General features: G+C 65.0%; 55 protein-coding genes (2 of these 55 running past the window's edge). 21 read left to right on the top strand and 34 right to left on the bottom strand.

Translation table 11 applies throughout. From position 1 onward, the window contains the following. The 10 genes from WIMU1_RS00850 to glf form a co-directional block, all read right to left on the bottom strand. Positions 1-521, bottom strand: partial view of an LLM class F420-dependent oxidoreductase gene (locus WIMU1_RS00850; protein WP_023954845.1) — the 5' portion only. 475 nt of this gene lie to the left of the window's left edge; the window shows 521 of its 996 coding nt (coding positions 1-521); its start codon is at positions 519-521; the stop codon falls past the left edge of the window. Between the two features lie 125 nt (positions 522-646). Further along, positions 647-1,624: a cutinase family protein gene (locus WIMU1_RS00845; protein WP_062794748.1), complete on the bottom strand. Its 978-nt coding sequence runs from the start codon at positions 1,622-1,624 to the stop codon at positions 647-649. A gap of 34 nt (positions 1,625-1,658) precedes the next feature. Then, entirely contained in the window at positions 1,659-2,183 is a 525-nt protein-coding gene (locus tag WIMU1_RS00840; RefSeq protein ID WP_062794747.1) for a DUF732 domain-containing protein, read from the bottom strand. 163 nt (positions 2,184-2,346) lie between these two features. Further along, a complete protein-coding gene (locus WIMU1_RS00835; protein ID WP_084247922.1) occupies positions 2,347-4,221 on the bottom strand; it encodes an alpha/beta hydrolase-fold protein in 1,875 nt (624 codons plus the stop codon). Positions 4,222-4,420: 199 nt separating this feature from the next. Next, positions 4,421-5,365: an alpha/beta hydrolase gene (locus WIMU1_RS00830; protein WP_243404694.1), complete on the bottom strand. Its 945-nt coding sequence runs from the start codon at positions 5,363-5,365 to the stop codon at positions 4,421-4,423. A 424-nt stretch (positions 5,366-5,789) separates the two neighbouring features. Beyond that, entirely contained in the window at positions 5,790-7,802 is a 2,013-nt protein-coding gene (locus WIMU1_RS00825; RefSeq protein WP_062794745.1) for an arabinofuranosyltransferase AftB family protein, read from the bottom strand. Continuing rightward, positions 7,789-8,715 carry a decaprenyl-phosphate phosphoribosyltransferase gene (locus tag WIMU1_RS00820; protein WP_023954856.1) on the bottom strand — a complete coding sequence of 309 codons (927 nt, stop codon included), beginning with the start codon at positions 8,713-8,715 and terminating at the stop codon, positions 7,789-7,791. Before WIMU1_RS00820 ends, WIMU1_RS00825 begins: the two co-directional genes overlap by 14 nt. After that, positions 8,712-9,305 (bottom strand): phosphatase PAP2 family protein, encoded by a 594-nt coding sequence (locus WIMU1_RS00815; protein WP_062794744.1) that lies wholly within the window; start codon positions 9,303-9,305, stop codon positions 8,712-8,714. Before WIMU1_RS00815 ends, WIMU1_RS00820 begins: the two co-directional genes overlap by 4 nt. Beyond that, a complete protein-coding gene (locus WIMU1_RS00810) occupies positions 9,286-11,220 on the bottom strand; it encodes a glycosyltransferase (protein ID WP_062794743.1) in 1,935 nt (644 codons plus the stop codon). Before WIMU1_RS00810 ends, WIMU1_RS00815 begins: the two co-directional genes overlap by 20 nt. Further along, entirely contained in the window at positions 11,217-12,491 is a 1,275-nt protein-coding gene (gene glf / locus WIMU1_RS00805; RefSeq protein ID WP_062794742.1) for a UDP-galactopyranose mutase, read from the bottom strand. The genes WIMU1_RS00810 and glf overlap by 4 nt, the downstream gene beginning before the upstream one ends. 169 nt (positions 12,492-12,660) lie before the next feature. Here glf and WIMU1_RS00800 point away from each other — a divergent pair, with 169 nt between their 5' ends. Further along, positions 12,661-12,978 carry a hypothetical protein gene (locus WIMU1_RS00800; protein ID WP_062794741.1) on the top strand — a complete coding sequence of 106 codons (318 nt, stop codon included), beginning with the start codon at positions 12,661-12,663 and terminating at the stop codon, positions 12,976-12,978. A 78-nt stretch (positions 12,979-13,056) separates the two neighbouring features. Here WIMU1_RS00800 and WIMU1_RS00795 read toward each other — a convergent pair whose 3' ends face one another. Together WIMU1_RS00795 and WIMU1_RS00790 are read right to left on the bottom strand one after the other, a co-directional pair. Next, positions 13,057-13,548: a nuclear transport factor 2 family protein gene (locus WIMU1_RS00795; RefSeq protein WP_062794740.1), complete on the bottom strand. Its 492-nt coding sequence runs from the start codon at positions 13,546-13,548 to the stop codon at positions 13,057-13,059. After that, positions 13,541-14,056: an RNA polymerase sigma factor gene (locus WIMU1_RS00790; protein WP_062794739.1), complete on the bottom strand. Its 516-nt coding sequence runs from the start codon at positions 14,054-14,056 to the stop codon at positions 13,541-13,543. The genes WIMU1_RS00795 and WIMU1_RS00790 overlap by 8 nt, the downstream gene beginning before the upstream one ends. A 107-nt stretch (positions 14,057-14,163) precedes the next feature. On the opposite strand from WIMU1_RS00790, the gene WIMU1_RS00785 reads away from it, so the two are divergent. Together WIMU1_RS00785 and WIMU1_RS00780 are read left to right on the top strand one after the other, a co-directional pair. Next, positions 14,164-16,080: a dynamin family protein gene (locus WIMU1_RS00785; RefSeq protein ID WP_158599297.1), complete on the top strand. Its 1,917-nt coding sequence runs from the start codon at positions 14,164-14,166 to the stop codon at positions 16,078-16,080. Continuing rightward, complete coding sequence (locus WIMU1_RS00780) at positions 16,077-17,513, top strand: dynamin family protein (RefSeq protein ID WP_062794737.1); 1,437 nt, start codon at positions 16,077-16,079, stop codon at positions 17,511-17,513. The genes WIMU1_RS00785 and WIMU1_RS00780 overlap by 4 nt, the downstream gene beginning before the upstream one ends. A 15-nt stretch (positions 17,514-17,528) precedes the next feature. Here WIMU1_RS00780 and WIMU1_RS00775 read toward each other — a convergent pair whose 3' ends face one another. Continuing rightward, entirely contained in the window at positions 17,529-18,188 is a 660-nt protein-coding gene (locus WIMU1_RS00775) for a TetR/AcrR family transcriptional regulator (RefSeq protein WP_062794736.1), read from the bottom strand. A gap of 148 nt (positions 18,189-18,336) precedes the next feature. Next, positions 18,337-19,440: a glycosyltransferase gene (locus WIMU1_RS00770; RefSeq protein ID WP_062795642.1), complete on the bottom strand. Its 1,104-nt coding sequence runs from the start codon at positions 19,438-19,440 to the stop codon at positions 18,337-18,339. Between the two features lie 308 nt (positions 19,441-19,748). Between WIMU1_RS00770 and WIMU1_RS00765 the strand changes: the two genes are divergently transcribed. The 4 genes from WIMU1_RS00765 (at position 19,749) to WIMU1_RS00750 (ending at position 23,784) form a co-directional block, all read left to right on the top strand. Next, positions 19,749-20,486 (top strand): MBL fold metallo-hydrolase, encoded by a 738-nt coding sequence (locus WIMU1_RS00765; protein ID WP_062794735.1) that lies wholly within the window; start codon positions 19,749-19,751, stop codon positions 20,484-20,486. A 146-nt stretch (positions 20,487-20,632) separates the two neighbouring features. Then, positions 20,633-21,037, top strand: coding sequence for a hypothetical protein (locus WIMU1_RS00760; protein WP_023954876.1), 405 nt, complete (start codon positions 20,633-20,635; stop codon positions 21,035-21,037). A 30-nt stretch (positions 21,038-21,067) separates the two neighbouring features. Further along, positions 21,068-21,466: a hypothetical protein gene (locus WIMU1_RS00755; RefSeq protein WP_062794734.1), complete on the top strand. Its 399-nt coding sequence runs from the start codon at positions 21,068-21,070 to the stop codon at positions 21,464-21,466. 167 nt (positions 21,467-21,633) lie between these two features. Beyond that, positions 21,634-23,784, top strand: a complete 2,151-nt coding sequence (locus WIMU1_RS00750; protein ID WP_062794733.1) for an Hsp70 family protein — start codon at positions 21,634-21,636, stop codon at positions 23,782-23,784. A 109-nt stretch (positions 23,785-23,893) separates the two neighbouring features. On the opposite strand, the gene WIMU1_RS00745 is transcribed toward WIMU1_RS00750, so the two are convergent. Together WIMU1_RS00745 and WIMU1_RS00740 are read right to left on the bottom strand one after the other, a co-directional pair. After that, the gene (locus tag WIMU1_RS00745; RefSeq protein ID WP_023954882.1) at positions 23,894-24,331 is read right to left on the bottom strand and encodes a hypothetical protein; all 438 of its coding nucleotides are present in this window, start codon (positions 24,329-24,331) and stop codon (positions 23,894-23,896) included. Positions 24,332-24,388: 57 nt separating this feature from the next. Then, positions 24,389-26,083 (bottom strand): SpoIID/LytB domain-containing protein, encoded by a 1,695-nt coding sequence (locus WIMU1_RS00740; RefSeq protein ID WP_062794732.1) that lies wholly within the window; start codon positions 26,081-26,083, stop codon positions 24,389-24,391. A gap of 311 nt (positions 26,084-26,394) precedes the next feature. Here WIMU1_RS00740 and WIMU1_RS00735 point away from each other — a divergent pair, with 311 nt between their 5' ends. Beyond that, positions 26,395-28,566: an N-acetylmuramoyl-L-alanine amidase gene (locus tag WIMU1_RS00735; protein ID WP_062794731.1), complete on the top strand. Its 2,172-nt coding sequence runs from the start codon at positions 26,395-26,397 to the stop codon at positions 28,564-28,566. An 81-nt stretch (positions 28,567-28,647) separates the two neighbouring features. Here the strand turns inward: WIMU1_RS00735 and WIMU1_RS00730 are convergent, their stop codons facing one another. Next, complete coding sequence (locus tag WIMU1_RS00730) at positions 28,648-29,493, bottom strand: Cof-type HAD-IIB family hydrolase (protein ID WP_062794730.1); 846 nt, start codon at positions 29,491-29,493, stop codon at positions 28,648-28,650. Position 29,494: 1 nt separating this feature from the next. Beyond that, the gene (locus WIMU1_RS00725) at positions 29,495-30,253 is read right to left on the bottom strand and encodes a lysophospholipid acyltransferase family protein (RefSeq protein ID WP_062794729.1); all 759 of its coding nucleotides are present in this window, start codon (positions 30,251-30,253) and stop codon (positions 29,495-29,497) included. Between the two features lie 113 nt (positions 30,254-30,366). Between WIMU1_RS00725 and WIMU1_RS00720 the strand changes: the two genes are divergently transcribed. Then, entirely contained in the window at positions 30,367-32,157 is a 1,791-nt protein-coding gene (locus WIMU1_RS00720; RefSeq protein ID WP_062794728.1) for a thiamine pyrophosphate-requiring protein, read from the top strand. Between the two features lie 33 nt (positions 32,158-32,190). Here WIMU1_RS00720 and WIMU1_RS00715 read toward each other — a convergent pair whose 3' ends face one another. The 3 genes from WIMU1_RS00715 to WIMU1_RS00705 are packed head-to-tail and all read right to left on the bottom strand — an operon-like array spanning position 32,191 to position 35,074. Further along, positions 32,191-33,015, bottom strand: coding sequence for a glycosyltransferase family 2 protein (locus tag WIMU1_RS00715; protein WP_062795641.1), 825 nt, complete (start codon positions 33,013-33,015; stop codon positions 32,191-32,193). Beyond that, a complete protein-coding gene (locus tag WIMU1_RS00710; RefSeq protein ID WP_062794727.1) occupies positions 33,012-33,995 on the bottom strand; it encodes a glycosyltransferase family protein in 984 nt (327 codons plus the stop codon). The genes WIMU1_RS00715 and WIMU1_RS00710 overlap by 4 nt, the downstream gene beginning before the upstream one ends. Further along, positions 33,992-35,074, bottom strand: a complete 1,083-nt coding sequence (locus WIMU1_RS00705) for a glycosyltransferase family 4 protein (RefSeq protein WP_062795640.1) — start codon at positions 35,072-35,074, stop codon at positions 33,992-33,994. Before WIMU1_RS00705 ends, WIMU1_RS00710 begins: the two co-directional genes overlap by 4 nt. A gap of 365 nt (positions 35,075-35,439) precedes the next feature. Between WIMU1_RS00705 and WIMU1_RS00700 the strand changes: the two genes are divergently transcribed. Further along, the gene (locus WIMU1_RS00700) at positions 35,440-35,862 is read left to right on the top strand and encodes an STAS domain-containing protein (RefSeq protein WP_084247919.1); all 423 of its coding nucleotides are present in this window, start codon (positions 35,440-35,442) and stop codon (positions 35,860-35,862) included. 47 nt (positions 35,863-35,909) lie between these two features. After that, positions 35,910-36,341: an ATP-binding protein gene (locus WIMU1_RS00695; RefSeq protein WP_023954929.1), complete on the top strand. Its 432-nt coding sequence runs from the start codon at positions 35,910-35,912 to the stop codon at positions 36,339-36,341. Position 36,342: 1 nt separating this feature from the next. Here WIMU1_RS00695 and WIMU1_RS00690 read toward each other — a convergent pair whose 3' ends face one another. Next, positions 36,343-37,095 (bottom strand): lysophospholipid acyltransferase family protein, encoded by a 753-nt coding sequence (locus WIMU1_RS00690; protein WP_023954931.1) that lies wholly within the window; start codon positions 37,093-37,095, stop codon positions 36,343-36,345. Between the two features lie 112 nt (positions 37,096-37,207). On the opposite strand from WIMU1_RS00690, the gene WIMU1_RS00685 reads away from it, so the two are divergent. Both WIMU1_RS00685 and WIMU1_RS00680 read left to right on the top strand, forming a co-directional pair. After that, positions 37,208-38,773 (top strand): MBL fold metallo-hydrolase, encoded by a 1,566-nt coding sequence (locus WIMU1_RS00685; protein WP_062794726.1) that lies wholly within the window; start codon positions 37,208-37,210, stop codon positions 38,771-38,773. Between the two features lie 227 nt (positions 38,774-39,000). After that, positions 39,001-40,527 (top strand): FAD-dependent oxidoreductase, encoded by a 1,527-nt coding sequence (locus tag WIMU1_RS00680; protein ID WP_062794725.1) that lies wholly within the window; start codon positions 39,001-39,003, stop codon positions 40,525-40,527. Between the two features lie 45 nt (positions 40,528-40,572). Here the strand turns inward: WIMU1_RS00680 and WIMU1_RS00675 are convergent, their stop codons facing one another. The 3 genes from WIMU1_RS00675 to WIMU1_RS00665 form a co-directional block, all read right to left on the bottom strand. Then, positions 40,573-40,962, bottom strand: coding sequence for an ATP-binding protein (locus WIMU1_RS00675; protein WP_062795638.1), 390 nt, complete (start codon positions 40,960-40,962; stop codon positions 40,573-40,575). 268 nt (positions 40,963-41,230) lie between these two features. After that, positions 41,231-41,641 (bottom strand): STAS domain-containing protein, encoded by a 411-nt coding sequence (locus tag WIMU1_RS00670; protein ID WP_062794724.1) that lies wholly within the window; start codon positions 41,639-41,641, stop codon positions 41,231-41,233. 115 nt (positions 41,642-41,756) lie between these two features. Further along, on the bottom strand, positions 41,757-42,584 hold the full coding sequence (locus tag WIMU1_RS00665; RefSeq protein ID WP_023954937.1) for a SigB/SigF/SigG family RNA polymerase sigma factor: 828 nt from the start codon (positions 42,582-42,584) through the stop codon (positions 41,757-41,759). A gap of 175 nt (positions 42,585-42,759) precedes the next feature. Here WIMU1_RS00665 and WIMU1_RS00660 point away from each other — a divergent pair, with 175 nt between their 5' ends. Next, positions 42,760-43,938 (top strand): zinc-dependent alcohol dehydrogenase, encoded by a 1,179-nt coding sequence (locus WIMU1_RS00660; RefSeq protein ID WP_062794723.1) that lies wholly within the window; start codon positions 42,760-42,762, stop codon positions 43,936-43,938. A 47-nt stretch (positions 43,939-43,985) separates the two neighbouring features. Here WIMU1_RS00660 and WIMU1_RS00655 read toward each other — a convergent pair whose 3' ends face one another. Further along, positions 43,986-44,405, bottom strand: coding sequence for a ChaB family protein (locus tag WIMU1_RS00655; RefSeq protein WP_023954941.1), 420 nt, complete (start codon positions 44,403-44,405; stop codon positions 43,986-43,988). 122 nt (positions 44,406-44,527) lie between these two features. Between WIMU1_RS00655 and WIMU1_RS00650 the strand changes: the two genes are divergently transcribed. Continuing rightward, positions 44,528-45,376: an SDR family oxidoreductase gene (locus tag WIMU1_RS00650; protein ID WP_062795637.1), complete on the top strand. Its 849-nt coding sequence runs from the start codon at positions 44,528-44,530 to the stop codon at positions 45,374-45,376. 60 nt (positions 45,377-45,436) lie between these two features. Here the strand turns inward: WIMU1_RS00650 and WIMU1_RS00645 are convergent, their stop codons facing one another. The 3 genes from WIMU1_RS00645 to WIMU1_RS26045 form a co-directional block, all read right to left on the bottom strand. Continuing rightward, positions 45,437-45,943, bottom strand: a complete 507-nt coding sequence (locus WIMU1_RS00645) for a hypothetical protein (RefSeq protein WP_245969185.1) — start codon at positions 45,941-45,943, stop codon at positions 45,437-45,439. Then, positions 45,940-46,851, bottom strand: a complete 912-nt coding sequence (locus tag WIMU1_RS00640) for a DMT family protein (protein ID WP_062794722.1) — start codon at positions 46,849-46,851, stop codon at positions 45,940-45,942. Before WIMU1_RS00640 ends, WIMU1_RS00645 begins: the two co-directional genes overlap by 4 nt. Before the next feature lie 102 nt (positions 46,852-46,953). Continuing rightward, positions 46,954-47,115 (bottom strand): hypothetical protein, encoded by a 162-nt coding sequence (locus tag WIMU1_RS26045; protein ID WP_157366778.1) that lies wholly within the window; start codon positions 47,113-47,115, stop codon positions 46,954-46,956. Positions 47,116-47,347: 232 nt separating this feature from the next. Here WIMU1_RS26045 and phoU point away from each other — a divergent pair, with 232 nt between their 5' ends. Then, positions 47,348-48,001 (top strand): phosphate signaling complex protein PhoU, encoded by a 654-nt coding sequence (gene phoU, locus WIMU1_RS00635; protein ID WP_062794721.1) that lies wholly within the window; start codon positions 47,348-47,350, stop codon positions 47,999-48,001. On the opposite strand, the gene WIMU1_RS00630 is transcribed toward phoU, so the two are convergent. The 3 genes from WIMU1_RS00630 to WIMU1_RS00620 are packed head-to-tail and all read right to left on the bottom strand — an operon-like array spanning position 47,986 to position 50,381. Continuing rightward, on the bottom strand, positions 47,986-48,681 hold the full coding sequence (locus tag WIMU1_RS00630; protein WP_062794720.1) for an ANTAR domain-containing protein: 696 nt from the start codon (positions 48,679-48,681) through the stop codon (positions 47,986-47,988). The genes phoU and WIMU1_RS00630 overlap by 16 nt on opposite strands. 13 nt (positions 48,682-48,694) lie before the next feature. After that, positions 48,695-49,954 (bottom strand): serine--tRNA ligase, encoded by a 1,260-nt coding sequence (gene serS, locus WIMU1_RS00625; RefSeq protein WP_062794719.1) that lies wholly within the window; start codon positions 49,952-49,954, stop codon positions 48,695-48,697. 10 nt (positions 49,955-49,964) lie between these two features. After that, positions 49,965-50,381, bottom strand: coding sequence for an ankyrin repeat domain-containing protein (locus WIMU1_RS00620; protein WP_062794718.1), 417 nt, complete (start codon positions 50,379-50,381; stop codon positions 49,965-49,967). Positions 50,382-50,511: 130 nt separating this feature from the next. Between WIMU1_RS00620 and WIMU1_RS00615 the strand changes: the two genes are divergently transcribed. Next, positions 50,512-51,615 carry a septum formation family protein gene (locus WIMU1_RS00615; RefSeq protein ID WP_062794717.1) on the top strand — a complete coding sequence of 368 codons (1,104 nt, stop codon included), beginning with the start codon at positions 50,512-50,514 and terminating at the stop codon, positions 51,613-51,615. Between the two features lie 3 nt (positions 51,616-51,618). Further along, on the top strand, positions 51,619-51,969 hold the full coding sequence (locus tag WIMU1_RS00610) for a metallopeptidase family protein (RefSeq protein ID WP_023954955.1): 351 nt from the start codon (positions 51,619-51,621) through the stop codon (positions 51,967-51,969). A gap of 11 nt (positions 51,970-51,980) precedes the next feature. Here WIMU1_RS00610 and WIMU1_RS00605 read toward each other — a convergent pair whose 3' ends face one another. Together WIMU1_RS00605 and pheA are read right to left on the bottom strand one after the other, a co-directional pair. Next, the gene (locus tag WIMU1_RS00605) at positions 51,981-52,646 is read right to left on the bottom strand and encodes a histidine phosphatase family protein (RefSeq protein ID WP_062794716.1); all 666 of its coding nucleotides are present in this window, start codon (positions 52,644-52,646) and stop codon (positions 51,981-51,983) included. Further along, positions 52,643-53,563: a prephenate dehydratase gene (gene pheA, locus WIMU1_RS00600; RefSeq protein ID WP_174548688.1), complete on the bottom strand. Its 921-nt coding sequence runs from the start codon at positions 53,561-53,563 to the stop codon at positions 52,643-52,645. The genes WIMU1_RS00605 and pheA overlap by 4 nt, the downstream gene beginning before the upstream one ends. Before the next feature lie 131 nt (positions 53,564-53,694). Between pheA and WIMU1_RS00595 the strand changes: the two genes are divergently transcribed. The 3 genes from WIMU1_RS00595 to WIMU1_RS00585 all read left to right on the top strand — a co-directional run. After that, complete coding sequence (locus WIMU1_RS00595) at positions 53,695-54,459, top strand: DUF2470 domain-containing protein (RefSeq protein ID WP_062794715.1); 765 nt, start codon at positions 53,695-53,697, stop codon at positions 54,457-54,459. A gap of 36 nt (positions 54,460-54,495) precedes the next feature. Then, positions 54,496-55,308: a CPBP family intramembrane glutamic endopeptidase gene (locus WIMU1_RS00590; RefSeq protein WP_062794714.1), complete on the top strand. Its 813-nt coding sequence runs from the start codon at positions 54,496-54,498 to the stop codon at positions 55,306-55,308. A 396-nt stretch (positions 55,309-55,704) separates the two neighbouring features. Beyond that, positions 55,705-56,705, top strand: partial view of an LCP family protein gene (locus WIMU1_RS00585; RefSeq protein ID WP_307713933.1) — the 5' portion only. It continues 31 nt past the right edge of the window; 1,001 of the gene's 1,032 nt are visible here — the first part of the coding sequence; it begins with the start codon at positions 55,705-55,707; the stop codon falls past the right edge of the window.

Here is a 56,705-nt window from a genome sequence, read left to right as displayed (position 1 = left end):
GGCCGGGGACCCTGCCGCGGACGGGGACTGCCGACCAGACCCTTGATGTTGTAGAACTCGCCGGAGAAGTTGACCTCCTCGCCGCGCAGGAGTCCGTCGAGGATGGTCAGCGACTCATCGAGCCTGCGGATCCGGACGCCGGGCGACTCGAACTCGATGCCGGCCTTGTCGAACTCCTCTTTCATCCATCCCGCGCCGATCCCCAGCTCCAGGCGGCCCTTGGACAGCACGTCGATGGTGGTGGCCTCTTTGGCCAGCAGGGCCGGATGCCGGTAACCGTTGGCCAGCACCGACGTGGCAAGCCGGATCCGGTCGGTGGCCTGGCTGAGTGCACCGAGGGCCGCGAGCGGCCCCACCTGATTGCCCAGATGGTCGGGCACGGCGAACGTGTCGAACCCGTACTCCTCGGCGGTCTGCGCGAGTTTGACGAACTTACGCGCCCCACCCTCGTCACGGTTGCCCTCGCCACCCGCTCCGAACCGGAACTTACGGGGGCCCGGTGCGGCCTCGGCTGAAGTCATCGCAAGTCTCCTGGTTGTCGAACATGCCCGGTGGTCGTCGCCCATGCCTTACGGGCCCGGCTCGGCAGTAGACGATACTTCCGCACCTGATCAGCGCAAAATGCGCTCGATCCGGTCCGTCGGGCTCATTCGTGCTTGGGGAAAGGCGCCTTGTCGATCACGTCACGTGCCCAGCCCGTCATCCACTCCGTGGCCGGCTCACCGTCGTCGTTCCAGTACCGAGTGGTGTTGTACATCGCGTGTACCGGGTTGTTGACGGCACCCATCAACTTGCTGATGCCCTCGATCGGGTTGGCGATGGTGGGTGCATCACAGATCAGATCGCCTGGCGCACAGAGGGAGTACGTGCGGTCGGTGAGCTCGCCGAACCCGCCGGGGCGTGGCCCGGTCAGGTCGATCCCGGGAATCGGGAGGATGTCGAGAGCGATTTCCGCACCGACGCCGGCAGGGTTGGGACCCACCGTCTCCACCTGATTCGGCTGACGGCGACCGTCGGCGATCAGTCCGACGCCCACCACGAGATCGGCAGCAACCGGCCCCCGACCGTTACCGATCTCACCCGCGATGTCACCTGCGATGACCGCTCCCTGCGAGAAGCCCATCAGGACGAAGCTCGTGAGCGGACACTTCTGGTTGACCTCGGTGATCTTGGCGCGGGCCTTGCTGGTGCCCTCGGCCCGTGAAGTGTTGTAGTCGATCTGTCGGTCGGTCAGCACGGTCGGATTCCGGAACTGGGCCACATACGGCACCGTGTAGACGTCGGCCCGCGAGCTGTCGAACTCCTCTGCGAGCGGCCCGGACACCTTGAGCATCAACGAGTTCGGGTTCGCAGTCGGATTGTAGGGGTCGTCGTTCGATGCCGACTCCCACGTACCTGGCACCACGACCACCTGGACGTCCGGGCAATCGGCGGGCTGCGCGGTGGGTCGAGGCGCAGCCGACGACGGCGGCGACGATGAAGGTCCACCCGGTTGCCCCGGGTCGGGCTGAAGCAGGTTGATGATCAGGATGATCACCAGGATCACCGCGATGACGCTGAGGATCCCCAGGCCGAGGACCACGAACAGCAACGTGCGTCCGCGACTTCGCTTCTTACGTGTCATGTCGGCCGCTTTGTGGTTGTCATGTCGGCGACCGTCAGCAGTACTTGGCTTCGGCGGCCTTGATCACCTTGTCGGCGTTGGCCTGTGCCTTGGCCTCGTCGGTGGTGCCCGAGCCCACGAGAGGTACCACGATCACCTTGATGTCGGCCGGGCTGGCGCCCTGCTCCTTGCCCTGACAAACCGCCGAGGCAGCACTGAGTGCGATGGCGTTGTCGGGGTCGTTGGGGAACTCGACGCCCTGCTTCTTCAGTTCCGCGAGGTAGTCCTCGGTCTTGTCGTTCTCGTCGACGCCTTCGGGCACATTCGCCGAGGGCGGACCCGTCTCGGGAAGACCCTGGGTGTCGTCGGGCTGTCCGTCGCTGCTCGCCTCGGTCGACGTGGCCGTCGAGGCACCCGACGACGGCGCAGCGCTGCTGGTGGCGCTTGTCGTACTACTGGTGGTGCTCACCGAATCAGTCGGCGCCGACGCGGTCGAATCGTCGCCGCAACCGGTGGCGAGCGCTGCGGTGATGAGCAGCGCGGCACCCGCGGTCACAACCCGAATGATGTTGCCTGTCATGTCACTTCCTTGTGTCTTCTCGCCGGGCGGCACGGCGGGCTCCGGTGAGCCGGCGGACCGAAAACGCTCCGCCAGGCCGACCCGGACACCCCCGCGCTGCGCGCCGGGATTCGCGCTCTGCGCCCTGAATACCTCCGCAAGGCTACAGAAGGCACCTGAGGAATCACTTGGCGGTGACGACCCCGTTCACGACCTCGATGGCGCCGCGTTCGAAGTTCACCCGGTAACCGCCGGTGATGTTCATCTGATCGCTGACCGGATAGCCGAACTTGCCGTTCTCGAATCCGGCCTTGCCCCACGCGTCATAGATGGGTCCGAGAGGGATGGCGAAAGCACCCTTGGCCGGCGTCCAGTAGATGTTGCCGCCGTCGAACGCGTTGAACCGTCCGCCGTCGCGCAATCCGATCTCGTTGGTCTTCGGGAATCCGAGCCAGCCGCCCTCGAAGTCGAGCGTGGCGTACTTGTCCATGATCTTGCCCTGGACCGAGTGCGCACCGTTTGCCGGAGTCCAGTAGTAGCCGCCGATCTGGAACGCCTGCACCCGACCCTTCTTGTTGGGTGTGTCGATCTCGTCCCCGGTCGGGTACTTCAGCGGCCCACGTTCGTAACCGGCCTTGCCCCAGTCGGCCAGGATCGCGCCGCCGACGGCATGCGCGCCGGTCTTCGCGGTCCAGTAGATGTTGCCGTTCTGGAAGCGGTTGAAGCGCCCGATCCGGTCCGGTGTCGCGAGTTCATCGCTGGTCGGGAACCCGAGCCATCCGCCCGGGCCTCCGGCAGCCACGTACGCGCCGCCGATTCCGCCGCCGACGACCTTGGCACCGGTCTTCGCCGACCAGATGATCCGTCCGTTACGGAAGTCCTGCGCGCGTCCACCCGGCACGTCGTATTCGGGGGTCAGGCACTCCTCGAGTGCCTTCTTGTTGGCCTTGTAGACGGGCGCGATCGCGCCACCGGTCGAGCACGCCGGCCTGTCGACTCCGAGCCCGAGTGCACCTGCGGCCTGCGGCCACGCCTGCTGCATCTCGAACTGCCAGTACGGCCACGTGTGGGTTCCGGACGCGCGGTAGACCGCCTGGGCCGGGACGCCGAGCTGGTTGAGCTTGCTGGCGAACTGCTGCGATGTGACACGCGACAGCACCTCGAGGCCCACGCCCGCGTAGTTCGTCGCGAGGTAGGGGATGGTCGACGGGGTGTCGTACTGACCGACCATGCCGTTACCGGACGAGACGTACAGGCTCACGCCCTTGAGCTTGTCGGCCAGCAGGTACGGGTCGTGTTCCTTCCACGCCGGGTTGGTCGGCGGTCCGAACATCTTGCTCGAGTCGTATCCACCGGCGTCGTTCATCGCGAACTGCACCGCCTGCGGCATCCCGAAGGAGCTGAGCTGCAAGATGCCCGAGAACGATGCGGCGAACTTGAAGAAGCCCGGGTTACGGCTGGCGAGCATCATCGCGGCGCTGCCACCCATCGACAGCCCTTCGACCCCGCGCACGTCGGTGGAGCGCCACTGGTTCTCCAGCAACGGTGGGAGTTCCTTCGTCAAGAACGTCTCCCACTGGTAGTTCTTGCCGTTGTCCGGCTCGGCCCAGTCGGTGTAGAAGCTCGACTCGCCACCGACGGGCAGGACAACGTTGACGTTCTTGTCCTTGTAGAAGTCCTCGATGTTGGTGTTGATGACCCAGCCGTTCTGATCTTCCTGGGCCCGGAGTCCGTCGAGCATGTACATCTGCGGGAACTTGTTCGCCGGACGGTAGTTCCAGTCGCGGGCGAGCAGCAGCTGAACCTGGATGTTGGTGCCCATCGCGGGCGAGTACACCCACATCGCCACGCGGCGGTCGGAGTACCAGAAGGTGTTGGTGATCTTGACGCCTGGGACCGGTGCCGGCGCCTGGAGAGCGGGAGCCTGCACAACAGGCGTCACCGGACTCTGCGGTGCGGGGGCGGCGACCGCAACGGTCGAGGACATACCCAGCACTGTGCACACGGATACCGCGCCGGCCATCAGTCCCAGTGCGCCGCGCACAAATCTCTGCCGCATGTACCTCTACTCCTCAAGTCACCGTCACCACTGTGGTCTTGCTCTGCTGCCCTTTGTCACCGGACGAAGCCCGGATCAAGGCGGACCCGCAGACAAAAACAGAACGTCCTACGTGTTTCTTACACGTAGGACGTTCTGTTTTGAGGTTGCCACACCTGTGACAGGTGTGAATTTTGTGACTAGAGGGATGTCACCACGATTATCCGCGGAACCAGCCCTGCTGGAGTGCTCGCCACATCATGTCCTGCCAGTAGCCCCACTTGTGGGTGCCGGTGACCGGGTAGTCGGTGGTGAGGTTGACGCGGTTCACGAAGGCCTGGACCTCGAACGCGCGGGTCTGGGCGAGCGACAGCACCTCGAGCGGCACTCCCTGCACGATGCTGACCGCGTTCTCGTTCTGGTTGTAGCCGCCCGGGATACCGCTACCCGACGCGACGCGAACCTTCAGGTCGTGCATCTTGGTGATCTGCACAAACGGGTCGTTGTCGTACCAGCGGGTGCTCCACGGGGGGCCCCACATGCTGTCCGCGTTCCACGGTCCGCCGTTGGCATCGAGCAGCGCGACGCGGATGGCCGACTTCATGCCCGGTGCCGACAGGTTCAGGTAGCCCGACATCGAGAAGGCGTGCGAGTAGTTCTGCTTGTTGTTGGCGCCGATCACCAGGGCGGCGTTACCACCCATGGAGATGCCGGCGATGGCGTACTTGCCGCCGGGGCCGACGCGAAGACCGCGTGCGTCCATACCCTTGACCAGGGTGTTGGTGATGACGCAGTTCCACATGTACTTGTACGGCTGGCGGTTGAAGTTGCTCGGCGCGTTCCAGTCGCTGTAGAAGCTGGCGGGTCCGCCGACGGGCATGACCACGTTGACGCCGCTGTTGACCATGTTCTGGACATTGGTCTCGTGCTCCCAGCCGCTGACGTCGTACGTCGCGCGCAGGCCGTCGAGCAGCACAACCGTCTTGTAGTTGCCGGGCTTCGACCAGGACCGGACCTTCACGGACGGCATCCCACAGCCATCGACGTTCCATTGCTGGAATCCGTTACCGGTGCCCCAGGCATTGGCTGTGCCGGTGCCGGCAACAACCCCGACTCCGGCAATGGTCGCCAGTGCGGCGAAAGCAGCGATGAGGCGTCTGCCCATCCCCACTCGCCTCGACGGTGTGCTTACGCGCATCGAATACAACTCTCTCTCTGTCCAGCAGCGGGGCCTTGTCTGGTTCCATCTCGAACCACGGCCACGAGGGTCTTGAAATCGGCACCAAAATTTTCAGGTGCCACACAGCTTGGCGGTCATCTGGCGATGCCGTCCTGCAACCGAACGGAGCCTATTAGATGCATCCCCTGCTGACAAACCCTGTGACCGGATCCACTCCGACCTGGGTTGGCCACTTGACCAGGCCAAATCCGTGCTCTCCCTAACTATCGGACACGCGAAACGCCGCGTTACACATTCGAGACCTTGGCTTTTGCGGTTTTGCGGGCTCCCTGAGCTCCCGCGCCGATCGGCCTCGATTTCTCAGGGAAATCTCAGAATAATGTGGGCGATTGCACAGCATGTGGGATTTCTACCGGGGGTAGAGCGGCGGTGGAATGGGTAGTTTGCACCGCTGCAGTTCGTACTCGGGTATCCGATCGATCCGGTAAGAGGTGAATCCGGCCGCCTGACGCAGGTTGTGCTTGAAGCGTGCGAACGACCACGGCTGGGAGTACGAGGCGATGAGATCCTGGGTGGGCTTGCACGTCAGCGCCACCTTCGCCTGTTGCACGTCGTCGGCATCGAGATTCGCCGGCAACACCGGATATCTCGACCACGCGCCGGACTCGGCGATCACCCATTCGTCCTCGAGGTCTTTGTCGTGTCCGATCCGGCCGTCGGGAAGCCGGTCCGTGTGCGCCGCGATCGGGTACGACAGGCCCATCGGGTCGGTCACCCGCACATCGAGTGGCGCGTTCATGCTCGTCATACCGAGGTTCAGATAGAAGACCGTGAGCTGTTTGGGTACTCCGGGCGGTGGCGGGACGGGTAGCGGGTCGAAGTACCACTCGTCATAGTTCGGCGACGCCAGCAACACCCCGCCGGTGTCGCTGTGCTCGGCGATCTCCTCGACCATCGCTCGGATCCGCGGATAATTGAGGTAGTCGGCAGCCGTGACGGGGTGCTCCACCCCGATGTTCTGTATATAAAAGCGCCGTTCGTCGACGATGCCCTGCCTGCCGATCTCGGTGCCGTTCTTCATCCCGGCCACATGAGACGTGGAAGCCGCCCAGACCACCGTGGTGATCCACAGCCCGGCCATCACCACCGTGCCGACCCAACCGGCGAGGTGATCACGTCCGACGCCTGCGGGCAGCGCGATCGGGATCACCATCACCGGGAGCATCAGCAAGAAGAGCGGGACCAGCAGCACCCGGGCGTGCATGAAGTCGCCGCCCTGGCGTACCCAGTAGAAGCTCTCGAGCAATCCGGAGACGAGTATCAGTGCGACCACCGCGGTCGGGGTCTGCAACCGCCGACTCCAACTGGTGGCGCGCTCACGCCAACCCGACTCGGCCCGCCCCTTCACCAGATCGACTCGACCGGAACGAGATTCCGCAGGTTCCACCTGGACCCGATGGGCCTGCAGGTACCAGGCGAGACCGGCCGCGGCCACCGCGACCAACAGCGGGAGCAGCAATACATAAGGACTGAACATGTTGCCCAGGTACTTGAGGCCCTGTTCGTACTTCGAGCCGGAGGCGTCCTTGGCCACGGCAGTGTTGGGAACGAGAAGGCCGTAGTAACCCATCCGGAAGATCTGGTAACCGACCGGAACCACCGCCGCTGCGGCGGCAAATGCGAACCGCATCCGCCACGTCATCGGCGCGCACACCACGAGCAGTAACGCGAGACCGCCGACGAGCGCGAGTTCGGGACGGATCAGCGGGGCCAGGCCCGCGTTGAAACCGAGCAAGAGGGTGGTGACCACCTGTTTACGTCCCTGAAGGATGCCGCGATCTGGGGTGGGCCGTTGACTCCAGGCGACCAGCTGACACCACAGCACCGCGGCCCAGAAGATACAGAGGGGAACCTCGAGGCCGCTGGTGGCGAAGTCACGCGCAGGCGGAAGCGTGATGTACACCAGCGCTCCGAGAGGCAGCAGCAACATCCAGCCGGGATTGACCGGACCGGAACCCTTGCGGATGCGATAGAGCCGTGCGGTGCCGTACATGGCGATCGGGACGGCCGATATGGAGAGGACCAGGGCTATCCACAACACGACGTACTCGGTCTGGGCGTCGGTGATCCAGCTCCAGAACCAGATCAGGTACGTCCACACCGTCGACGTGTTGGCCTCGACACGCTCCCCCTCGTTGAAGACGGGTCCGTTGCCGGCCAACAGGTTCCGGACGGTGCGCAAGACGATGAGACCGTCGTCGGCGATCCACCGGCGCTGCCACGCGCCATAGCCGAAGATCGCACCCACCACGACAGCGCTGATCCACAGTGAAACGGTGGCCGGATTGACGCTGCGGCCGAGCACGCGTGGTTCAGCTACCGGCCGATTCTCAACTGCTGGCCGGTGTTCAGCTGATGGCATAGACCGCGACACCCACGCATACTATCCACGCGATTGCCAGCAGCTGGAGAACACGATCGCCGAGCGCAATTTCTTCGGGTTCGCCCGCTTGACCACCGTCGACGTCCACTGCGTATCGCAAGATGGCGATGGTGAAAGGCACCATGGACAGTGCGTACCAGACGTTGTCGTCGTGGCCGCCGTCCGTGTCGAAGGCCCACATGCCGTAGCAGAGCACCACCGCGGTTGCGGACAATGTCCAGACGAAGCGCAGGTAGGTGGTGGTGTAGTACTCGAGGCTCTTGCGGATCTTCGCGCCGGTCCGTTCGGCGAGCTGCAGTTCGGCGTACCGCTTACCGGCCGCCATGAACAGCGAACCGAAGGTCATCACCAGCAGGAACCACTTGGACAGACCGTTGGGAAGATCGGCGGCCACGCCGCCCGCGACCGCACGGAGCAAAAAGCCCGACGAGACGATGCAGATGTCGATGACGGGTTCGTGTTTGAGGCCGAAGCAGTAGGCGAGCTGAATGGCCATGTAGATGCCGATGACCACCGCGAGCTGCCAGTTGGCCAGGAACGAGATCCCGATCGACGCGACACCGAGCACGACGGCGAGCACAAACGCCAGCTTGACCGGGACCACCCCGGCCGCGATCGGACGGAAGCGCTTGGTGGGGTGATTGCGGTCGGCCTCGACGTCCAGGGCGTCGTTGACGAGGTAGATGCACGAGGCGACCAGGCAGAACGCGACGAATGCGATGGCCGTCCGGCCCAGGATGTCGGGTTCGTCGACTGCTCCGGCTGCCACCGGCGCAGCCAGGACCAGGACGTTCTTGACCCATTGCCGTGGGCGGACAGCCTTCACCAGACCGGTCGCCAGATTCTTCGGCGGGCCGCGCACCACGTCGTGCTCGATCGGCTCCTCGCTCACAACATTCCTCGGCTCTCTGTTCTCGTCAGTCTTTCACCGGCACCGACCGCGGCGGCGCAGGCGGCACCGATCAACGCGCCCCCGATGACGTCGGACGGGTAGTGCACGCCGAGCACCAACCGCGACAACAGCATGGGTGGAACCAGCGCAGCGGGTAGCGCGGCAGGAGGTAAACCGGCGGCGCGACCGATGAGGATGGCCGCGGCGGTGGTCGATGTGGCGTGGCTGGATGGGAAGCTCAACTTGCTGGGGGTCCCGACCCCGATCCTCACGTCGGCATGATCGGGGCGCTTGCGCCTGACGATGCGTTTGAGCACCACCGAGGCGGCATGGGCACCGAAGGCTCCGACACCCGCGGCCACCCACAGGTTCCGACCACGTTCGTCGCCGCGGATCTGCGCGATGGCAGCACCTGTGCCCGCGACCGCAAGCCAGCCCAGTGAGTGTTCACCGAAGTGCGACAGTGCTCGTGCCGAAGCCACGGCGCCCGGCTTGTCCACGAACACATTCTGTACGGCCACAAGGACTTTGGTTTCGCCACTCATCGGCGCGAACGCCGCGGGATACGTATCAGTCGATTCCGAAGACACGTTCCCAGCTCTCTTTGCTGACCAGGTCGGCCTGAGCGGATCGGTACGTCTCCCGCATCTCGGGGAACCGGGCCTTCAGCTCGCGAACCAGGGCAGCTGATTCCTTTGCCAGCGCAACCATCTTGTCGCGGTCACGCTGCCGGTAGACCACTCCCCGGCCGTCCGCGGTGGTGACCGTGACCCCGTCGACCCGGCCGAGGCTGAACCAACGGGCCTGCAGCGGCGGATAGTTGGCCTGCGGCACCTCGTGATGGCGAGGATCGGCCGGACGCAGATTGTTGACGATGCTCGCGCTCAGCGAACGGATCTTCGCCACCGGGTTGAGCGGGATGGTCATGCCGTACGCGGTGGCCTCACCGGTGGTCGGCGGCAGTTCGGTGGCCGAAGGCAGCACCACCGCATCGGGGTACTCCTTGCGCATCGCCGCGATCTTGGGCAGTGCCGTGGGCAACAGGTCCCGAACGTGTTCGGGACCTGCGAGGAAGTCGCGGATCGCCTCGTTCTGGATGGCGACCGTCGAATACTCCAGGCACAGCAGGTGTTTGGCGGTTGCCTTCGCCATCGACTTCAGGATCCCGGCGGTGGACCCGTCGTGGTGGATGGCCGCGACGACCAGGCGGTTACGCAGATGGAAGTACGCCTGCCAGTCGATGGCGTCGTCTTTGTCGCTCCAAGCCATGTGCCAGATCGCGATGCCGGGGATGGTGGCGGTGGGATATCCCGCCTTGCCGGCGCGGAGGGCGAACTCCCAGTCGTCCCACTTGATGAACAGCGGCATGGGCAGGCCGACCTTCTCGGCGGCCTCCCGCGGGATCATGCACATCCACCAGCCGTTGCCGTCGACATCGATGCGACGGTGCAGGTTCTTGGAATGCCTGCGGTCGCGCAGCGGGTATTGCGCGAAGTCGTGGTCGTACTCGACGTAGGGCGCGCTGGTCCACATGAAGGTGTCGTGGTTGATCACCTCACCCATGCAGTGCAGATGGCTGCGGTCCTGCAGATTGAGCATCTGCCCACCGACGAGCATGGGCGACTTGGCGAATCGGGACATCGCCAGCGCGCGCAGGATCGAGTCGGGCTCGATGCTGATGTCGTCGTCCATGTAGAGGATGTACGGACTGTCGGTCAGCTTGAGGGCCTCGTACATGATGCGCGAGTAGCCGCCCGAGCCTCCGAGATTTCCCTGCTTGAACATGTGGAGCCGGTCGCCCAATGCTGCTGCGGCCTCGGCGAATCCGGCCTCTTCGGTGACGAGTTTGGTCCCCTGGTCCGGCATCATCACCGCATCGATGACCTCGTCGACCAACGGGTCGGAGGTCAGGGCCCGCAGGGCATTGACCGCATCGGTGGGGCGGTTGAAGGTGGGGATACCGACCGTGACGCGCTTGGTGTCCGGACCGACGGGAGGATCGATCGGTGCGTACCAGCCGGCCGACGTCACCTCGACGTCGGTGTCCGTGGTGACGTCGAACCAGATCCATCCGCCATCCTCGAACGGCTCGAGTCCCACCTCGAACTCGATGGCGCCCTTGCCGTTCTCGTCGACGGGCACCAGGTTGCCGTCGACTGCGATACGCGAACCGTCGACCTTGGAGCGATAGACGTCCACTCGGCACTTGCCGACGAGCTCGATCCGCAGCACCACCGACTTCAGGACAGTCCACCGACGCCAGTACGAGGCGGCGAAGGCGTTGAAGTAGGTCTCGAAGCTCACCTCGGTCTCGGCCCCGAGCACCACCGAGGTGCGGGTGGGCGCGTGTGCCCGACGCGCATTACTCGTGGCTTCCACCAGGTACAGCGAACGCACATCGAGTGGCTCGCCCTGGCGCGGCAGGATGACGCGTTGCAGCAGGTTCTTGGCTGCGTCGTACGTCTGCGGATTCTGTGATTGCTCGGCTGCAGTGGTGACTGTCAAGAGTTACGCCTCTCCGATGGGGTCGAGCCGGCCTTGGTGGAGCCCGGCTCCGCCTCTGGCTGCGTCTCCGCCAGCGGCGCACCGGTTTCGAGATGCGGTGCCAACGTGTTCTCGTACATCGTCAGTGCGCTCGCGATGGCCATGTGCATGTCCAGGTACTGGTAGGTGCCGAGCCGGCCACCGAACAGCACCTTGTTCGACGCGGTCTCGCGTTTGGCCCGGGCCCGGTAGGCGTTCAGCTTCTCGCGGTCCTCGGGGGTGTTGATCGGATAGTAGGGCTCGTCGCCACTCTCGGCGAACCGGCTGAACTCCCGCATGATGACCGTCTTGTCGGCCGGGTACTCACGTTCGGGGTGGAAGTGACGGAACTCGTGGATCCGCGTGTACGGCACGTCGGCATCGTTGTAGTTCATCACCGGGGTGCCCTGGTAATCACCGGTCTCGAGGACCTCGGTCTCGAAGTCGAGTGTGCGCCAGCCCAGCTCGCCATCGACGAAGTCGAAGTAGCGGTCCAGCGGGCCGGTGTACACCACAGGGGCGTCAGGGCTCTGGGCCCGCAGCTCGTCGCGCACATCGAACCAGTCCGTGTTCAACCGGACCTCGATGTTGTCGTCGGCGGCCATGTTCTCGAGCCACGCGGTGTATCCGTCGACCGGAAGTCCCTCGTAGGCGTCGTTGAAGTAGCGGTTGTCGAACGTGTACCGCACCGGCAAGCGGGCGATGTTGGCCGCCGGCAGCTCGGTGGGATCGGTCTGCCACTGCTTTGCCGTGTAGTGCTTGACGAACGCTTCGTAGAGCGGGCGGCCGATGAGGCTGATGGCCTTCTCTTCGAGGTTCGCAGCCTTGTCGGTCTCGATCTCGCTCGACTGCTCGGCGATCAGGGCTCGCGCCTCGTCCGGCGTGAAGTACCGCCCGAAGAACTGCGACACCAGGCCGAGCCCCATCGGGAACTGGTAGGCCTGCCCCTGGTACATCGCGAAGACGCGGTGCTGGTACCCGGTGAAGTCGGTGAACTTGTTGACGTAGTCCCACACCTTCTTGTTCGAGGTGTGGAACAGGTGGGCACCGTATTTGTGGATTTCGATACCGGTGGTGGGCTCGGGCTCGGAGTACGCGTTGCCACCGATGTGCGAGCGGCGATCGAGAACCAGGACGCGTTTGCCCAGCTGGGTCGCGGCGCGCTCGGCGATGGTCAGTCCGTAGAAGCCCGATCCGACGATGATGAGGTCGTAGCCTGAGGTGGTATCGGAACTGGAGCTGTCGGGGGTCACGGGTGTTCAGCGTAACGGACCGGCCCCGCAGCTCCGACCCGCCACGGGCCACGCACGGACAACAAAGCGGGTGTTCTGGGGAACATTCCGGGGTCCACGGCACTCCTATCACCGACCAACATGCCGCGCGCCGCCCGCGCAGCGGCACCCACGACCGAGGAGAAGTACCGTGACCAGCCCAAACGACCCGCTCAGCGACATCTTTTCGCAGATCGCCGCCGACGACGCGGTTGACCCGGCGGTCTTCGACCAGAGTCTCGAAGCCGCCTTCGACCACGACGGTTCCGGTTTCGACGAACTGGTGCCCGACAACGACGACAGCTCCACCGAGGGCGATCTTGTTGCCGGTGTCGATGGCGGCGATGTCGACTCCCATGACGATGCCTTCGAGACCGATGACGCCGACATCGACGGCGATGCGACCGACTTCACCCTCGGCCCGGACCTCACCGACGACTACTCCACGGGCGACGACCTGACCCTGTGAACCCGATGTTGTGCCCTTCTGGCGACCAAAACCCCAGGTCGAGGCCGCCACAAGGGCACAACATCGGGGTGGGGCGGGCTAGCGCAGGTGGTCGATCAGGACGTCGGGGTTGCCCTGCGACCACACGGTGACGATGGTGAGGCGCTTGATCCGCCAGATGTCGCCGTCGCGGACGAGTTCGGCGTCGTATTTGTTGCCCATCATCACCTGGTCGGTGGTGTGCCGTGATGGCCCTTCACCCGGGCGGAAATGCTGGGCCATCGCGTAACAGTTCAGGACGGCACGGTCACCGTCTACGCGAACCCGGAAATTCGACAGTGCGTGCATGGTGTCGAGCGGTCCCATCGACATCAGCAACATCCCGACCACCGACTCGCGGCCCTCGATCGGGGGGAATCCACTGTCCTCGTCGCCGACCCGGCTGACGTCGAACAAGACGTCGTCGGTGAATGCCGACTCGAGCAGACCTCGATCGGCGGCGTCGAGACCGAACGCGAAGCGATTGAGGGCATCCTCGGGCTCGGCGGTGGCGGGAATGGTGTCGATCGTGGCGGGGATTGCCTCAGGCATCTTGCAGAATCTCCAGCAGTTTGGCGCGAGCCCGGTTGATCCGGCTCTTCACAGTCTGCACGCCCACCCCCTGCTGGTCGGCTATTTCCTGATATGAGAGATCGCCGAACTCGCGCAACACGATTGCCTCGCGGAACTCCAGCGGCAACGCGGCCAGCGCGGTGCGAACCCGGTCGACGTCGGTCACCTGGGCATCGATCCGGGGCGCAGCCGACTCGAACTCCGGTGGACCGTCTGCGGAGGTGTCGAGACGCTTGCGGATCACCGCGAGGGCGGCGTTCGCGGCGATCCGGTACATCCAGCTGGTGAACTTCGAGTCGCCACGGAACTTGCCGATGTTCTGCCAAGCAGCGATCAGCGCGTCCTGCAGGGCGTCCTCGGCGTCGTGTCGGTTGGCGGTGATCCGTAGGCAGACGGCCCAGATCTGGTCGCGGTTGCGGGTGACGAGTTCACCGAAAGCCGCCTGGTCGCCTTCTTGACTGCGTAGTACCAGGTCACGCTCGCTCATGTCGGTCACTTGATAAATGTCGCAGACACCCCGGGATACGGCAGAGTTATCGGCAGCGAAACCGATCCATCGACTGACCCTTTTACTCGATCGAATCTGGAGTGACCGTGAACGCAGGTGCCACCGCCCACGCGGCCGAAGCCCTGGCCACCGCGACCGAGACGCTGCGCAAGTACGGACAGACGAAGGCCGCCGAGTTGGCACAGGCCCGCTTCCACGCAGCCGACTCGGCAGCTGCGGTGGTCTTCGTCGGTGAGGTGAAGCGCGGCAAGAGCACCCTGGTGAACTCGCTCATCGGCCGGGCCGACCTCGCACCCGTCGGTGTCGACATCACCACCAGCGCGAGCGTGTGGTTCTCGCCACCCGACGACACGCTTGCGGCCGGCACCGCCCGCCTGGTCTTCGGCGATTCCGATCAGGTGATCCCGGTCGATCAGCTCCCGGAATGGGTGACGATGGGTGGCCGCCACGTGCTCGACCCCACGATCGAGGCGTTGCCCACCGAGGCTGTGGTTGCCGTCGACCCGTTGCACCTTCCCGGTCTCACCCTGGTGGACACACCGGGCGCCGGCGGCCTGGACCCACGGCACGCGCGCCTGGCACTGACCGCCGCGCGCCGCGCCGGGGCGATCGTGATGGTGTGTGACAGCGCCGCTCCCCTGACGGCACCGGAGATCGAGTTCCTCAGGACCGCTACCGAGACCTCCGGTTCCGTGGTGGTGGCGATGACCAAGATCGACAAGAACCGCCGCAACTGGCGAACCATCGCCGAGGAGAACAGGACGATAGTCCGCAGCCGACTCGGTCGCGATGTCCAGGTGATCGGGGTGTCCGGGGTGCGCGCGCTCGCTGCGTTGACCGAATCTGCGGGCACCCGCGAGGAGATCCTCACGGCCTCGGGCATACCGGGGCTGCGGGACGCCATCACCGGCTTGCTGGACAACGCCGAGATCGCGCCGCAACTCGACGGACTGCAGGTCTGCCTGAGCGGCATGCATCGGATGAAGACCCGCCTCGACACCGAGATCGCTGTGGTGCAGGGCAATTCGAGCGCACTCGACGACCTGAATGAGAAAAAGGCCCAGCTCAAGGCGCTTCGCGAGCACGGCACCGAGTGGGACCAGCACCTCTCCCGCGACATCACCCTCGCCCGGCAGCGGGCCGTGGCCGTACTCGACGCCGATTTCAACAAGATCAAGGAGGACTGGAGCGCACGGATCAACGGCGAGGGGTGGCGCATCCTGCGCAAGCAACCACAGGTGTTCACCGCCGCCATCATGTCCGACCTGCAAGCCGTGTCGGCGCGGGCATTCGACACCTTCGCGACCTCGCTACACGACATCGTCTCCCGGTTGTTCGGCAACGACGAGCACTGGGAAGACATCATGGACACCGTTGCGGGCGCGCTGGTCGCCGAGGACATCAATTCCCCAGAGGTGCAACGGAAGTGGAAAGACGTCGTCGATCCCAGCGCCATGATGATGGGCTTCATGGGGGCGAACCTGCTCACCGGCGGAATGGTCGGCGGCGCGGTCTTCGGCAGCCTCGCGATGGCGGCCGTGCTGCCGATCGGGCTCGTGGCCGGAGGTGTCTGGTTGTCGGTGAACCTGGGCTACCGAGCCATGCGCAACGGACGTCAGCACCTCATCACCTGGCTGCGCGAAACACTGTCGCTCGCCAACAAATCGACTCTGCGTGTGATCGACCGAACCGTCGCGACCGCGCGACCGGAAATCGTGGTGGCCTACCGCCGTCACCTGCGTGCCCAGACCGATGAGATCACCGAACAGATCAACGCCGGAGCCGAAGCGGCAAAGGAAGACAAGGCAACCCGCGACAAGCGGGTGCGCGGTCTGACCCGTCGTCTCACCGAGATCGTCTCTCTCATCGAACAATTGGACGCCGCCATCGCCGGGCTCAAAGCCGACGCCCGACGCAGCGATGTGGACCTCGGCGAGCATGTGGTTCTCGGGAAAGACCCGGTGCTCGGCACGGAGTCGGCCTCCATCGGTGACACCCCGTGAGCCGGCCCCACGAAGGGCGACGGACCCGGCCCCATGCTCTCCGTGATCAGCTCACCGCGGCACTGGCAGAGATCGCGCGTATCGACCGCCCCTTGGCTCGCAGCACCGCACAGATCCGCGACACCCTGTGGGCGCCGCCGCGTGTGGTGGTCGTCGGGCGGGTGAAGGCAGGCAAGTCCACACTCGTCAATGCCCTGATCGGCGACCTGGTCGCCGACACCGCGGCCACCGAGTGCACCAAGGTGGTTGCGGTGTACCAGGACGGTGCGCCGGCGCGCGCCGAGGCGGTGAAGATCGGCGGCGCCCGGCACACCGTCCGGCTGATCGACGGCAGACCCACCGAATTGGGTTGTCCAACAGACCAGGTCGCCTATCTCGACCGTTTCCTGCCGAGCCGACTGCTGCGCAACATGGTGCTGATCGACACCCCCGGACTGGCGACCATCACCACCGGAAACGAGCAGGCCACCCGCCGCGCACTGATCGACGGGTTCGGGCAGACCCGCGACGCGTCGGTGAACGCCGACGCGGCGATCTTCCTGTTCGACGCGACGCCGCGCGCCGACGAAGTGCAGTTCCTGCGCGAGCTGGGTTTCTCGGCGGTCAACACCATCGGAGCCCTGGCCAAGGCGGACACCCTGGGCGAGGGCGCATTCGGCGACGTCGATCCCATCGACGCGGCACGAGCACAGTCCGCCGTGATCGCCGAATCCATGTCGGCGAGCCTGCTGACGGTGCAGCCCGTCGCCGGACTGTTGGCGCAGACGGCGCAGACCGGCCAGTTCACCGAATCCGATGCCGACGCACTGGCGGCACTGGCCGGGCTCTCCGACACGGCGCTCGAGCTCTGGCTGGAAGCAGAGACCCCCTCCAGCGGTACCGAGGCCGAACGCGACCGACTGCTGGACCTGTTGGGCGAGTACGGTTTACGGCACGCCAGAAAGCTCGCCCCGCGCGGCGCCCACGCGGTCAACTCATGGCTGCAGCAGCGTTCGGGAGTCGATGAGCTCCGGGCGAACATCGAACTCGATCTCACCCGGTCGGTACTCATCACGCGAGCTGTGCGGGCGTGCACCGAGATCGAGCATCTGGCGTTGACGCATCCTGCAGGCGGACAGATCCGGTCGTACCTGCGTCAGGTTCGTCAGACCCCTCAGGCACACACCATGGCCGAGTTCAAGGCGATGCACGCCCTGACCCGATCGGACCCTGAGTCGCTTTGGGTCGGCGAGTTACGGCAGATCCTGATCGGCTCGGGTATCGCGGGACGGATCGGCCTGCCGCCCACCGCTGACCGCAATACCGTTGCGGCCGAGCTGGATCGACGCCTTCGACAGGTCCATGAGGCCGGCCTCATGGGCGGGTCCGCGGCCGAGGAGCAGGCGGTGGCCGTACTCTTGCGCACCTACTCGATGATGCGTCGCGCGATCTGACGGGAGACAGACGGGCTACTCGGCCCCACGCGACGACGGAGCCAGCCACATCCCCACGATGGCATCGAGCAGATCGGCGGAGAAGTCGTCCCAGCCCAGCGACTCGTCGTCGGGCGCATTCACGAGACGCCGTTCACGCTCGGCTGTCATGTGCACGGACAACTGCCGTGCCATGTCGGCACGGAACCATCGGACCTCGGCAGGCAGCTCGGGCAGTCGACTACCGATGCCGCGCAACGTCTCCTGGAGCGATGGCGAGGTGAGCGAATCGTTGTAGACGATCTCGCGCAAGGTGGGGTCGGTCAACACCTGCGCGCTGAACCTCGCGTACCAGGTGGGGCTTCCGAGGGAGGCGAGGTGGTCGATGGGCGGCTGGATCAGACAGGCGATCCAATCCCGGACATCGGGTGAGTCCCCCGCCTCGCTGAGTAACCGTGCGCGATGCTGTTCGATGCCGACCCCGTGTTTGTGCACGATGGCACGAACGAGGTCGGTCTTGGTGCCGAAGTGATACCCCACTGCAGCGTTGTTTCCTTGCCCGGCGGCTTCACTCACCTGCCGGTTCGAGACCGCGAACACCCCGTGCTCGGCGAAGAGCCGTTCCGCGGCGGAGAGGATCAGCTCGCGCGTCTCCGCTGCCCGGGCCGACTTGGTGCCGGTGTTGCCACTCGCCATTGGTTTCCTCGAGTCCTCGGGTGAAGGGCCGCCCGCGGTTCATCGATGACTGCATCGCGGCGTGTTCCACCATGTATGCAGCGACCGACTAAGTCAAGTGATTGAAAACTTCTGATTTCGTCGACGCCCGTCCCCGTCGGCGTCGGCGTCACACCGCCAGCGCGGCAAGCATCTCCCGGACCGCCCGCGGCCACCCGAAGTCTTCGGCACGCCGCCGGGCGGCCTCCCGGCGGGGGACCTCGGGCCGGGACAACACATCACCGATGCCATGGGCGAAACCCTCGGGCGAGTTCTCTGCCACGAACCCGCACTCTCGATCGAGGACCTCGGCGAGCGCCGACGTGGCGGAGACGACTGCCGGTGTCCCCGAGGCAAGGGATTCGAGCGCCGACAACCCGAAGGTCTCGTGCGGTCCCGGGGCCAGTGCCACATCCGCGGACGCCAGCAGCCGGGCGAGTGCCAGCTGGTCGGTGATGAACCCCGCGAATTCGACGGGCAGACCGGCGGCGCGGCGTTCGAGCCGACCTCGCATCGGCCCGTCGCCTGCGATCACCAACCGGGCGTCGACTCCGTTGTCGCGCAACACACCAAGCGCGTCGATGCTCCCGTCCACGTGCTTCTCGACCGACAATCGGCCGCAGTGGACCAAGAGCGGCTGATCCGTCCTTGCCCACCGAGCCCGAGTGCCTGCGTCGCGACGATCGGGATGAAAGGTCCGGAGGTCCACGCCCAGCGGGACCCGCCTGACATTGGTCGCGCCGATCCGGTCGAACTCTTCGCGGGCGAAGTCGGTGGTGCACACCACCGTGTCGTACGACTGCGCGGTGCGGCGGTTGGCCACGTCGGCCAGCCGTCGCGCGGCCTGCGCAGGCATCACCTGACCGAGCATGCGGTCGAGGCGTTCGTGGGAGATCATCGTGCTGGCGACATCTCGGCGCCGAGCCCATTGCCCGAGCCCACGCAGCGTCAACCGGTCGGACACCTCGATGGCGTCGGGTCGCATGGCGGCGGCGACATCGACCACGGGCCGCATCCGCGCCACCCGATATCCTCCGGTGAACGCAACCCTGGGAGCGGGGACGGTGATCCGCACGACTCCGGACGCCAACTTCTCCTCGGTGTGCAGAGGTCCCGGAACGATCAGCGTCACGTCGTGCCCTGCCGCGCAGTACCCGGCCCCGAGTTGATCGACCGCAGTCCGGAGGCCCCCGGACCGGGGGCCGTAGAAGTTCGCGACCTGCACCACTCGCATCCTCGGACTGTGTCGCGAGCAGAAGAGCTTGATGCATCCGCCGATCGAACGCGGACTCAACAAAACGTGAACTCTGATCACCTCGGTACAACCGGTGGGATAGAGGCCTTCGCCGGACCATGCGTTTTGTGGCCTCGCAGGCCGGGTAATCCGCCAGAACACCACATCGGCAGGAGATGCCCGAACCATGACCTCGGCCATCGAAAACAGCCAGCACGCAATCGATTTCCTTGTCGGGTGTTCGTTCGCCTCGATGCTCGACCGTGCGCAAGACGCCCTGAAGAACCACTTCTGATCGGAGTAGCACTGTGCTGAGCAAAGATGTCGCCCCGGGCATCCACATGTTGACCTACGCCTCCACGAATCTGTATCTCGTGGAGTACGACGATCGGGTGCTGATCGTGGATTCCGGACTACCCCGGGTGTGGCCGCACCTGATCTCAGCCCTCGACGAACTGGGTCGCAAGCCCGACTCGGTCGAAGGGATCGTGCTCACCCATGCGCACTTCGACCACGTGGGCACCGCACGTCGGGCGCAAAAGGAGTGGAACGTGCCGGTGTGGGTGCACACCGACGACGAACGGCTCGCCCGGCATCCCTACCGCTACCAGCACGAGAAGACGCGGCTGATCTATCCACTTCGGTATCCGGCATCCATCCCCGCACTCGGGCGGATGACCATGGCCGGGGCACTGATGGTCCGGGGAGTACTCGATCCGACTCCCATCACCACCGACCAGGCGCTACCCGGGGCGCCGGTGGTCATCCCGACGCCAGGCCACACCGTCGGTCACATCGCTCTGCACTTCCCCGACCGCGACGCCCTGATCGCCGGCGACGCACTGGTCACGCTCGATCCGTACACCGCCCAGACCGGACCACAGATCGTCGCCGGTGCCGCGACGGCAGACAGTGGTCGTGCCCTGGGTTCGGTCAAAAGACTCGCCGATACGCACGCATCGGTGGTGCTGCCAGGGCACGGCGAACCCTGGAACGACGGCATCGAGGCGGCCGCTGACTTCGCCCTTTCGCGCGGACCGCACTGAGTCATCCCGGCTCGATCCACCGGGCAGCAAAATCTTCCTGAGATTTTCTCCGATCAGCCGGAACATTCACGCCACCGGGTTTCTCCTATTCACAACACAGCAAAGCCACCACGGCCTGCGCCCGCCCCACACACAAGGAGAACCCGATGTCCGACAACAGCATCCCCGAAATCGCCGAAGACGCCACCGTCCTGGAGGTCTTCGACATCGACGGCGACGGAGTCGTCGAGTCCGCCCTGGTCGATGTAGACGCCGACGGTTCCGGCGACGCACTCATCCAGGATTACGACCAGAACGGCGAGCCGGAGACCATCGCCTTCGACACCGACGGCGACGAGCACCACGAGACGGCGGTCTCCGACACCGACGAGGACGGCGAGGTCGACACGGTCTTCGTCGACGAGGACGTCGACGGTGTCCACGACGTGGCCTTTGTCGACGAGAACCAGGACGGTGAGGTGGACGCCGTCTACACCCACGACATCACCACCGACGAGTGGACCGAGGTGGACCCCTCCACCGTCGAGACGCCCGACACCAGCGCTCTTTAGATCCACGAACGATCACAGGAGTTGTGAACCATGTCTGATTCGGTCCACCCCGAGCCGTCCCCGAAGGATCCGCCGGCCGAGCACAGCGGCCACTCCGACGTCGTCGAGCCGCCCTACGTTGACGAACCGCCTTATGTCGTCGAAACAGCCGACTTCGACGGAAACGGTTACTCCGAGTCCGCGCTGCTCGACACCGACGGCGACAACGTCGGCGACACGATCGTCCAGGACTTCACCGAAGACGGGGAAGCCGAGACCATCGCGTACGACACCGACGGTGACGGGTTCAGCGAGACGAGCCTGTCCGACCTCGACCAGGACGGGACGGCGGACACCGTCTTCGCCGACCTGGACCAAGACGGTGTGCACGACCTGTCGGTCACCGACTCCGATCAAAACGGCATCCCCGACGGGTTCACGGTGCTCTGACGAGCACCCAACGCCCCGTCTCAACCCGACCGCATTCGTCGGTCATTCGACAGCAGGACAATCGGCCGCCGTCAGCCCGGTGATCAACTAGGTTGACGGTGGCCGAGTCCGCTGTCCCAATCGTCATTCCCCACACTGAATCCTGAAACCGGAAGGACCCATCACCGATGTCGAACCAATGGTGGCTGGCAATCGACTTCGGCACGTCCAACACCGCGGCGGCCGCCTACGAACCCGGGCACGGCGCGCCGCAGGTGGTGCCGCTCTCGCACAACAGCGACATCATGTCGTCGTCGGTCTACGCAGACTCCTACCGCAACATCGTGGTCGGCGAGGCCGCGGTCAACCAGGCCGGCAACAACCCGGCCGCATTCATCACCCATCCCAAGCGGCACATCAACGCGGGAACCGTTCCGGTCGGCAATCTGGATCTGCCGTTGGAGAATCTCATTGCGGCCGTGCTCAATTCGGCTTTGACACGCGCGGCGGAGAGGCGCGGTGGCACCAGGCCGACCCGGTTGATCCTCACCCACCCCGTGGCGTGGTCGCCCGAAGAAGTCGACATCCTCACCCGCGCTGCCGAATTGATCGGCTTCGATCGATCCGCGGTCACACTGATCTCCGAGCCGCGCGCGGCCATCGCCCACTACACCAGCGCAATCGGCGATGCCGCCGACGCGGGCTCGACCACCGTTGTGGTCGTCGACTACGGCGGCGGAACATGCGATGTGGCGGTGGTGAAGCTCGGTGCGGGAGCCGCGGGCGGCGCCGGACCCATCGACCTCGTTGCCCACGACGGCAACAACGGTCTCGGTGGCAAGAACCTCGACGCGATGATCCGGCGTTGGGTGGACAAGCAACTCACCTCACGGAACCCCGAACTGCTGGAGTACCTGCGCACGGGCGCCAACCTGTCCACCAAGCGAGCGGTCGACGACAACATCCGGCGGGCCAAGGAATTGCTCTCGGAGTCACCTCGGGCCGTCATCAACATCAGCGCCGGTGGCCACGAGGCCACCCTCGAACTCACCAGGGGGGAGTTCGAACAGCTCATCTCACAGAACGTCGATGCCGTGGTGGAGTTGACCTCCCGCACACTGGCCCGTGCCGGAGCCGGCCGCGACGTCCGGATCTATCTCACCGGCGGATCATCCCGGGTGCCGCTGGTGCACCAACGACTCGGCGAACTCGGCACCGTCGCCACACTCGACAACCCGAAGACCGTCGTGGCCCTCGGTGCCCTCGAATCCGTTGTCGGGCAACAAGAGGGAGCGGCCGCAGCGTCGCCCGGCGCACCGATACCGCCCGTTGTCCCGGTCCCCTTGTCGAAGTCACCCGAGCCTCCCCGATCGGCCCCTGCAACCCCCTCGGCCCCGTCGACTCCGGAGTTCCCACCCACCCAACAGGCACCGATTCCTACGGGAATCGAACCGCCGCCGTCGTGGGGCGCCCCGGCTGCGCAATCCGGTGGTTACGCCCAGAACCCCTACGACGGTGCAGGAGCCGGCCCCTACGCGGCCGGGCAAGCCGGTACCTACGGCCAGGAAGCCCCCTACGGACAGGCCCCTTTCGGCCAGGGGTCGCCGTACGGTCCTGCCGGCCAGCAGAATTCGGGCCCGTTGTACGGATCCGGCGGCGGTCAGCCCACGTTCGGCGGGGCCACGCCGGCCACGCCGCCGAATCCCAACCGCAACCGGAACATCGCCATCGCCGCCATCGCAGCCGTGGTTGTTGTCTTGGTGGTGGTCATCCTCGGGGTGGCCCTGGCGAGTTCCGGAGGCGACGACGACCCGAAAGCACTACCGGGCCAGTCCTCGACAACGTCGACGACAACAACCACAACAACCACTCGGCGCACGCAGCCGACCACCGAGACCTCGACCGCATCAACATCGCTCGACGTCGACGATCAGGCGCTGGCCGATGCGAACACCGATCTCGTCGACATCACCACATGTGGCGAGAAGTCGCGACCGGACTACGCGTTGGCCGCGATCGTCTGCGAGCCGGCGCCCGCCGTCGTGGCCGACGGCACCGGAGCGGTGCGCGCCGAGAGCATCGTCATCATCGAGTCGTCGGACTCGAACATCAAGGCAATAGCCGACAAGGAGTACTCCGAAGGCAACTCGTCGGAGATGTTCTCCCGGCCGTTCGATGGCGGCACCACATATGCGTACTTCGCCGCGATGGACAACGGCGGCACCGGATACTTCGTGTACTCCGAGGCCAACTCGACGGTGACCTGGTGGGTGACCACCAGTCCTGATCAGGCGGCCTTCACCGCGTGGCTGCAGTCGGCCGGCATCTGTCTCTGCTGAGTCGGCGCGAGCCCGTTACCGAGTCCACCAAATAACAGTCCACCAAAACAGTCCGCCCGTCGGCATTGCCGGTGGGCGGACTGCTTGTTCGGGAAGAAGAACGGGGGGTTCAGTCCACTTCTTGGAACAGCGAATCGCCGTCGTCAGGGAATGCCTGACCCTGTCCCTGCACTCGCGACCCACCGTCGTGAACGATCAGACCGTCGTCGGTCTCCAGTTCCTGCACTCCGTCGGCGAGGACATTGTCGTCGGGTCCCTGATCATCGATCACCTCGTCGACCAGCTTCTCGGTCAGCTCGTCGTCGGGAGCGGCCGCGACAGGTACCTCCGGCTGTTCCTCGGGCTGTACGTCCGGGACCTCTTCGGCGATGCGCTCGTCAAGAGACTCGCCTTCGCGTTCCTCGCTGTGCGTGGTGCCGAACTTGTCCGCTTCCGCCCAGTGCTCTGGGGGATCGACGACATCGTCGTCACCATGATTCTTGAGGTCGTCGGAGTCGAGGCTCTCGCTTGGGCTCAGGGTGTCGCCAGGACCGTCTTCAATACTCATGGACACCGGATGCCCGTTTGCGCGGCTGCCGAAACGCAGCGCTGCGGGCGCGAACGCCTACTTGCGCGAGGCCTGGCCGGTGGCGGGATCGACTTCGAGGATGCCACCGGCGAACTTGCTCTGGAAAACCTGGGTGACCGGCCCGAGCAGGGTGCTCAACGAGTCCTCGAGCGGTAGCCCGAGCACGCTCTCGCCGCCCTGAAGTACAAAGTTCAGCAGGGCCAGGCCGCCGAGAGCATGCGCACCGGTGTCGGGACCGAAGAACACCGACCCGTTCTGGAACTGCTGAACCGCTCCGGTACCCGAGGTGGTCGGCAGAACCGGTCCCAGCGCTTCCCCGAGCACACCTGAGCTACCGCCCAGTTCGGTGAACTTGCCACCGATGGCTGCTTCGGCGAGAGCCAGCAGTTCGCTGATGAGATCTCCTGTCCCGGTACCCGGCGTTGCGGGCAGTTCGCCGGTGGGCAGCGGGGTGCCGCCCGGCGTCGGGATGGCCGGCACGCCACCTGTGGGCGTGGAACCGACTCCGGAGGGAGGAGCAACGATCGCGGGCGGAGTGGTCTGACCCTGGACCGAGAAGAACGAGGAACGTAGCTGGAGTTTGGTGCGCACCTCCTGCGCCGGGACGTCGACCGTGCCGCCGGTGCCGCTGATCCGAACCGTCGCCGCGCGGCCGTTCTCCGCGCCCATGCCGTAGGCCTCGATCACCTCGAAACCGGTGAGCGACCCGACGTTGAAGGTGGAGGCGATGCTGTCCGAGCTCACCGTGGCGGTCCAGTCGCGGTACGGGGAGATGGTGTCGCCTTCGTCGAGCACCGCCGGGAAGTCCCGGCCGTCGGTGGCGCCACCTGTTGAGGAGGAGAACTCGGTGAAGGCCGGCTTCCCGTCCTTCATGAGGACCACACCGGCGGTGGCGTCGACAGCGGCGTTCGTTCGTGGGTCTTCGGCACCGAAACCGCCGTAGACCTGTGAGTTCTGGGTGTCGTCGATGGGCTTGCTGATGTCCATCGACGCAAGAGCATAGGTACGGGCGGCCACCGCCTGGGCCTTGAGCGCCTCGGCGCCGCCCTCGTCCGCCCAGCTGACGATGATCTCTCTGGGGACGACACCCTTCACGTAGTCGTCCAGCGGCACGACGTTGATCACGCGGTCCCCGTCGAATCCGAGTGAGCCACGGAAGGTTTGGTTCGAACCACACATTTTCAGCAGTTCGGGCACCGGACGGCCTGGACCCGCGGTGATGGGCGACACCAGCGATCGAGGCAGCTCGACCGTCTGGACCACACCGCCACCGCATCCATCAGTGATGGTGGCGGTGGACCCGGACAAACTGACTGCTTGTCCGGGCGCCACCGCCACCTCACCGACCTTCAGGCCGGCATCCGCGAAGACATTGACCGACGACTCGCCTGTGAGAATTACCGAGACGTCGACGTTGTCCACCTTCCCCGCGGTGGTGCCGCCGTAGTAGTGACTCAGGATCTGAGTCGAGGACCAACCTTGTTTGGCGTAGCCGAACGCACCCCACTGACCCATTCCGCGTCCGTGGCCGTTGCCGTGTCCGATCAGCGTCACCTCGCCACCGACAGTGAGATCGACGTTCGATTTCACCGTCTGCGGCACTGCCCACATGGTCACGCCGGCGGCGAGCAACAGTGACACCCCGGCCGCAGCCGTCCGCCGCAGACCGGTGCCGAACACATCACGGCCCCCGATGGGGCGGGTTGTGTACAGCCCTGGAATGCGCGGCATAGATGTCCTCTCATCACTCGCCCACGGTCGCGGTCCAACGCACGCGGCAGCCGCGAGCATGTGACTAGTGGGACTGTTGTGACAGTAGTGAAGAAACAGCGGCCACAAAAGTCACATCGAGTAACAACAGCATCACGAGTTTCACGCCACGCCGAGAGCGGTCGTGGACTTCGGTGTCCGTAGAAGACACGATTTGGCCGTCTGGCAAGTCGATGGGGAAGTCGACGTCGCCCACGAGACGCCAGTTTGGCGTGCGTGGCGGCGCCGGTGAAAAGACTGTCGATCAGTTACGACAATCAAGGGAGAACCACGTGCGCTACCGCCGACCGAAGCCGTCGATCGTCCTGGGGACGGTGGCCGCCGTCGTTGTGGCCAGCCCGGTTGCAGTCCTGGTCGGGGGAAGCGCGCCGAACTTCGCCGTCGACCCGACCGAGCCGCCCGCCATCACCGCGACCACGATCAACCAGATCAACCTCAACGAGGTTCCGACGATCGTGCTGAACCTGGTCAAGTCCGGGCTCGCCGACGCCGGGGTGACCTTGCCCCCGATCGATGTCTCGGGCATCAAACTGCCCGACATCCCACTGCAGATCCCACCCGGCCTCCTGCCGACCGACCTGCTCCCCTCGACCACCGCACCGGGAACCATCACCACCTCCCCCTCGGTGCCGTCGTCGACAGAGGCGTCCAGCAGTGCTCCGGCCCCGGCGACCGGCGACGACGTCCCCGAGGGCGCGATCGTGAAGGAGGTGGGTCAAGAGGACCCGTTCTCCATGGTCGGCCTGACCTGGCAGGGCGTCGCCAACACCACCGCGTACGTGCGCGCCAAACAGATCGACGGCAGCTGGGGGCCCTGGGTCTCGGCCGATCGGGTCGACGGCGTGAGTGCAAAAGACCCGAACAAGCAAGGCACCGAACCGGTGTGGGTCGGCAAGACCAACCTGGTACAGATCGCGGTCACCAACGACGGCGTTGCCGCACCCGGTACCGGCACCGGGCCGACCGAGGGGTCGGCGACGAGTTCGCCGGGTGGATCAGCGCCTGCCACCACAACCGATCCCGCCGGTATCGCGCCGACCACAACATCCACGACCTCGACGACGTTCACAACTCCCCCGGTCCCCAAACGCACCGACACCTCGATTCCCACCTCGACGGCGATGCCGGGTGAGGTGGTGCCCCAGGCGTTCACGCCCAAGCAAGAACCGCTGCTCACCACGACCGGCGCACCCGGACAAAATGCCCTGCAGCAGGCGATCTCGACCATCAGTGCCGCACTGATCACACCCGGTACCGGTGCGGTCCTGGGATCGCAGCCCTTGGCGGCTGATCCCGCCGCACCCGCAGCGGCGCCCGCACCGCCCGCCGTGGCGGCACCGTCGGCAACCCCCCAGGTGATCACCCGGGCGCAATGGGGCGCCGACGAATCCATCCGATGCTCTGAGCCGACGTATGACGACACCCTCAAAGAGACTGTCGTGCACCACACTGCGGGAACGAACGATTACACCCGCGAGCAGTCCGCCGAGATCGTGCGCGGCATCTACGCGTACCACGCGCAGACCCTGGGCTGGTGCGACATCGGCTACAACGTGCTGGTCGACAAGTACGGTCAGATCTTCGAAGGCACCGCAGGCGGATTGGACAAGAACGTCCAGGGCACCCACACCGGCGGCTTCAACAAGGACACGATGGGCCTGTCGCTGATGGGCAATCTCAACGAGATGGCCCCCTCACCCGAAATGCTTGCTGCCGCAGGATCTTTCCTGGGCTGGCGTCTCCGGCTGGCGGGCCTGGATCCCCGCGGCACGGGCTCGGTGGTGTCGCAGGGCTTCGACGGGGCCTTGTTCGCGGCCGGCGAGACGGCGACACTGCCGGTCATCAGCGGGCACCGCGACTTCTACTCCACCGAATGCCCGGGCAACCTCGCCTACGAGGCGCTGCCACAGATCCGCGACATCGCCGCGTCGGGTGCTGCCATCGTGGCGCCTCCGGCCGCCCCCGCCCCGGTGGACACTGCGCCGGTGCAGAGTCCGGTGTCCGGTACCGAGAACCCACAGGTGCTGTCCACCACCGACACCGGTGCCATCGCCCAGCAGTGGATGGCGACCGGCGGTCCCACCGGTGATCTCGGCAACGCCGTGACCACCGAGCAGACCACCCCGGACGGCAACGCAAAGTTCGCGGACTTCGAGAACGGCAAGATCTACTGGTCCGAGTCCACCGGTGCGCAGATCATCAAGGGCGCCATCGCAAAAGCGTGGGCCACCATGGGCTTCGAGAACAGCCCGCTGGGTCTGCCCACCTCTTCGGAGACGACGGGACCCGACGGCGTCACGCAGAGTTTCCAGGGCGGGACGTTGGTGTGGAACCTGGTCACCGGCATCGTGCGGGTGCTGCGTACCTACATCGACACGTTCAACGACACCTACGACGCCCAGCGCGAGGCGGCCGCGGTACCGACCGCACCGCCGGCAGGCTGACCCCCGACGCACGGTTCCGGCTGTCGCGCAACGGTTCACACCGGTGCGCGACGCTCGGGGCCGCGCGCGGTCGGTGAGCCGCTAGAACCACCGGGCCAGCACCTGGCCCACCCCGCCGGAGTTGTTGTCGGGCGCGATCTCATCTGCCGCGGCGATGGCGGCAGGATGGCCACCGGCCATCGCAAAACCCCGGGTGACCCAACGCAACATCTCGACATCGTTGGGCATGTCTCCGAATGCGATCGACGCACCGGTCGGTAGGTCCTTCAGCTCGGCCAGCGTCCGCAACCCGCTGGCCTTGCTGACGCCGGGTGCCGAGAGTTCGATGAGCCCGTTGTCGGTGGAGAACGTGACGTCGGCCAGGTCGCCCACCACCGCCTCCAGACGCCGAGCCATCTCGTCGCTGCTGAGTTCGGGGCGCCGGACCAACATCTTCACCGCGTTCTCCGACAGGACGTCTGCTTCACTCATCTCGATGTGGTCCGGATTGAGCCACGCGTGCTGATAGCCCGCGGTCGCGACAAACGGGGGCGTCGCCGCATCGTGTGCACTCTTGCCCACCCGCTCCACCGCCAGACCGCATCCCGGGATCTGCTCGTAGGCAATTGCGGCCAGCTGCTCGAGCACTGAAGCTCCGAGCGTCGCCGAATGCAGCACCTGATCGGTGGCGACGTCATAGACGATCGCCCCGTTTGCGCACACGGCAAGTGGCTCGACCTCGAGTTGGTCGGTGATCTCGGCTATCCACCGCGGCGGACGGCCGGTCGCGATCACAAACGTCGCACCCGCCGCCGTCGCCTTGGTGATCATCGTTCGTACGAGCTCGGGAACGGTGTTCTGGTTGTCGATGAGGGTTCCATCAACGTCGCTGGCGATCAGCGTGGGAGGCCCGGCGAACTCTGACGGCGTTTCATCCAATTGGGGCATTTCATCCATTTTGCCGCTTGTCGCGCCGGGCGGCCGAATCGGCTGCGTCCAGTGCGTCCGCCTCGGCCATCGTGGGCGCGCCGCCTCCGAGCCGAGCCGGCACCCAATATGCACCCGCGGGGTGTTCGCCGTAGCGTTCCTGGACGTCCGCGAGCATGCTCTGCATCGTCGACCGCAGATGGTCGGCCAGTCGACGGGCCTCGATCGCATCCCCTCCACCCGGCGCGATCGGGTCACCGAACTGCACGATGACCGGCGTGCGGCTACGACCGAGATTCCTCGGTCCACCCTTGGTGGCAATCCGCTGAGCGCCCCAGACGATGACCGGCACGATCGGTACCTCGGCATCCATCGCCATGCGCGCGACGCCCGACTTGAAGGTCTTGATCTCGAAACTCCGACTTATTGTCGCCTCCGGATACACACCGACCACCTCACCATCACGCAAGGCCTGGACTGCGAGTTCATACGCCTGCGCCCCTGCGGACCGGTCCACCGGCACCGTCCTGGTGTGTTTGATGAGGAACCGCATGATCGCGATCTGCTGCATCTCCGACTTGATCATGAAACGCACGCGGCGACCCCGGCGATGGACGCCCAGTGCTGCGGGCAGGAAGTCCACGTAAGCGGTGTGGTTGATCGCGAGAACCACTCCGCCGGCGGCGGGCAACTTGTCGAGATCAAGAAACGTGAGCTTCAGTCCCTGCACCTTGACCAGGGTCTTGGCGGTGATCTCGAGCGCCCGGAATACCGGTTCCATGCGCTCAGGGTAACGGCCCCAAGGTGGCGCGAGCTCTGCACACGGGTGTGAGCGAGCTGCCGGGCGGGTATGCGGCCGGCACGGAGAGTGATTCACGCACCACAGGGAGAGCCATGTCAGCAACGGTCGGCGATGTCGTCCTGGAACGTCTACGGCAGTGGAACATCGGGCAGGTCTTCGGCTATCCGGGCGACGGCATCAACGGGTTGCTGGCCGCCTGGGGTCGCGCCGACAATTCTCCCCAGTTCGTCCAGTCCCGCCACGAGGAGATGTCGGCTTTTCAAGCGGTCGGTTATGCGAAGTTCTCCGGACAGATCGGAGTGTGCACGGCCACAAGTGGTCCCGGCGGTATCCACCTGCTCAATGGGCTCTATGACGCGAAGCTCGACCACGTGCCGGTACTGGCACTGGTCGGGCAGACCGAACGCAGCGCCATGGGCGGGTCGTACCAGCAGGAGATCGACATGCTCTCGCTGTTCAAAGACGTCTGCAGTGAGTACGTCCAGATGTGCACCGTGCCAGAGCAGATACCCAATCTCATCGACCGCGCGATCCGGATCGCCCTGTCCGAGCAGGCACCCACGGCCCTGATCTTCCCGTCGGATGTATTCGAACTCGAACACACGCCGCCACAGCACGAGTTCAAGCACGTGCCGTCGAGCCTGGGACTCTCACCGGGCGCGCCCACCGCGGATCCGGCCGCGGTGCAGCAGGCCGCGGACCTCCTCAACGCCGGCGAGCGTGTTGCCATCTTGATCGGTCAGGGCGCGCGCGACTGCGTCGGGGAACTCACCGAGGTGGCCGACCTCCTGGGCGCGGGATGCGCGAAGGCACTGCTCGGGAAAGATGTTCTGCCGGATGATCTTCCGTGGGTCACCGGATCGGTCGGACTGCTGGGCACCACGGCCAGCTACCAGATGATGAACGACTGCGACACGCTGCTGACGGTGGGGTCGAACTTTCCGTACAGTCAGTTCCTGCCCGAACTCGACCAGGCCAGGGCCGTTCAGATCGACCGATCCGGAAAGTGGATCGGCATGCGTTACCCCTACGAACTGAACATCGTCGGCGACGCGAAGACCACGCTGCGACAACTCATTCCGCTGCTGCATCGCAAAGAAGACCGCAGCTGGCGGGAAACCATCGAGTCGAATGTTGACCAGTGGTGGACGATGGCCGAGAGTCAGGCCACCACCGACGCCGAACCGACCAATCCGATCAGGATGTTCCACGAGCTGTCGGAGCGGATGCCGGACAACGCCATCATCACCGCCGACTCGGGAAGCGCCGCCAATTGGTATGCGCGCCATCTCAAGTTCCGCGGTTCGGTACGCGGCTCACTGTCGGGGACGCTGGCAACGATGGGCCCGGCCGTGCCATACGTCATCGGGGCGAAATGGGCCCACCCCGACCGGCCCGGAATCGCATTCGAAGGCGACGGCGCGATGCAGATGAACGGCCTCGCCGAGATGCTCACCATCGCCCGGTACTGGAAGCAGTGGGCCGACCCGCGGTTGATCGTGGTGGTGCTGCACAACAACGACCTCAACCAGGTCACATGGGAACAACGCGCGATGGAGGGAACCCCCAAGTTCGTCGAGTCGCAGTCGCTGCCCGACATGGACTATGCCGAGTTCGCCCGCGGCATCGGCCTTCTCGGCATCAATGTCGACACCACCGAGGAGATCGGGCCTGCCTGGGATGCCGCCCTCGCGGCCGACCGACCGGCACTGCTCGATGTCCGATGCGACCCGAACGTCCCGCCCATACCGCCACACGCAACGTTCGAGCAGGCGAAGTCCCTGGGCAGCGCGCTCATCAAAGGCGATCAGGACGCGTGGCAGGTGGTGAAGAACACCGCCAAACAGAAGCTGGCGCAGGTCAGGCCGTCCGACGACAGTTGATCGGCACCCGCCTTCGGTACGCCGCCCATCGGATCATGTTCGCACCCAACGATTGCGCTCGTCGTCGAACACGACCAGTCCGAGTTCGGCGAAGCCGTCCAGCCAACCATTCATCGGCCACCACCCCCAGCGGCGGTGGAAGATGTCGGCGTTGAGCAAGATGTCGTCGAGGTGTTCCACCGGCGGGTTCGAGACGGGGTGGAACTGGTGATAGGCATGGGCACCGCCCACCCAGGCGATCTCGAATCGCTGGGACGCCGCCATCTGGGCGAAGTCGGTGTCCTCCCCGCCGTAACCGGTGTACCCGTCATAGAAGCCGCCGATCCGGGTCCAGTCGGCTGCGGTGACAGCAAAAGACAACGACCAGAACAGATTCATGTCGGTGCCGAGCTCCACAGAACCGGCCGGCGGGTTCGGCCGCGCGCGGTGGGGCGCAGTCAGCGACGCGAGGTCTCCACCGCCACGTGCCACGTCGGAAGCCCGCTCGTCGAGATACGTGACCGGCCCACAGAACAGCAGGCGTTCTCCCGCCCGACGGTGCACGGCGGCCTTGTATCGGGACACGAGGTCGGGCGCGGGGATGCAATCGACATCGAGGAAGACCAGCAGGTCGGCGCCGCGGTCCAGGGCGATTGCCGCAGCTGTGTTGCGCGCGAGCGCGAGCGGCAGCCTGCCGTCCACGCGTGCGACATGCGCGACCACCGCCTCACCCAGGTCCACCCGCTCGGCGATGGCCGGATCGTCCATGGCGACCACTACGTGGAGGTCGGGTCGATCGGAAGTGGCAGCGAGAGCACGTAATTGGGCCCGCAGATGCCGGTGCCGGCCACTCACGATGGTGAGCACGGCGACGGTCATGTCCATCTCTGGGCGACGTCCTCGATCACATCCGCGGCGCGCTCAGCGGCCCCTTCTGTCTCCCACCGGGACCAGCGGTGCGAGGGTGTCCGCGCCGCCGCCGTGCACAACGCCGGCCATGCCGAGGTCTCCGGCCAGGCCGATGCCACCGTGGCCAACTGCAGCACCCGCTGCATTTCGGCGACGGCCCGCTGTTCTCCGAAGGGACGGTCTTCGGGGATGACGATGGCCGGCCTGGCAGCGACCGCCAGGTCGGCGACGGTGTTCTGGCCGGAGTTGCCCACGATCACCCCGGCGCTACACATGGCGGGCCAGGGATCCGGCAGCCAACTGCCGGGTCCGCCGGCGAAACGCCACGTCATGTCCGGGTACGCAGATCGGCAGGCCTCGACTGTTTGTTCCGTGATGCGGGTTCCGCCCGAACCCGTCATCACCAGGACATCGGAACGTTCGGCATCGTCGGAAGACCGGGCCCTGCCGGCGAATCTGCTGATCCCACCGGTGAAGGTGGTCTTGTGCAGGTGCGGTCGCAGCCAGTCCGGTGCATAAACAGCGTCCGGCCACGGCGCGATGATGGCATCGGCCAACCCGTAGGCCAGCTGATGTGGCGAATCGTCGCGGGTGCCGGGCATTGCCACCACGATCACCGGAACACCGAGCAGCCGGGCGAACACCGCGATCTCCACCGACACGTCCACGACAAGTGCGGCGGGATCCGTCTTCTCCACCCAAGCGGCCAGCTGAGCCATCCGACCGCGCATCCCCGGATCTCGGATCGGGGCCCAGTGGACCATTCCGGAGGCAGTCACATCTCGACGCTCCCCTAGGTCGTCGCGGTCCAACTCGACAACGCGCTGGAACACATCAGGTTCGATCGGAGCCGACGACAACGCGGTGACGGGCGTTCGCATCGCCCGGGCGATCGACGCTGCCCGATTTCGGTGGCCGTGGCCTTGGTGGTGGACGTAGTAGCCGATCATGCGGCCAGATGCGTGTGACCGGCCAGCCGTCGATAGAGCGACAAGTACTGATCCACCATGGCGCCTTCGGCACAGTGACTCTCGGCTCGGGCGCGCACGACGCCCCGGTCCAAAGTCATCGCCTGGCGTGCGGCAGCTGCCAGCGAGTCGACGTCGTAGGAGTCCGCCAGCACCCCGCCGTCATTCCCAACGATCTCCGGAATGCCCCCGCGCCGGAAACTCGCGACCGGGGTCCCGCACGCGAGCGACTCCGCCACCACCAGGCCGTAGGGCTCGTCCCACAGGGGTGTCACCAGGGTGGCGGCCGATGAGCCGACCACCGTCGCCAATGCGCTCTGGTCCAGGTGGCCGACGTACCGGATGCGATCGGTGAGCAACGGGCTGATCTCGCGGTCGAAGTACTCCCGGTCGCTGATGGGCCCGGCCAGCCGGAGTCCGAGACCGGCCCGGTCGGCGGCGAGTGCAGCGAGGTGGGCGCCCTTCTCCGGCACGAACCTCCCAAACCACACGAGGTCGTCGCCGCCGGTACCCGCAGGCCAGAGGCTCAGATCGACCCCGTTGCTGATCACCTCGATGTCCTGGGCAACGTGGCCCCACGACCGGGCGGTGTGCTCGCTGACCGCGGCGAACCGGGTGTTCTCGGTGTTCACCTCGATCGCGGATTCCAGCCACGGCGTCGGTGGTGTGTGCAGGGTCGTGAGGACCGGCGCGGTCGCGGTACGGGCCAACGCGATGGGCAGATAGTGAAGGCTGTGGTTGTGGATGACGTCGAACTCGGCATCGCGGCCCAGGCGCATCATCAGTTCCAGGTAGGCGTGATGTGCAGCCATGAAGCCTGGTTCCGGCATCGACGTGTCGCGTTGTGCCGCCGGGCTCGGGTCGAACTCGCTCACATCGAGCAGCGAGTGGTCGATGCCCAGGTCGGATCCCGCGGCCGCGAACAGCGCCACCCTGTGACCGCGACTCGACAGGGCCCTGGCCAGGTGCCACACGTGGGCTTCGAGCCCACCTGCAAACGGTTCCGCGATCGGGTAGCTGTGCGATGCGATGAGCGCGATGGACAGCGGTTCGTCGCTCACCGCCGGCGTCGTCTCGGTAGTGCAAGTTCTGAACACAGTTCGGACAGCGGTCATTGACGCTCCATGCTCCTGACTCTCGACGATGGCCCGCCGTGGGGCCTCGATCGCACCGCGCACTCTCGAGGTCTGATCGACCCGTCGCCGCACGGGCACACAACTTGATACCCCGACCAACGGGACACGAAACGCCGACGTCCTCCTCGGGTTGCGAACATGGGTTCGGTGAATGCGGCGACCAATTGGTTGCCGTGTGGTCAAGCTGTGCAAATATGGACTAGTCGGTTCAGCTAGAAGCCGGGGGTGCGTGCTGTCTGGACTTCCTGGATCGCGCGCACGGTAGAGACACCATTGAGCAAGGGGAATCGATGGAATCGATCGACGGGCAAGCGCAAGTCGCCCGCGAAGGTCATGAGTTGCCGGGCACCGGACTGACCATCGCCGCAGACCGAAAAGGTGGGCTGGTGGTGTTGACCGTGCGCGGAAGTATCGACATCCTCACCGTCCCGCAGCTGGCAGACGCCGTTCGCGAGGCGATCAGTGGCGTGCCGGCCGGACTCATCATCGACATCACCGAAGTCGATTTCCTGTCATCGGCGGGCATGGCCGCCCTGGTCACCGCCCACGAGAACATTGCGCCGACGGGCAAATTCGGCGTTGTCGCCGACGGCCCGGCCACCGAACGGCCCATGCGTCTCGTCGGTTTGGACGAGACGATTCTCATGTATGCGACCGTCGAGGCCGCGGCTGCGGACTTCGCCGAAGAGAGTAACGATCCTTATACCGCTTAAAAGCGGTGCTGCTTGGGTAACAGTGAGCTGTGGGTGCCGATCAAGTCATGACGAACTCGCCGACCGAGGGCGTACGGCTCATGTATACCGATGTGGCCGCCGAACCGGCGGCCGCGACCTCGCTACGCCAGTTGCTGGCTGAATGGCTTGCCGAGCATGTACCCGATGTCGGCGATCTCTCCGACTCGATCACGTTGGCGGTCTACGAGGCGCTTGCAAACGCTGTCGAGCACGCATACACCGGACGCGAGCCGGGCACGATGAGTCTGCGTGCCACCTACCATCCGCATGATCAGCAGTTGAATGTGACCGTTCAGGACCACGGGAACTGGCGAGAACCGGACCCGACAACTCACCGGCTGCGCGGTCGCGGCATTCCTCTGATGCAAGCGCTGGCCGACCATCCGCGCATCAACCCCAGTCCTCAGGGCACCACGGTGAACCTGGAATGGAATCTCGGCGCCGAGCGCGACAAGTAGGTCAGACGCCGCCGTCGCGTTTGGCCGCCCGGGCAGCCAGGTCCTCGGCATCCATCCGGTTGGCCTCTTCCAGCGTGGGCGCCGATCCCCCCAGTCGGGCGGGCACCCAGAACTCCCCTTGTGGATGGGGCCCGTAATTCTGCTGCAAGGTCAGCAGTTCCTCACTCATCGTCTTGTGCAGACGCTCGGTCAGCGAGGCCGGATCGCCATCCGGCGCGATCAGTTCTCCGACACCTATCGAGATGGGGATGTTCGTCCGGCCCAGCCGCTTGGGATGGCCCTTCGTCCAGACCCGCTGAGCGCCCCAGATGACGGTCGGCAGGATCGGGACACCCGCTTCGAGCGCCATCCGCGCAGCACCGGACTTGAAGTCCTTGATCTCGAAACTCCGGCTGATCGTCGCTTCTGGGTAGACACCGACGAGCTCTCCCCGCTGGAGGTATTCCACCGCGGCGCGGTAGCTGTCCGCGCCGGCCGAACGGTCCACCGGGATGTGTTTGAGGCTGCGCATGATCGGCCCACTGATGCGGTGGTCGAAGACCTCCTTTTTGGCCATGAACCGTACTTTGCGTTTACCCTGCAGAAACGCAGGCAAGCCGGCGTAGGTGAAGTCGAGGTAGCCGGTGTGGTTGATAGCAACCACGGCGCCGCCCGTCTTCGGTACGTTCTCGACCCCGGTCACGGTGAACTTCAGGCCCTCGGCGGCCCAGAGTGATCTGGCGATGGCGATGACTGTGTCGTAGACCGGTTCCATGCGGCGAGCATAGCGTTGGCCAAAGAGGGGCCACCCGGAACTGGTCGATACTCTGGTTCTCATTGCGACGAACCAGAAGTTGAAGCAATAACCACGATTTTGGAGGCAGCACGTGCAGGTCACGAGCATTGGGCACGCCGGATTCCACATCCAGACTGATGCCGGGTCGATCTTGTGCGACCCATGGGTGAACCCCGCGTACTTCGCCTCATGGGTGCCATTCCCCGACAACAGTGAGCTGGACTGGAAGGCGCTGGGCAACTGCGACTACCTGTACGTCAGCCACCTCCATCGGGACCACTTCGACGAGCAGAACCTGCGCGACAACGTCAGCAAGGACGCGACCGTACTGCTCCCTGACTACCCGGTGCCGGACCTGCGCCGCGAACTGGAGAAGCTCGGGTTCACGAAGTTCGTGGAGACCGAGGACTCGGTGAAGACCACCGTCACGAACGACAAGGGCAGTCTCGACGTGATGATCGTCGCATTGCGGGCGCCGGCTGACGGTCCCATCGGCGACAGCGGCCTCGTGGTCAGCGATGGTGAGACCACCGTCTTCAACATGAACGATGCGCGGCCTGTGGATCTCGATGTGATCGCTGAGCAGTTCGGTCACATCGACCTTCACCTGCTTCAGTACTCGGGCGCGATCTGGTACCCGATGGTGTACGACATCCCGAAACGCTCCAAGGCCAACTTCGCTGCCCAGAAGCGCCAGCGCGGTATGGACAGGGCGAGGTCGTACATCGAGCAGGTCGGTGCCACCTGGGTCGTCCCGTCTGCCGGGCCGCCCATGTTCCTCGACGAGGATCTGCGCTACCTCAACGACATCGAGAACGACCCCACGAGCATCTTCCCGGACCAGGAGACGTTCCTGGACCAGATGAAGGAGAAGGGCACCGACGACGGGGAGAAGCACCGTGGCCTGATGATGGTGTCGGGCTCCACCGTCGACATCACCGGCTCACAGCTCAACGAGTTGTCGCATCCGTATCCGCCGGAGCAGGTCTTCGGCCCCAACAAGGCCGCATACCTCGATCGGATGGCCGAGAAGTTCGCCCCGGTGATCGCAGCGCAGAAGGCGACGTGGGCCCCCGCCGTCGGTGACCCCTTGCTGCCCGCTCTCAAGGAGCTCTTCGAGCCGATCATGGCCCAGAGCGATCTGATCTGCGACGGCATCGGGTATCCGGTCGGATTGGTGATGGGCGAGGAGACCGTTGTCCTCGACTTCCCCAACCGCACAGTGCGAGAACCGAAAGAAAAAGAAGGCAAATACCGGTATGGATTCCGGATTGCGCCCGAGTTGGTCAGAACTGTCCTGCGTGACAACGAACCCGATTGGGTCAACACGATCTTTCTCTCGACGCGTTTCACCACCTGGCGCATCGGCGGATACAACGAATTCCTGTACACGTTTTTCAAGTGTCTGACCGATGAGCGAATTGCTTACGCCGACGGGTGGTTCGCCGAGGCACACGATGACTCGTCCTCCATCGAGAAGGACGGCTGGAAGTTGCAGCGCCGCTGCCCGCACCTCAAAGCCGATCTGACCAAATTCGGTGTCATCGAGGGCGACAAGCTGACCTGCAACCTCCACGGCTGGTCATGGGACCTGCCCAGCGGACGGTGCCTCACCAGCAAGGGGCATGAATTGCGCAGCGCTCGAATCGAGTCCTGACGCTGACCTTTTGAGACCGGTTGACCTCAAAGCCGTACGGGAGTTATATTTTCCCGGCGTTTGAGGTGACCATTCCCTTCGGCGTGGGAGACTCAAAAAGCGAGTCTCCCCTCAAACTTTCTTGATTTTCATCGCCGCTTTCCCGTTCCGCCGGTTCAATTGATGCCGGCGGAACGGTGTTTCGCGAGAGCAGTTTGAACCGCAGACACCGCGGGTATCAAAGCGCTGTGTCCTCACTGTGGATGAAGAGCGTCAAGGTCGATCCGCCTGTTCGAAGCATCACCGATTCACGCTTCGACTACGTCGTTGTCGGCGGAGGCATCACCGGCGTGACCACTGCGCTGCTCCTGGGTCGATCGGGTGCCGACGTCGCGTTGGTCGAAGCCCGACAACTCGGCGCCGTGGCCACGGGCAACACCACCGCGAAAGTCAGCGTGCTCCAAGGCACCCGACTGTCCTCCATCTCGAGCAAGCACTCGGCCGCAGCGTTGCGCGGGTATGTCGACGCCAACGTCGAAGCGCAACAATGGCTGCTGGCCTTCTGCGCGCAACACGACGTGCCGTTCCAAATCGAGACGGCGTACACATACGCGCAGTCGGACAAGGGCATCGACAGCATCCGCAAGGAATTCCAAGCCGGCCAGAAAGCAGGCCTCGACGTCCGCTGGGTCGATGATCCCGGGACACCGTTTCCATCGGTGGCGGCAGTGGCCCTCGACGACCAGGCCCAGTTCCACCCACTCGATGCCCTCGGAGCTCTCGTCGCCGAAGCCCAGCGGCATGGCGTGCAGGTTTACGAGAACACCAGGGTCGTGTCTGCGCACAGCAAAGACGGCGACCAGATACTTCGCACGGACCAGGTGGACCCCGTCACCGGAGACGACGTCACCGTTCGTGGCAGGAAGATCGTATTGGCCACCGGTACACCGATTCTCGACCGCGGCGGCTTTTTTGCCCGCGTCCATCCCGAGCGCTCGTACGCTGCCGCCTTTTCGGTCTCAGAGCCGATCATGGCGGGCATGTACCTTGCCGCCGACCAGCCGTCGAGGTCGGTCCGGTGGGTTCCGGGGCCCAACGGCGAGCCACTTCTCCTCACAGGCGGAAGCGGACATCCCGTGGGGCGGGCCAAATCGGAGCAGGAACACGTCGACGAGCTGATCGACTGGACCACAACGTATTTCCCGACCGCGGAGCTGACCCACCAGTGGTCGGCGCAGGACTACATCACGATCGATGAGCTGCCCTACGTGGGACCGATCCTTCCCGGGCACGACAGCATCTACGTGGCCACCGGATTTGCCAAGTGGGGCATGACAAACGGGGTGGCTGCTGCGTTGGCGCTTGCCGGCCGGCTCCTCGGCGGTGGTCCGGCGTGGGCGGAGTACCTGGACTCGTCCCGCCCCGCGCAGGTTGTGGGTGTCCCGTCTGCCGCGGTGATCAATGCCGAGGTCGGGCTGCACATGGCCAAGGGGTGGGCGGGCGCAGCGATCAAACCCGGCGCCTCGACTACCACCGACGAGACCGTTCCCGAGGGCGGCGGGGTGCTGCGTCGCGACGGTGCCCGGCCGACGGGCGTGTGCACCGTGGAAGGACAGACGCACAAGGTGTCGGCGGTGTGCCCTCACCTTGCGGGTGTACTCAACTGGAATGACGCCGAGAAGTCGTGGGACTGCCCACTCCATGGATCACGTTTCGCGGCCGACGGGGCGGTCCTCGAGGGGCCGGCCACCCGGCCGCTCACCAAGCTCGATTGAGCCCGCGCCGATGTGGTCGGCGCCGTCGGCTCGGACGGGATTTGGTTACTTCACCAGTTCGATGGCGACCAGACGGCCATCGTTTTCTGCCTCGCCCTCATGGACGGTCACCGACTCGGTCAGCGTTTGCAGCACGTGCCAACCAAACCCGGTCTGGGGCAAGGAGTTAGAGCTCGGGAGCCACGACTGGACCACGCCGTTGAAGTGGTGCTCGGCTGTGGTGAAAGCGACTGTCAGTTCGGCACCCGGTCCGGCATGTCCGATGATCGTCATCGCGGCCTCGTCGACGGCCAGTTTGATGTCGGCTACCTCATCCAGGGAAAAATCGGCCAGCACCGCCAAGGTCTCGGCGATGGCCCGGACCATCGCAACTTGCGACTTGTCGGCGGGCACCCGGATATTCACCGGAGCCACTGCCGTTTCGTCGATACGCATGACGTCACCCACTACCACTTCGATCCCCCTTTACCGGGCAGGTTACCCCGGCCAACGGTGTTGATCACGATCGACATTTGCACTACTCCTACTACGGTCTCACCCCGTATACCCCGACGATGGCTGCCCTAAGCACTCTCGCGAAACAAATAGTCAGGGTGCCTTCTGAGCCCCACGATTTCACAGTCCGATGTCCGGGCCCGCGCCGCATCACCCATCCGCGGTGAGCGTAAGTGAAGCCGTCTCGAGCGAGTTTCGGACCGGGTTACTACTGCGCAGGAGTGGCTTGGCGTGCCGATTCCAACGAGTCGAAACATTCGACCAGGTCCCCGAGAAGCTCCAGCGGTCGACTCACGGGTCGCCCGCAGGCGACCGCAAACCACCGATCCTCTGTGGCTGCTGTATCGGCGACATCGATGAGCAGTTCGAGGCATGACGACGGTGCGAAGTCGACGTCGGACAGGTCGACGATCAGTGCCTTGGTTCCGCTGAGCAGATGGTCGAGGTAGTCCTGGAGGAGCACTACGTTGTCGCGGTCCATCTCCCCATCGACCCGGACAACGACGGGATGCGCACGGGTGCAGGAGAACGTGATCTTTCTGGTGCACGTGTGCCCGAGCTCGGTCATGGAGCCGACGTCTCGTAGTTCAGGATAGAAATTGGTCTCCGATGGCGACATGAAAACCTCCGGCCGACTGGCGATGACTGCCCCTGGAGCTCGCCGCCCACCGAGCAGGCCACTCCAGAAAGCCCGGCTGCCTTCCCAACCTGATTAACAATCTACAATTCATTGTTCAATTCAGGAAGGAATTCGGGCCACCCAATGCCCCGTCTTCGTCAGAGCCGAGCTCGTCACGCAACTTGGCCAGGGTGCTGGAGAGGATGCGCGACACGTGCATCTGTGAGATCCCGAGTTGTTTCGCGATCTCGGTCTGGGTCTGAGATCCGAAGAATCGCAGCACCAGGATTCGTCGCTCGCGCTCGGAGAGCTTGGCGAGAGCCGGCCGGATCGCGACATAGCTTTCAACGTGCTCGTACTCGGGATCCTCGGAGCCCAGCGTTTCCAGCAATGGTGCGCCGAGCTCGTCATCGGCCGCACCGGAATCGGTGGACAGTGCCTGGTAAGCCCCACGCGCCAGGAGGCCTTCGGTCACCTCCGCGACGCTGAGGTCGAGCTCGGCGGCTATCTCGCTGGGCGATGGTGCCCGCCCGAGGCGCTGGGACAGGTTTTCCGAGGCGTCGCTGATCGACTTGTGCAACTCCTTCAGCCGACGTGGGACACGGGTGGCCCAGGCCGCATCCCGGAAATGCCTGCGCACTTCACCCATGATCGTGGGTACCGCGAAAGACACGAACTCCGAACCGTGCTGAGGGTCGAACCGATCCACCGCATTGACCAGGCCCAGGCGGGCAACCTGGACGAGGTCGTCGTGATTTTCGCCGCGACCACTGAAACGGCGGGCGATGTTCTCGGCGAGAGGGAGGCAGCGGGTGATGACCTGGTCGCGAAGACGGTCCGCAGCGGGCGTGCCCTTCTCTTTCTCCCGTAGACGCGCGATCAAGTCCACGACGTCGGCATAGTCGTCAGAGACCCGCGCCTTCGGTTGAGTTCGCTCCAACACGGTCCCATCTACGCTTGCTGATTCAACTCGTCTGGGTTACCCCGTCGAGTTCGTCTTCAATCACCCTGTCATGCGGCCCTGTTCTCGAGCAGCGCTTGGGTTCACCACGGCACTCCATGGGTATCCGACCCGCGTGCCCGAGGAACGAAACGGGCGGACCCAACCAGGAGGACTCATGAGAGCAGTGACGTGGCAGGGCAAACGGGACGTGCGTGTCGAAACGGTACCGGACCCCAAGATTCAGGAGCCGACCGATGCCATCATCGAGCTGACGACCACGAACATCTGCGGCTCGGACCTCCACCTCTACGAAGTGCTCGGCCCCTTCATGAGCCCCGGCGACATCCTCGGCCATGAGCCCATGGGACGTGTCGTCGAGGTGGGTGCCGAAGTGAAGAATCTGGCCGTGGGCGACCGGGTGGTGATCCCGTTCCAGATCTGTTGCGGCAGTTGTTTCATGTGCGACAACGGTCTACACAGCCAGTGCGAGACCAGCCAGGTCACCTCCGAGGGTCGCGGTGCAGCGCTGTTCGGCTACTCGCAGCTGTACGGCCAGGTACCGGGCGGCCAGGCCGAATACCTACGGGTTCCGCTCGCGGACGCCACCCATATCAAGGTGCCCGAGGGCCCGGCGGACTCTCGATTCGTGTACCTCTCAGACGTGCTTCCCACCGCATGGCAAGCGGTCGAGTACGCGAACGTGCCCGATGGTGGGACGGTCACCGTCCTGGGACTGGGACCGATCGGCGACATGTGTGCACGGATCGCGGCCCATCGTGGCTACGACGTGGTTGCGGTGGACCTCGTACCCGAACGCCTCGATCGGGCCAAGGCGCGGGGCATCGACACCATCGACATGAGGTTGGACAAGAACATCGGTGAGATCGTGCGTGACCGCACGTCGGGGCGCGGAACGGACGCGGTGATCGACGCGGTCGGCATGGAGGCGCACGGCGCACCCGGGGCCAAGCTCATCCAGACGGCGGCCGGCTTCCTGCCCGACGCCGTCGCCCAACCTGTGTTCAAGACGGCCGGCGTCGACCGGCTCGCGGCGGTGAACACGGCCATCGATGCGGTCAGGCGCGGCGGGACGGTGTCGCTGATCGGTGTCTACGGCGGCGAGATGGATCCGCTGCCGCTGGGCACCATGTTCGACAAGCAGATCAATCTGCGCATGGGACAGGCGAACGTGAAGCGCTGGGAGAAGGACCTCATGCCGCTGCTCACCGACGACGATCCGCTGGGCGTGGACACCTTCGCCACTCACGAGCTGAGCCTCGAAGAGGCACCCCACGCCTACGAGATCTTCCAGAAGAAGCAGGACGGCGCGGTCAAGATCCTGCTCCGTCCCTGAGGGCCGAAGGCCTCACGGCGAACCAGGAGAAGACTGCTCGAGAACCCTCACCGGTTCTTGGCAGTCTTCTTTCTGTTCGCCTTCTTGATGGCGGAGACCAGTTCCTTCTTCTTCATGGAAGAGCGGCCTTTGATGTCGAGGCGCTTCGCCACCTTGACCAGATGATCCTTGCTGGCGTTGGCGTCAACACCCTCGGCAGACTTACCTGAGGGATTGGGGCCACCACTCTTGGCCCGGCTGTCGGAGGGACCCTTCTTCTTCTTGGGTTCCCAACGGTCGCCCACCTTTTCGAAGCTGTGCTTGAGAGCGGAGAAGGCCGTGCGGTGCGCACGTTTCTCGTCGCCGTATTCGTCCATCGCCGAGTCGTAGGTCTTGGTGAATGTGCGTTGTGCCTTCTTGCCCGATTTGATCAACGTACTGGGCAGCTCACTCTTCTTCGGCGCACCCGATTTTGTCGTCTTCGGCATGTGCTTCCTCCTTCTCGAGAGTTCGATCGGTCCTGGAGGTTACCCGCCGGCAGGACCGTCAAACTCGAGGTTTCACCCGGTCAGCGCCGGGTAAGCAGCGGTGGAACAGAAAGGTGCAGACCATGAGCGAACATCCAGCCGAGAACATCGAGTACCCGGGGCGCACCGGGGACATGAGCGAGCAACCGCACGACGAAATGCGGTCGTACCAAGGCCGCGGACTCCTGCAGGGCAAGAAGGCCCTCATCACCGGCGGCGATTCCGGCATCGGACGGGCGGTCGCCGTGGCATACGCCAAAGAGGGTGCCGACGTCGCCATCGCGTACCTCGACGAGTCCGACGATGCCGCACACACCAAGGGGCTCGTCGAAGCCGAAGGACGCCGGTGCACCACGTACGCAGGGGATCTGGCCGATCCCACACACTGCCGCCAGATCGTCGGCCGAACGGTCGAGGACTTGGGCGGTCTCGACATCCTCGTGAACAACGTTGCCTATCAACACGTTGTCGAGGATTTCTCTGAGATCACCCCCGAGCAGTGGAAGCGAACGTTCGATGTGAACATCCACAGCTTCTACCACGTGACCCACGCTGCTCTCGAGCACCTCGGCGAGGGTTCGGCAATCATCAACACCGGCTCTATCAATGGGTTGCGCGGCAACAAGTCATTGATCGACTATTCGGCCACCAAGGGCGCTGTCATCGCGCTCACCTACTCGCTCGCGCAGAGTCTCGTCGACCGCGGAATTCGGGTGAACTGTGTTGCGCCGGGACCTGTCTGGACACCGTTGATCCCCGCGACGATGCCGGCCGACAAGGTCGCCGACTTCGGTAAGCAGGTTCCCATGGGTCGCGCCGCGCAGCCGGACGAGATCGCACCGTCCTACGTGTTCTTCGCGTCGCAGACCATGTCGTCGTACTACAGCGGTGAGGTGCTGGCTCCGATCGGCGGCGAAACGTTGCCCGGCTGAGGTCGGCGGGGCGACAACTCAGATGGCCGAAGGGATCTTGGGGTCGGGCAGGACAACCGTTTACGGGTTCTTTGCCGCGGTGATCGCCTCACGGATCGCCTCCGCGCATTCGGATCCCGCAGGTTCGGGGCCGAGCCCGATGTAGAAGGTACCGGCTTGTCCGTGCTCTCCAGGGAAGCCGCCCAGTGTGATCCCTGAATCCTCCACCGCCGCAAAGGTGTCTTCGAGCGCGCTGCCCACCCGGGCCGAGGCCTGCGACATCGGAACCGACAACACGGCGGTGCCCCGCTTCTCACCCGCTGTCACCACGATCAGGTGCGTGGAGTGGATGACCACGAGCACCTCGTGCGCCGCATCCGGATCGGTCCAGTTGGCCTTGCGGCGGAACACTTTTCCGAGAAGCGAGTTGGACGGCAGGTTCTGGCTGGAGGTGAGCCAGGCGGGCATGTCATCGCTGAGAACCAATTGGCGGCTTTGTGCATGTTCTGCCAGTGCTGCCGTCATCTCCATGGACAGTTCGTCGAAGCGGACCATTCGGGTGGACCGCTTGTACATCGTGGTGCTCATGCTGGTGCCTTCTCTGCTCCGGACTCGGCCTGTGCGCTGGCTTCGACCGCGCCCGACCACGCCACTGTGACCGCGCCGACGACCGCGAAGATGAAGCCGAGAACAGCCAACCATGTCCGGCCCGGGAGTGCGTTGTCGCCCAGCCAGACGATGCCGACCAGACCGGGCACCACCGTCTCGCCCACCACCAGCGCAGCCGTCGCGCCGTTGACCGAACCCAACTGCAGGGCGACGGTGTGCAGGTAGTAGCCACCTATTCCCGCGACAGCAAGCGCGTACGCGGCGGGATCGGTGAGGATGTCGACCACGTCGAAGTCAGAGATGCCGTGCAGGATGCGCACCGCGATGGCCACGGCACCGAACATCGCGCCCGCACACAGCCCGGCGGCAATCGCCGCCCGGGAGCCCAACCACCTGATCAAACCGATCGAACCGGCGAACAACACCAGGGTGACGGCAAGCAGGCCCCAGTGGAACCAGGCGGCGTCGTGCCCGTGACCTTCGGAGTCCGCCGAGATACCCAGCGCGAACAACGCCACGATGACAACGGCGATCGCCAGCCAGTCCCTCTTGTGGAGGTTGATGCCGAGCACGAAGATGCCGAGGATCGCCGTCACCACAAGGTTCGCACTGACGATCGTCTGTGACAGGAAGAGCGGGATGAGACGTGCCGACACCGCGCTGCCGCCGAACCCGACGACATCGAGAACGGTTCCGACGATGAACGCGGTCGTCAACACCGCGGCCATCGTCGACCGCATGGTCGGTGCGCCCTTGTCGGTCTCGAAACCGCTCTCGCCGCGCGCGGCCGCCGCCTGCTTCGCCGAGCGCGCGCCGTACGCCTGCATGACGGAGGACACCCCGTATGCAATGCACGCGAACAGCGCGGCGAGAATCCCGATGATCATGAGGGGATTATGTCGGGGCCCGACCACTTCCGCGCATGAACGCGCCCGGAGGGCGGAATAGTTCGGCACCACTGCCTGTTGTAGAAACCGACGGTGTTCGTATCACTGCCCCGGGTACCACCCCAAAGTTGCTGCGAGCAACCACTTGCCGAGAGGCGCACTGGCGAACATCGTCCCGTCTGACGCGAAGGCCGCGACACCCATCGGTGTCGCGGCCTTCGTGCGCAACCCTCTCCGTGCAGCCTCGTCGATGCGTAAACCCACGTCGCTGTCCTGGGCTCCAACCGAATCAGCACCTTGTGGCCTGAAATCTGGCGGAATCGGTTGCGTTGCATTGAAAGCGTCGTCACCGATGAGTAGACATGTAGCATGAATCACACGCGCGTAGCTCGCGCGTCATTCCAACTGTCTAAGAATGCGCAGTCACTTTCAGCGAGTGCATCACTCGCTCGGCGATCTCCACTCGGCCACTGGCTCCAGACAGAGAGACACTCTCATGCGCAGCACATTCCGCGACCAGTTACGCGACCTCAACACGACACTCAGCACGATGGCCACCTTCGCCGGCAATGCCGTCGAGCGAGCCAGTCACGCCGTTCTATGCGCAGACCTCGCAGCTGCAGAGGCGGTCGTCAGTTCACACGATGACCTACGGGCGCTGTCAGCGAGGGCCGAGTCTCAGGCTTTCCTGCTACTGGCCCGGCAGGCCCCGGTGGCCTGTGATCTACGGACGGTTGTCGCCGCGACGCACATCATCGCCGATATCGACCGCATGGGTGGACTCGCCGTCCACATCGCCGAAGCAGCGAGAAGGCGTCATCCCGCGAGCGTCGTCCCGGACGAGGTGGCCCCCTACTTCTCGGAGATGGCACAGGTCGCCGTGACGATGTCGCACACCGTCGGCGATGTGCTGCTCACTCATGACCCGGCCGATGCGCGCCGTCTCCACGACGATGACGACATCATGGATGATCTGCACCACCGACTGACGGCGACCCTCGACGACAGCTCGTGGCCGCACGGCGTCGCGGCCGCGATAGACGTAACTCTCCTCGGTCGTTTTTACGAACGATTCGCCGATCACGCAGTGCTGATCGGCCGTCGTATCGTCTTTCAGGTCACGGGCGAATTACCTCAACCGGCTTCCTGATCACCTTCGGATCGATTGCTGATGATCTGCCGGGCTATCTCGGCAACTCGTACATTCGATTCCTGCGACAACTTGGTCAGGAGTTTGAAGGCCTGAGTGGCGTCGATCGAGAATCTCTCCATGATCATCCCTTTGGCCTGACCGATGATGTCTCGCGATGCCAGGGCACTCTCGAACTGCTGCTGTCTCAATGCGGCGTCGAATATCAATGCTGCGTGTGCCGCCAGTGCATACCCTGCTTCGACCGCCTCATCGGTGATGGCATGCGCGCGGTCCGAATAAAGGTTGAGGGCGCCCATCCCTTCGGCGTGGGTGAACAATTCGTACGACACAGATGATCGGACCGGCGAGTGTTCGCGCGCCGCCTCGACCAATTTCGGCCAACGATTCTCTGACAGCAGATCATCCACCCTTACCGTGCGGTGTTTCCATGCGGCGTCGAGGCACGGGCCCTGGCCGGTTTCCTGCTGCAGCTGGTCGAATTGCTCGGCTACCTGATGGGTGGGAGCCATCGTGTCGAGGACGTTCTCACCCCTGGTCAAGGTGATGCCGGCGAAGGCGATGCCTTCGATCACGTCAACCGCGTTCGCGGTGATCTCGGTGAGAACTGCTTCAGGCCCATCGGGCGCTTTGGCATGTGCGGTGCGCGCGAGGTCGGCAAGCACGGTGTGCAATTGCATCGGGAAGTCGTGATCAGCGGGCAGGCGCGAGGATCTCCGAACCCACAAAAGGCACCAGCGCCTCCGGCACCCGCACGCTGCCGTCGGGCTGCTGGTGGTTCTCCAGGATCGCCACGATCCAGCGGGTGGTGGCCAGGGTGCCGTTGAGGGTCGCGGCCACCTGAGGCTTGCCGTTGTCCCCGCGGTAACGCACCTGGAGCCTTCTGGCCTGGTACGTCGTGCAGTTGGATGTCGAGGTGAGTTCGCGGTAGGTGTTCTGTGTCGGAACCCATGCCTCACAGTCGAACTTGCGGGCCGCCGATGATCCGAGGTCGCCGCCGGCAACATCGATGACGCGGTACGGCACATCGATCGCGGCGAGCATGTCCTTCTGCCAGCCGAGGAGCTTCTCGTGTTCGGTCTCGGCGTCTTCGGGCTTGCAGTAGATGAAGGCCTCGACCTTGTCGAACTGGTGCACCCGGATGATCCCGCGGGTGTCCTTGCCGTAGCTGCCTGCCTCACGACGGAAACAACTGGACCAACCCGCATACCGCTTGGGTCCGGCGGACAGGTCGAGAATCTCACCCATGTGGTAGCCGGCAAGTGGGACCTCGGAGGTACCGACGAGATACAGATCATCCTCGGCGAGGTGGTAGACCTCGGCCGAGTGGGCACCGAGGAATCCGGTGCCGTCCATCACCTCGGGTCGAACAAGCACCGGAGGGATCATCACGGTGAAACCGTTGGCTGTCGCCTTCTGCGCTGCGAGCTGCAACAGCCCCAGCTGCAGCATGGCTCCCGGCCCGGTCAGGAAATAGAAGCGTGAGCCCGAGACCTTCGCCCCGCGCTCCATGTCGAGCAAACCGAGGCTCTCGCCGAGTTCCAGGTGATCCTTGGGGTCCTCGATCGGGGTGGGCTCCCCCACGGTCTCCACGAGGACGAAGTCCTCTTCGCCACCGGCAGGTGCCTCCGGCGCAACGATGTTGTTGATGGCGCGGTGAGCGGCAGCCATTTTCTCGTCGGCCGCGGATTCACGGGCGTGAGCGGCTTTGACCTGGTCCGCGAGGTGCTTGCCCCGGGCGAGCAGTTCTTGCTTCTCCTCGGCGGGCGCCTTCCCGATGAGCTTGCCGAGGTCCTTCTGTTCCGAGCGCAGCTGATCGGCCTCGGCAATGGCGGCCCGACGCTCGGAGTCGGCGGCGAGCAGAACATCCACGAGGCCGGGATCCTCACCGCGGGTGCGTTGAGATGCCCGGACGAGGTCAGGGTTGTCGCGCAAAATCTTCAGGTCGATCACTCTGGAAACCCTACTGGTCGAGCAGCCCCAGGTAATCTTCGCGCCCGAACATGGAAGCGGCATCACGCGCGGTGGGGTGCCCCGTGTCCGGATCGGCCCCCGCGGCGATGAGCGCTCGCACCACGTCGTCATGCGATTTGAAGACAGCGCCGGCGAGCGGCGTCTGCCCCTTGTCGTTGACCCGATTGACGTCGGCGCCCGATTCGATCAGCCCGGACACCACGCCGTGGTGCCCGTGGTAGGCCGCCAGCATCAGCAGGGTGTCGCCCGCGCCGTTTGTCAGATTGACCGGCACACCGGCTTTCACATAGTCGAGCACGGCCGTGTCACCGGACCGTGCCATGTCGAACAGTCGTCCGGCCAGCTCGGCGACATCCTCGCTCGGCGTCACGGCGTCGGATTCATCGCCTCGCGCGTCTGATTCCATCCTCCGACGATAACGCGGGCCATGCGCACGAGGGTTTCGTCTCGCGGCCACAGACCTCAGTGCACAACGCGGGCCATGCGCACGAGGGTTTCGTCTCGCGGCCACAGCCCTCAGTGCATGATGGACACCGATGGTTGACAGAGACGGCCGACGGGATCGACTGGGTCACGTGCTTCGACACCCGGTCAGGGTGCTGCTTGCCGCCATCCTCGTGGGTGCGGTGATCTGCGCAGGCGTGGTGGCTGTGCTGGGTGGATTCGACGATGCCGGCAAGGTCGACGGAGAAGAGATCGGCGACGCAAAGACGTCGGCGCGGTCGAGCCCGTTCTCGGAGTCGGTTGCCGGCGACTGCCTGACCTGGCCGGTGGACCTACCGGCCAAACAGTCAAAGGTCGACTGCACCGCCGAGCACATGTTCGAGGTCGCCGGATCGGTGGACACCGCGGCTTACCCGGGTGTCCAGTTCGGTGAGGACGCGCCGTGGCCCACCGCAGAGCAGTTCACCGCAATCCGCGACGAACACTGCCCTGTGGTGGTGAACAACTACCTCGGCGGGCAGCTCGATCCGGCCGGGCGGTTCTCGGTCGGGCTGATGTATCCCTCCCAACAGCAGTGGGCAGACGGCGAGCGCAGTTTGCGTTGTGGGCTGCAATTGTCGGGCACCACCGGCACGTTGAAGCCGTTCGCCGGCCTGGTGCGCGACCAGGACCAGTCGCAGCAGTGGCCCGAGGGAACCTGCATCGGGATCGACCCGGCCACCCGCAAGCCCACCGACCCGGTGGATTGCGCTGAGCCCCACGCTTTTCAGGTCACGTCTGTGGTCGACCTCTCGGCGAGGTTCGACCCCACGGGGGCGGGTGCGCCGTATCCCCCTGTGGCCGAACAGGACAACTACCTCAAGACCACCTGCCCCGACGTCACCAGCCAGTTCCTCGGCGGACCCGACAAGCTGACACAGACCACCCTCAACCTGCAGTGGTCCACACTCGCCGAGCCGAGTTGGCTGGCTGGTAGCCGAAAAGTGGTGTGTTACATCGGCTTACCCGACCAAGGCGGATTCGCCACGCTGGTCGGCGACGCCGCGGCCGGGAACCTGCTCATCAACGGCAAGGTGCCGACCCCGCCGCCCGTCGAGCCTCCTGGACGCCTCATCCCATCACCTGTGCCACTGCCCCCCGGCATCGAACCCAATCCGATCGAGACCCCGGCGCCGGCCGGCGGCGGTGGTGGCTGACCGATGCCGGTTGTCATGTCGGACAAAGCGTTCGACGAATTGGTGTCCGATGCGCTCGACACCATCCCCGAAGAACTCGCCGCTGCGATGAACAACGTGGTGGTCCTGGTCGAGCCGCACCATCCCGAGGAACCCGACCTTCTCGGGCTGTACTACGGAATCGCACTGACCGAACGCGACAGCCACTACGGCGGCACCCTTCCGGACACCATCACCATCTATCGCGAGCCCATCCTCGACATGTGCGACAGCGAGGACGAGGTGATCTCAGAGGTCGCGATCACGGTGGTGCATGAGATCGCACATCACTTCGGGATCTCCGACGATTGGCTCCACGCCAACGGGTGGGGTTGAGACCGGAGCGACTAGCCCATTGGGTCGCGGGCGAGCTCAGGTTCGTCGTCACGCCGAAACGGGGGCAATTCGCTCCCCCACCGCAGGCATGTCCAACCGTCGGTGGTCCGGGTCAGTTCGATCGATCCCGTGTTCCCGAGGTGGTGGGCGAGCGCGAACTCGGTCGGCATGTTCACCAGGCGGGCTGCGACGAGCCGGATGGCTGCGCCGTGACTCACCAGATGCACGTCGGGACCGGAGTCGTCGGCCTGCAGGTACCGGTCGGCGATGTCCTCGATGACGGGCAGAAAACGTTCGTAGACGTCGTTCAGTGATTCACCACCGGGCAACCGGGCACCGAGGTCGCCGGCGAACCAGCTGCGGACCGTGGTGGAGAACACCTTGTGTGCGTCTTCGGACGTCTGGTCTTCGAGGTCGCCGACCTGCACCTCGTGCAAACCGTCGAGTACCTGGTTCTGCACTTCCCACACCGAACCGATCAGGTCGGCCGTCTGCCGAGCTCGTAGGGCCTGCGACGAGAACAGCACCGGGTCCGCGACGTCAGGTCGCTCGAGCGCGTACCTGGCGGCCTGGCGTGCGCCGAAGTCGGTGAGACCCGCGCCTGGCAATGCGGTGTCGAGTCGTTGCAGCACGTTCGAGGTGGTCTCGCCGTGCCGGACGAGATGCAATGAGCTCATCGGTCCAGACCCTGCCTGATCGATTCGAGCCACTGATCGCTCTGTTGATGGCTGGGCGGCGGGGTGCCGTTGGGCCGGGCCGACGGCCACGAGCCGAGAAAGTGCATCGCCGTGGCCCGTCGGTGGAGTGCACCGAGCGCTTCGGCGATGGGCGGATCGTCGAGATGGCCCACCACATCGAGATTGAAGAAGAAGCCGCCCGGCTCCCGCCTGGGTCGTGACTCGATACGCGTCAGGTCGATGCCGCGAGTCGCGAACTCGTACATGGCAGCCATCAGCGAACCCGGGACGTTGGGCAGGTCCAGGGTCACCGACGTGCGGTCGCGGCCGGTGCGATCGGGGACCGGACCGGGCCGGCCCACCAGCACGAAGCGGGTGTTGGCCTCGTCCGAATCGGCGACGCCCGTCGCCAACGCGTGCAGGCCGTAGAGCCGGACCGACAGCGGCGTGGTGATCGCGGCGTCCGCCCTGCCTTCCACCACGTCCTGCGCGGCCGCCGAATTGGACCCGCTGGTGACGAGCTGCGCCCCCGGGTAGTCGCGCTCGAGCGTCTCGCGAACCTGCGCCGAGGCCACCGGGTAGGCGGCGATCGTCGTGATGTCCGAGGAGGCCATCGGCCCACGGGTGGCCAAGGTGAAGGCGATGTCCAGAACGGTTTCGGCGAAGATCTGCACCCTGGAACCCTTGATCAGCGCGTCCAGGGTCGCCGGCACGGACCCTTCCACCGAGCTCTCGATCGGAACGCATCCGTAGGCGACCTCACCTTGACGGACGAGATCGATCACTCGGCCCGGGCTCGTGGCGCTGACGCGTTCGACATCACCGTCGTCCCCGAACGACGGATTCTCGGTGAGCAGTTGTTCCAGAGCCATCTCGGTGAACGTTCCGGAGGGTCCGAAGTAGGCGATCGCAGGCACGATTTGAAGATTACGGCAGTGAACGGGAGTCGCCGGAAAGCTTGCGGGACGAGACAACCCGTGATTAGGTTAGGGTTACCTACACCGAGCAGACAGGGTGACACCCTTCCGCCGACCATCGAGGACAGCAGATGTCGAAAATCGCCACCGCACGACCATCAGACGCCGAGCTGATCCGTACCGCCTGCATGCGCGTCACCGAGGCAATGCTCGCGATCGAGGGCAGCGAACCCTCGCCGGTGACGATGGTGCACCTGTACGACTCGCAGGCGTTTGTCCTCGTACCCTCCGACTCCGCCGCGTGCGCTCTGGCCTGGCAGGCCGGTTCCGCGGGACTGCCTGCGATGGTCGAGGTGACCGACCTCGCCCCCATCGAGCTACGGGAACAGGTCCGTTCCCTGATCTGGCTGAACGGGGCACTGCACTCGGTGCCCTCGGATCTCGAACGGGATCTGGCCTGTGAGATCGCCACCGACCACCCGTCGGCGGGCCTGCTCGACATCGGTCACGGCTACTCGCTGCTCCGCCTGAACCTGTCCTCTGCGGTTCTTGCCTATTCATCTGGAGCCGCCTCGGTGTCCACGCCAGAGCTGGCCGCAGCCGCGCCGGACCCTTTCTGGGAGCTGGAGGCCGATTGGGTCGCACACCTCGACGAGGATCACGCCGATCTGGTCGCCGCGCTGAGCGGCCGGCTGCCGGCAGAATTGCGCGAAGGCCAGGTGCGTCCGTTGGGCATCGACCGCTTCGGCGTCCGGCTCCGTATCGAGGGACCCGAGAGCGATTCCGATGTTCGACTGTCGTTCCCACGACCGGTTCACGACGTCTTCGAGTTGTCGCGTGCTCTGCGCGCCTTGGCCGGCTGCCCTTACATCAACAGCCTGCCCGGCCAGAGCTGACGCCGCTGCGCAGAAAGCGCCAGTAATCTCGACCGGGTGAACCTGCGCCCGTGGCTACAACCGACACGACCGGCGCAGCCGGAGGTGATCACCGATCCCCGTCAGCGACGCGCGATCGGTATCGAGATCACGATCGTTCTCGTCCTCACCTTCGGGTTGTCGGGAGCAAGATCTCTGGTCTCGATCATCGAGACCGCCATGTCCGAACGCGGGGTGGGCGGCAGCGCCGTCGCTCTGAACAACAGCGCATCCGATCTCGGTCTCATCGACTTCTTCTACCAACTGCTCGACGCCTGCAGACTGTTCGGTATCGCCGCACTGGCGGTGTACCTGATCTGGCGTGCCGGGGTTCCCTTGGCACGCATCGGTTTTCCGCGGATCAAGGCGCGGTTCGATCTTCCCCTGGGGATCGGGCTCGCCGCGCTGATCGGGATACCCGGCCTCGGCCTCTACGTTGTCGCAAGGGCTTTGGATCTCAACGTCCAGGTTCTCCCGTCGAATCTCGACGAGACATTCTGGAGATTGCCGATGTTGGTGTTCGCGGCAATCGGCAACGCGGCAGCCGAAGAGTTCCTCGTGGTGGCCTACATCATCACCCGGCTGCGACAACTCGGCTGGAGCGAGAACCGCAGCCTGCTGTTCTCTGCCGTGCTGCGCGGTAGCTATCACCTCTACCAAGGTGTCGGCGGTGGACTCGGCAACGTCGTCATGGGCCTCGTCTACGGCCGGGTTTTCCAGCGGACCAATCGAGTGTGGCCGCTGGTCATCGGGCATGCCCTCATCGATACCGTCGCCTTTGTCGGGTACGCGCTGCTGAAGGACCACCTCGGGTGGCTGGAAGCGAATTGAGTCGCGTTCTGCCCTGCGTTCTTCAGTAGAGTCTGTGCAATGACTGACCAGGACGAGCCGTTCATTCGCCGCCCAGGCGGCGCGGGACGTCCCCGTCAGGGACAACCGCCCCAGCCTGGCGGGCCGACTCGGCGGATGGTCCCAGGCCCCGGTGGTGGCCAACCCAACGGAAGGCCTGGACCGGTTCCCGGGCGCCCACCACAGCAGGACCCGTTCCGCGGACGTGTCCCCGGGCAGGGTCCGCCGCGTCAGGCGCCACCTCCCGCCGGGCCACCGCGGCCGCCTCAGGGTCCGCCACCCCCACGCCCGCAGGACAACTATCAACCCGCCCGCGCGTGGTCGGAGTCCGGCGCCCCCGAGACCCGAACGTCGCGACCTGCTCAGGGACCACCCCCGGTGGTCGCCTACAACCGGCCACGGCAACCTCCGCGCGATCCGGGGCATCGCCGTCCCGACCGTGCGGTCCCGCCACCACCGGCGCGCCGCCGCAGACGGCTGCCGATCGTACGCACCGTCCTGATCCTGCTGCTGGTGATGGTGCTGGGCACCGTCGGTCTGCTCGTCTACTTCGACACCAAACTCAATCGCGTCGACGCCCTGTCCAACTATGAGGGTCGGGTCGCGAGCAGCGCCGGCACAAACTGGCTGCTGGTCGGCTCTGATTCCCGCGCCGACCTCAGTGAGGCCGAGCGTCAGGCCCTCTCGACAGGTGACAGCGAGGGCTCCCGCACAGACACGATCATGCTCGTCCATTTCGGCTCCGGCGGTAAGCCGATGATCATCTCCATCCCGCGAGACCTCTACGTCGACATCCCCGGTCAGGGTTCACACAAGGTGAACGCTGCCTTCAACCTGGGCGGCCCGAAGTTGTTGGTACAGACCATCGAGACCAACACAGGTCTGCGGATCGACCACTATGCGGAGATCGGCTTCGGTGGGTTCGACAAGATGGTCGACGCAGTTGGCGGTATCGAGATGTGTCTCGACGCCCCGATCAACGACCCGCTCGCCGGTATCGATCTCAAGGCCGGTTGCCAGACACTCAACGGGCGCGAGGCCCTGGGGTTCGTCCGCACCCGCGCATTCGCGAACGCCGACCTCGAGCGTGTGGTGAACCAGCGCAAGTTCATGGCAGCGCTGATGAAGAAGGCAACCAGCGTCTCAACAATCCTGAACCCGTTCCGCTTCTGGCCCTTGGTGAACGGAACCGTGAGCTCCCTGACGGTCGACAACGGCGACCACATATGGCATCTCGCGCGCCTCGCCTGGGCGCTGCGCAGCGACCCGGTCACGGTGACCACTCCCAACGGTGGGTCGATCTTCACCGATGACGGTGACTCACTTGCCTGGGGCGACAACACCACGGCTTTCTTTGCGGCCATCGCAGACGGCAAAGA

The organism is Williamsia muralis NBRC 105860 (assembly GCF_001598915.1).
Classification (GTDB): Bacteria; Actinomycetota; Actinomycetes; order Mycobacteriales; family Mycobacteriaceae; genus Williamsia; species Williamsia muralis.
The sequence above is the reverse complement of the archived record's forward strand: the minus strand, read 5'-3'. Positions and strand labels throughout refer to the sequence as shown.

What these genes read in the sequence shown, in the direction of transcription:
- WIMU1_RS00845 (WP_062794748.1), bottom strand. Translation starts at nt 1,624, where the DNA reads ATGACACGTAAGAAGCGAAGTCGCGGACGCACGTTGCTGTTCGTGGTC.
- WIMU1_RS00840 (WP_062794747.1), bottom strand. Translation starts at nt 2,183, where the DNA reads ATGACAGGCAACATCATTCGGGTTGTGACCGCGGGTGCCGCGCTGCTC.
- WIMU1_RS00835 (WP_084247922.1), bottom strand. Translation starts at nt 4,221, where the DNA reads ATGCGGCAGAGATTTGTGCGCGGCGCACTGGGACTGATGGCCGGCGCG.
- WIMU1_RS00830 (WP_243404694.1), bottom strand. Translation starts at nt 5,365, where the DNA reads ATGGGCAGACGCCTCATCGCTGCTTTCGCCGCACTGGCGACCATTGCC.
- WIMU1_RS00825 (WP_062794745.1), bottom strand. Translation starts at nt 7,802, where the DNA reads ATGCCATCAGCTGAACACCGGCCAGCAGTTGAGAATCGGCCGGTAGCT.
- WIMU1_RS00795 (WP_062794740.1), bottom strand. Translation starts at nt 13,548, where the DNA reads ATGCCTGAGGCAATCCCCGCCACGATCGACACCATTCCCGCCACCGCC.
- WIMU1_RS00790 (WP_062794739.1), bottom strand. Translation starts at nt 14,056, where the DNA reads ATGAGCGAGCGTGACCTGGTACTACGCAGTCAAGAAGGCGACCAGGCG.
- WIMU1_RS00775 (WP_062794736.1), bottom strand. Translation starts at nt 18,188, where the DNA reads ATGGCGAGTGGCAACACCGGCACCAAGTCGGCCCGGGCAGCGGAGACG.
- WIMU1_RS00770 (WP_062795642.1), bottom strand. Translation starts at nt 19,440, where the DNA reads ATGCGAGTGGTGCAGGTCGCGAACTTCTACGGCCCCCGGTCCGGGGGC.
- WIMU1_RS00760 (WP_023954876.1), top strand. Translation starts at nt 20,633, where the DNA reads ATGTCCGACAACAGCATCCCCGAAATCGCCGAAGACGCCACCGTCCTG.
- WIMU1_RS00755 (WP_062794734.1), top strand. Translation starts at nt 21,068, where the DNA reads ATGTCTGATTCGGTCCACCCCGAGCCGTCCCCGAAGGATCCGCCGGCC.
- WIMU1_RS00750 (WP_062794733.1), top strand. Translation starts at nt 21,634, where the DNA reads ATGTCGAACCAATGGTGGCTGGCAATCGACTTCGGCACGTCCAACACC.
- WIMU1_RS00745 (WP_023954882.1), bottom strand. Translation starts at nt 24,331, where the DNA reads ATGAGTATTGAAGACGGTCCTGGCGACACCCTGAGCCCAAGCGAGAGC.
- WIMU1_RS00740 (WP_062794732.1), bottom strand. Translation starts at nt 26,083, where the DNA reads ATGCCGCGCATTCCAGGGCTGTACACAACCCGCCCCATCGGGGGCCGT.
- WIMU1_RS00730 (WP_062794730.1), bottom strand. Translation starts at nt 29,493, where the DNA reads ATGCCCCAATTGGATGAAACGCCGTCAGAGTTCGCCGGGCCTCCCACG.
- WIMU1_RS00725 (WP_062794729.1), bottom strand. Translation starts at nt 30,253, where the DNA reads ATGGAACCGGTATTCCGGGCGCTCGAGATCACCGCCAAGACCCTGGTC.
- WIMU1_RS00720 (WP_062794728.1), top strand. Translation starts at nt 30,367, where the DNA reads ATGTCAGCAACGGTCGGCGATGTCGTCCTGGAACGTCTACGGCAGTGG.
- WIMU1_RS00715 (WP_062795641.1), bottom strand. Translation starts at nt 33,015, where the DNA reads ATGACCGTCGCCGTGCTCACCATCGTGAGTGGCCGGCACCGGCATCTG.
- WIMU1_RS00710 (WP_062794727.1), bottom strand. Translation starts at nt 33,995, where the DNA reads ATGATCGGCTACTACGTCCACCACCAAGGCCACGGCCACCGAAATCGG.
- WIMU1_RS00700 (WP_084247919.1), top strand. Translation starts at nt 35,440, where the DNA reads ATGGAATCGATCGACGGGCAAGCGCAAGTCGCCCGCGAAGGTCATGAG.
- WIMU1_RS00695 (WP_023954929.1), top strand. Translation starts at nt 35,910, where the DNA reads ATGACGAACTCGCCGACCGAGGGCGTACGGCTCATGTATACCGATGTG.
- WIMU1_RS00690 (WP_023954931.1), bottom strand. Translation starts at nt 37,095, where the DNA reads ATGGAACCGGTCTACGACACAGTCATCGCCATCGCCAGATCACTCTGG.
- WIMU1_RS00675 (WP_062795638.1), bottom strand. Translation starts at nt 40,962, where the DNA reads ATGCGTATCGACGAAACGGCAGTGGCTCCGGTGAATATCCGGGTGCCC.
- WIMU1_RS00670 (WP_062794724.1), bottom strand. Translation starts at nt 41,641, where the DNA reads ATGTCGCCATCGGAGACCAATTTCTATCCTGAACTACGAGACGTCGGC.
- WIMU1_RS00660 (WP_062794723.1), top strand. Translation starts at nt 42,760, where the DNA reads ATGAGAGCAGTGACGTGGCAGGGCAAACGGGACGTGCGTGTCGAAACG.
- WIMU1_RS00655 (WP_023954941.1), bottom strand. Translation starts at nt 44,405, where the DNA reads ATGCCGAAGACGACAAAATCGGGTGCGCCGAAGAAGAGTGAGCTGCCC.
- WIMU1_RS00650 (WP_062795637.1), top strand. Translation starts at nt 44,528, where the DNA reads ATGAGCGAACATCCAGCCGAGAACATCGAGTACCCGGGGCGCACCGGG.
- WIMU1_RS00645 (WP_245969185.1), bottom strand. Translation starts at nt 45,943, where the DNA reads ATGAGCACCACGATGTACAAGCGGTCCACCCGAATGGTCCGCTTCGAC.
- WIMU1_RS00640 (WP_062794722.1), bottom strand. Translation starts at nt 46,851, where the DNA reads ATGATCATCGGGATTCTCGCCGCGCTGTTCGCGTGCATTGCATACGGG.
- phoU (WP_062794721.1), top strand. Translation starts at nt 47,348, where the DNA reads ATGCGCAGCACATTCCGCGACCAGTTACGCGACCTCAACACGACACTC.
- WIMU1_RS00630 (WP_062794720.1), bottom strand. Translation starts at nt 48,681, where the DNA reads ATGCAATTGCACACCGTGCTTGCCGACCTCGCGCGCACCGCACATGCC.
- WIMU1_RS00620 (WP_062794718.1), bottom strand. Translation starts at nt 50,381, where the DNA reads ATGGAATCAGACGCGCGAGGCGATGAATCCGACGCCGTGACGCCGAGC.
- WIMU1_RS00615 (WP_062794717.1), top strand. Translation starts at nt 50,512, where the DNA reads ATGGTTGACAGAGACGGCCGACGGGATCGACTGGGTCACGTGCTTCGA.
- WIMU1_RS00610 (WP_023954955.1), top strand. Translation starts at nt 51,619, where the DNA reads ATGCCGGTTGTCATGTCGGACAAAGCGTTCGACGAATTGGTGTCCGAT.
- WIMU1_RS00605 (WP_062794716.1), bottom strand. Translation starts at nt 52,646, where the DNA reads ATGAGCTCATTGCATCTCGTCCGGCACGGCGAGACCACCTCGAACGTG.
- WIMU1_RS00595 (WP_062794715.1), top strand. Translation starts at nt 53,695, where the DNA reads ATGTCGAAAATCGCCACCGCACGACCATCAGACGCCGAGCTGATCCGT.